Here is a 57671-nt window from a genome sequence, read left to right as displayed (position 1 = left end):
CTTCTTCCTCAAATGTAAGACGAATCATGAAGCAATTACTACTCTCTTATTCGGCCTTTGAAATCTGGGCCAATGAACAATTACTCAATCTGTCAATTGAACTGTCTCCGGAAGAACAAAACAAGCCCATTGCAAGCAGTTTTCCTTCTGTTCATAAAACCTTTCTGCATATGTGGGATGCATCGAGTGCATGGTGGCAACGTTTACAGATGCATGAGCAGGTAGTGATGCCAAGTCTGAGCTTTCACCCCAGTATGAAAGATATAGCGAATGGGTTACTACAGCAGAACCGACAGTGGTATTCTTTTGTACAGGATGCCAGTGATGAAATGCTGTCTGCCTCTTTGCCCTATAAAAATATCAGGGGAGAACATTTTGTCCAGCCGGTTTTCGAGATTGTCATGCATCTCACCAATCATGGTACTTATCATCGTGGTCAGGTCGTTACTTTACTCAGACAACTCGGCGTGGAAAAAATACCACAAACAGACTATATTTTATTTGCCAGAAAAAAATAGGCAGGCGTCGACAAATTTTCAGGAATAGCTGTTAGGTTTTAACATATTACAACCCGCTTGTTACGCTCTATTATTATCTATCTTAGCGCAAAAGAGAGTTAGATGAAGCGTATTTTACCTTTTGTTATTGTTTTCATCATGTCTATGGCGGCAGACAGGGCCAATGCACAGTTCGTTGATTCAATCATGGATGCCCACGCCAATATATTCCCCAAAGAGAAAATACATATTCATTTTGATAAGCAGTTGTACAACCAGGAAGAAACCATCTGGTATAAACTCTATCTGATGACGGATTATATACCAAGCCCATTAAGCAGGAATGTGTATGTTGACTGGTACGATTCGGAAGGTAAAATGTTGCGGCAGACCGTTGGACCTCTTTTTCAGTCAACAACCAAAGGGTCTTTTGATATACCTGCCGCTTATAAAGGCGAGTTTGTGCGGGTAAAAGCATATACCCGGTGGATGTTGAATGATGACACCAGTTTTTTATACCAGAAAGATATACTGATAAATAAACGCGACAAACCTGTAAAAAAGCAGGCAGTAGCACGTACCAAACTGGAACTTTTCCCTGAGGGTGGCAGTATAGTGGAGGGTTTGGAAGAAAAGATTGCATTTAAATCGACTAACCAGTTTGGGATACCGGTTTTCATCAAGGGTGCTTTATTGAATGATAAAAATGTTGTGCTTGATTCCTTGCGTATTTTACATGATGGTATGGGAACTTTTTTTTTAAGTCCTAAACCAGGAGAGAAATATAGGGTAGACTGGACCGATGAAAACGGAATAAAAGGCAGTACAGCGCTTACCGGTATAAGACAGGATGGCGTTTCGCTTAGTATTCAGGGTACCAATGATAAAGCCCTGATAAAAGTTCAGCGTTCTGCAAATGTGGATGAGAACAGTAAACAATTATTTCTCCTCGTACATATGAATGAGCGACCTATTTATAAGGTGCAGCTTAAGATGACCGAGAAAACAGTCATCAATACTGCAGTACCTATTGATGAATTACAAACAGGTATACTTCAGTTTTCATTGTTTACCAATAACTGGATTCCGCTCGAAGAACGTATTCTTTTTGTGAACAACCGTATGCATGAGTTCAATGCCAAAGTGAATCCGGGAATTATTGATCTTAAAAAACGGGGAAAAAATATTGTTGAAGTATTTGTCTCCGATACAACAGCGACCAACATGTCTGTATCGATTACCGATGCTGAACTTGCCGGCCCGGAACAGTTCAGCATTTTCTCTGATTTTCTCCTCAGTAACCAGTTGCATGGGTATATCCATAACCCGGCTTATTACCTTAAAAGCGATGCCGACAGTATTACAAGAAGACTTGATCTAGTGATGTTAACCAATGGATGGCGTAGGTTTGACTGGGATAAAATAAAAGCCGCCAAAGAACCCGTATTGCCATACCAACCCGAGACTGATTTCATGAAACTACAGGGTAAGGTATATGGTATGGAAACAGTAAAAAATGCCGGACCAGCACAGTTAAATCTGGTTTTGTCGAATAAAGACAGTAGTGTAAACATGTATTTTGTTCCGGTGCAGAAGGATGGAACTTTTGAAGAACCCAATGTTTTCTTTTTTGATACAGCAAGGGTTTATTATAATCTGAATGACAATAATAAAACAGTAGGCCGTGTAACACAGGTGCAGTTAAATAACGGGCTTTTGAAAAAACAGCCAGGCAGTACCGTACGCATAGATCAGCAACCTTATCTGCAGGCATTATCCGATAGTCTTGCACTGGCCCGATTGAATATGTTTTTACTGGAAGAAGAGAAACTAAGAAAAAGCATGGCATCTGCAACCTTACAGGAAGTAGTGGTGCAGGCGAAGACAAAAAATCCGATGCAGGTAATTGATGAAAAATATGCGTCTGGTCTTTTTTCCGGGGGAGATGCGTATAGTTTTGATCTTACCTCTGACCGCACAGCCATGGGTGCCTTTAATGCATTAACTTATTTGCAGGGTAAAGTAGCCGGTCTTCAGATATCGGGATCGGGCTCACAGATGTCGCTTAGCTGGCGTGGTGGAACACCTTCCTTATACCTGAATGAAATGATTTCGAATGTAGATATGGTTCAATCTATACCTGTATCTGATATTGCTTACATTAAAGTTATGCGGCCTCCGTTTTTCGGCGCAGGTGGTGGCGGTGCTGACGGTGCCATTGCAATTTACACCAAGAAAGGAGGTGATGTAAAAAGAAATGATCCCAGTAAAAAAGGAATGGAAACCACCGTACTCGCAGGTTATTCACGATTCAGGGAATTTTATAATCCCAGTTATGAGAAAGATGCTTCTTCTTATGATGCGGATACCAGAAGCACACTGTACTGGAATCCTTATATCATGACCAATAAAAAAACACCAAGATTCAGGATAGAATTTTATAACAACGATTTTTCAAAAAAACTACTGCTGGTACTGGAAGGTATTAATGCAGATGGAAAGATGACGAGGACGGTGAGGTATTTGGAGTGAAAAATTCGAAAATTTTGGAATTTGAAAATTTGAAAATGAGTTATCGAAGTGTATACTCTTTTTTTGACGGGAAGAGATAATAGAAGGTACTGAAATGCATTAAGCAATACAAGAACGCTGTGTGGTACTTGTGTAACTACATGATTTAATCACCTATACACAAGTACCACACAGCGTTTTCTTACTCACTATTGATCATTCACCATTCACGATTCACCCTCACTCCCCATCATATCCCCACTTCACCCAGGTAGCGCCCCAGGTAAACCCTCCACCGAATGCAGCAAGTACAATATTGTCGCCTTTTTTCAGTTGTTTTTCCCAGTCCCATAAACAGAGTGGGAGTGTGGCGGCAGTGGTGTTACCATATTTCTGGATATTGATCATTACCTTTTCTTTAGGTAACCCCATACGATTGGCTGTTGCATCAATAATACGGAGGTTAGCCTGGTGTGGTACCAGCCATGCAATATCATCTCCTGTGAGTCCGTTTCTTTCCAGGAGTTCAGCACTTACATCTGCCATGCCTTTTACAGCAAATTTGAAAACCGCCTGTCCTTCCTGATAAGCAAAATGTTCTTTTGCCAATACCGTTTCTACGGTGGCGGGTTTTACAGATCCACCTGCTTTCATGTGTAAATAGTGACGACCACTTCCATCGCTTCTTAAAATACTGTCCTTAATACCGGAATCGTCTGTTGAAGGTTCTAATAAAACAGCGCCTGCACCATCGCCGAATATAATACAGGTTGCACGGTCGGTATAATCAATGATGGCACTCATCTTATCAACGCCTACCACAATAACTTTTTTAAACCTGCCACTTTCAATATACATAGCACCAGTGGTAAGTGCATAAAGGAAACCACTACAGGCGGCACTCATATCATAACCCCAGGCGTTGGTAGCGCCAATTTTATCGCAGATGATATTAGCTGTTGCTGGGAATACCATGTCGGGTGTAACGGTGGCGCAGATCACACAATCAATATCGAGGGGATCAATATTTTTCTTGCGTAAAATTTCCTGCACTGCCGGAACAGCCATATCGCTGCTCCCTTTACCTGGTTCTTTTAATATTCTTCTTTCTTCGATACCGGTACGTGTACGTATCCATTCGTCGTTGGTTTCTACCATTTTCTCGAGATCGAAATTGGTAAGCTTATCTTCTGGTACATATCCGCCTACTGCGGTGATGGTTGCTGTGAGTTTATTCATGAATAGTCTGATTGAACGTATCTAAAAATTCTTTTGGTGTTTGAACAAGTAATTGTTTTGTTTTAAAATGTTTGGGGTTTCTTGTAACAATAGTTTGTATATGTTTTACTGCATATGCACATTCTAACTGAATGGCATCCTCAAAATCCGGATGGGTATTTTCCAATGCTTTGTCTATAATGGAACTATCTACCCCAACTGTTTCAATGAGTTCGCGCATATCTTTTATTGCTTGAAAAGCCTTAGCCTTTCCCTTTAATTTTGACAGCAGATAAAACACGGTTGTATAGCTGGTTGCAGAACAATACAACTCGATTTGTTTTTCATACGCCAGTTCCATGATCTCTTCTGCCTCTTTATCAAAAGGCTGACGCTCTGCAAAGAAATCGAACAATACATTGGTATCAAGAAAAATCTGTATCATGTATTATATTTCTCCCAAATGGCTTCCGCAATGATCTCTTTATAATCCCTTTCATCCTCTATTTTGAATGCACCATGCCATCTTTTGAGGTGTGGGGGCAATTTCGATTTTTTCTTTTTGGTAGGATTGGTAATGGCTTTCAGATAAGATTCAACCAGTTGAGAAACACTCCGACCTGATTTCTGGGCATACTCTTTCGCATCCCGTATTACGGATTCGTCTATGGAAAGCGTGAGTTTTGTCGCCATACGTATGATTTTTAATCAAAGATACGTACAAATTCTGATTTTTTACCCCTATTTTTGATACCTGCTATGATCGCTTTTGTAAGAGGAAAATTTACCATCAAAACCCCTGCCCGTGTGGTGGTGGATGTAAATGGGGTGGGTTACGACCTGCAAATCAGTCTGAATACCTATGCGGCCATCAGTAACGTAGAAAACGGACAATTACACACTTATTTACATATTACCGAAAATGCGCAAACATTGTTCGGTTTTGCCGATATTGCAGAGAAGGAACTTTTCCTGCAATTGATTAGTGTGTCGGGTGTGGGTGCTGCTACTGCCCGGATGATGTTATCAGGAATGAAACCCGATGAAATTATCAGAGCCATTGTTCAGGGCAACACAAAGCAGTTAGAAGGAATCAAAGGGATTGGAAAGAAATCGGCAGAAAGATTGATTGTTGAGTTACGAGATAAACTGGGTAAACAAACAATCGGTCAGCCATTGGGAAGTGCAATTATTGCCAGCATAGATCAGGACGCCATACAGGCACTGATCGCATTGGGCATACAAAAACCACAGGCCGAAAATGCCATCAAAAAAACCATGTCATCCATACCTGCAGATGCATCACTGGAACTGATCATCAAACAGGCATTAAAAAATTTATAGTCTATCGCATATACTTCTACTTAACCAAGAGTTTCACATTGCGTTTGCGACTGCTTTTTATCATTACCCTGGCCTTGTTCTGGCATAGTAGCTTGTTGGCTCAGCAACGCGATTCTTTGCGTTATCCTATCAATGACAGAAGAGCCGATGCCATTTCAGAGAAAAGCAAAAATCCATTCGACCTCCGCGACACTTCACTCATCAAACGAACCATTGAATACGATCCGAAAACCAAACAATATGTCATCGTTGAAAAAATCGGCAATCGTTATTACCGCACACCTACCACACTAACATTCGAAGAATTCTGGCAGTTACAGGCACGTGAACAGGAAAGGGCCTATTTTAAAAAACGTTCCGACGCATTAACACTGCTGAATAAAAAAGCGCAACGTCCACCTCTTCGTGTATACAACAGTTTATTTGATCGCATATTCGGATTAAATGATGTAGTGAACAGGTATGGCGGAGATATTAAAGATGCCATTGGTGATGTAAAAAGTGCAGCCAATGAACTGGCCGCACAGAACAGACTCAAAATTGATATACGCCCGACTGGTGATGTAAATATCATGGCAGGTTACCAGGGACAAAATATCAAAAACCCCACTTTGCCTGAACGTGCCAGGAAAAATGGTGGATTTGATTTCGACATGAATGCCAACCTGAATGTAAATGCCAATATTGGTAACAAACTTAAATTCCCGATCAACTATAATACGGTGTCGAACCTCAACTTCGATAACCAGATCAAGCTCGATTATAAGGGTATGGATGATGAGCTGATTAAAAGTATTGAAGCAGGTAATATCTCATTCCAGTCGAGAGGAACATTGATACCCAGTGCACAGAATTTATTTGGTATCAAAACACAGCTTCAGTTTGGAAAATTATATGTAACGGGTGCATTGGCCAATCAGCGTTCCAGCAGACAGTCGGTGGCGCTGCAGGGCGGAGCGGCAAGTCAGAATTTTCAGAAAAGAATGGATGATTATGAAGAAAACCGCCACTTCCTCTTAGGACAGTATTTCAGGGATAACTACAATAAAGTCATGCGTAACCTGCCTGTGGTAAACTCGCAGGTACAGATACAGCGAATCGAAGTATGGGTAACCAATCGTACAGGTGCCACTACAGAAGCCCGCGATATTGTGGGTTTGATGGATCTGGCCGAAACAAGACCATACAACCCGGCAGTTACACCACTAACCAATAATCCATTGCCATATAACCAGGCCAATAATTTATATGGCTCATTAGCGGGTGATCCGAACAGTCGAAATCCATCCTTTATCAATACACTGTTATTGTCGAAAGGATTGCGACCGGTAGATGATTATGAAAAAACCTTTGCAAGAAAACTCGCTACCACCGAATACTCATTCAATCCGCAGGTAGGTTTTCTTTCCATCAATACACAATTGCAACCCGATGAAGTACTGGCAGTAGCTTTCCAGTACACCTATAACGGCCGTGTATACCAGGTAGGTGAGTTTTCACAGGATGTTGCACTGGATTCTGCCAGTGGTGTACAGAAAGTATTATTCCTGAAACTTTTAAAAGCCACATCACAGCGTATACAATTACCCATCTGGGACTGGATGATGAAAAACGTGTATTCACTGGATGTATTTGGTGGCATACAAAGAGAAGATTTTAAACTGAATGTACTCTATGAAGAACCCAGTGGCGGATTGAAAAGATATTTACCTGAAACTTCTCCTTCAGTAGACGGACAACCTTTACTACGTATACTGAATCTCGACAGGTTGAATAACCGAAACGATCCTCAGCCTGATGGTGTATTTGATTTTATTGATGGCTTCACGGTATTACCACAAACGGGAAAAGTTATCTTCCCGGTACTCGAACCTTTTGGTCGTGATCTTGATACGCTTGCGTTTGGTGGATTGGGAGCTTCCGTCAAAAATAAGTACCTGTATTATGCCTTATACGATTCTATCAAAGCCATCGCACAAACCTATGCCAACCTGAACCGATTTGTCATGCAGGGCCAGGTAAAAGGAAGCAGCAGTGGTTCTGAAATATTTCTCAATACATTTAATATACCACAGGGATCGGTAACAGTTACAGCAGGTGGACAGATATTAAAAGAGGGTACCGATTATACAGTTGATTATAATCTTGGAACAGTTCGTATACTGAATGCGGGTATCCTTAATTCCAATGTACCCGTGAATGTTTCTTTTGAAAACAATGCGGGTTTTGGCATGCAACAACGTGGATTCAGCGGATTGCGACTCGATTATGTGGCCAATAAAAAACTAACACTGGGTGCTACTGCTGTTCGGTTGGGTGAACGACCCTTCTTTACCAAAATGGGTTATGGTGATGATCCGATCCGTAACACCATGTATGGTCTCGATTTTAGTTACCAGTCTGAATTACCCGGGTTGACAAGATTGCTGAATAAACTACCATTCTATTCTACCAAAGCAACATCGGCAATCAATGCATATGGTGAAGCAGCATTTCTGAAACCTGGTCACCCACCACAAATTGGTAAGGGAGAGCAAGGTTTGATTTTTGTAGATGATTTTGAAGGAACAAGAACCAGTATCGATCTTCGTTTCCCTTTTGTTTCATGGGCACTGGCTTCTACACCACAGGGTAATCCTAAATTCCCAGAAGCTACTTTAACCGATTCAATCGATTATAATTTCAACCGGGCCAAATTAGCCTGGTATAATATTGAACCGAATTTGCAGGATAAAAACAGCAGTAATAATCCATTGCGGAGAAACCTGGCCGAACTAAGCGATCCGCGTGTTCGTCAGGTATTTACGAATGAATTGTTTCCACAGCGTACAACCAATATTACGGATGTGCAGACTGCCACATTTGATCTAGCATTTTATCCAACGGAAAAAGGGCCATACAATTTCGAAACAAGATCCTCAGAGTTTACAGCCAATGGTAGATTAACAAAACCAGCTAACAGGTGGGGTGGTATTATGCGGGCCATTGACCAGACCGATTTTGAAACGGGTAATATTGAATTCTTTGAAATATGGCTACAAAATCCATTCATACTCAACCCCGGAAGCCGCGGTGGTAAACTCTTCCTGAACCTGGGTAATATCAGTGAAGATGTTTTGAAAGACGGAAAGCGTTTTTATGAGAATGGTTTGAATACGCCCAATATTCCTGCATCCGTTGACAGTTCTAATACATGGGGTAAAACACCAGTGAACCCGATTCAGATTACACAGGCATTCAGTAATGATCCCAATGACAGACCTTTCCAGGATGTTGGTTTCGATGGATTGGATGATGCGGCTGAAAGAAGAAAAAAAGGATATGTACTCAATCGCATTGCACAGAATTTTGGTACCGGATCTACCGCATTCATTCAGGCACAGGAAGACCTGGCACGTGATAACTATAAATGGTTCCGCGATAATTCATTCGATCAGTTGGGTACAGGAATTTTAGGCAGGTATAAAAACCACAACAATCCACAGGGTAATTCACCTATTGCTACAAGCGGCGGACTATTTACACCGGCAGCCACTTTATATCCCGATAATGAAGACCTGAACCGAGATAATACGCTGAATGAAACGGAAGCTTATTATGAATATGAAGTAAACCTGCGCCCGGGAATGGATGTAGGTATTACACCTTATATCACTGATAAAAGAAGAATTACCGTAAATGCTGCAGATGGTACCACTAAAACTGAAGACTGGTTTTTATTCCGTATTCCTATTCGTTCATTCTCTAATAAGGTAGGAAGTATTTCAGATTTTAAATCGATTCGTTTTGCACGTTTATACCTTACCGATTTTGAAGACTCAGTTGTGATTCGTATGGCCCGAATGGATCTCGTGAGAAACCAGTGGAGACAGTTTTCATTCAACCTCGATACAACAGGTTCTTATACACCGGTAAATAATGCCGCAGGTACAACTTTTAATACACTGGCAGTTAACCTCGAAGAAAACAGCAGCAGAACGCCGGTAAACTATATAATGCCTCCGGGAGTAGAACGTGTTCAGTTATTGAGTAACAACGGTGTGAATCTTCAACAGAATGAACAGGCTATGAGTTTGCAGATCAGGAATCTGGTAACAGGAGATGCCCGTGCCGTATTCAAAACACTCAACCTGGATATCAGACAATATGGTAACCTCAACATGTTCCTGCATGCCGAGTCAGTACCGGGTCAGCGTGTGCTGCAGGATAATGAACTCTATGCTGTTGTGCGTATTGGTCAGGATTTCCTGAATAACTATTATGAAATTAAAGTACCGCTGAAAGTAACTGTACCCGGTAATTACCCGCGTGGGCAGGAAGAAAAAGTATGGCCATTGGCCAATGAACTCAATGTGAGCTTAAGAGATTTGATTGACCTGAAACTCCGCAGAAACAAACTGGGAGGAACCGTAACCAATATTTATCGTGAACGTTTTGGCGATAAAACCTATTCTGTTCGGGGTAATCCGAACCTCGGTGAAGTAAGGGGTATACTTGTAGGGGTGGAGAACCCTTACAGACCAGATGGTCCGACACTGAGTTCTGAAGTATGGGTAAATGAACTGCGTTTGTCTGACATGGATGAACGTGGCGGATGGGCTGCATTGGGGAGGGTTGATCTCTTACTCGCAGATCTGGGAACCATGTCAGTATCGGCCAATACAAGGTCACAGGGTTTTGGTACCATTGAGCAAAGGGTAAATGAAAGAGCACGTGATAATCTTATGCAGTTCGATATTGCTGCGAGTATCGATGCAGGTAAATTGTTACCCAAAAAAGCCAGAATATCATTACCTGTCTATGCAAGTATCAATAGAACTGTTTTAACACCCGAATATGATCCGTTCGACAGAGATGTACGTTATAAAGAAAAATTAAACAATAGTCCGGTAGATAAAAGAGACTCTATCCGTAAAGCGGCAGTTGACCAAACCACGATACGTACACTCAATTTTACCAATGCAAGAATATTACCCGGTAGTAAACAGGGGTTGTTGAGTCTGAGCAATTTCGATTTCAGTTATTCCTTTACACAGACAGAACAAAACAGTCCGGTCATTGAACAGAATAAAGTAACAAGACATCGTGGAGGTTTTGGTTATACGTACAACACACAAAGCAGGTATATAGAGCCATTCAAGAAATTCATCAAATCGAATTCTACCTGGTATGCTTTGGTGAAAGATTTTAATTTCAACCTGCGACCATCTTTTATCAGTTTCAGGGCCGATATACAGCGACAGTTCGGAGAGTTTATTCCACGTATCATCAACACATTTGATGGTAAAGTAGATCGGGTAGATACTACTTACGACAAATATTTCACCTTTGATCGTTTTTATAACCTGCGCTGGGATCTGAGCCGTTCACTTAATCTCGATTTTTCGGCCACCAACAATGCAAGGGTGGATGAGCCATTCGGAAGAATTGATACCAAGGAAAAGAAAGACTCTGTATGGAAGAATTTCATGAAGGGTGGAAGAAATACTTTGTATAACCAGAAGGCAACACTTAGTTATACATTGCCGCTGAATAAGTTTCCGTTGACCGACTGGATCACGGCCCGTTACGGTTATACAACAACATATAACTGGATAGGAGCCAGCAGGCTTGCATATAACCTGGGAAATACGCTCGAGAACGCACAGGAAAACAATTTCACCGCGCAGTTTAATTTTGCCAGCCTCTATGCCAAATCGAGATGGATGCGGGCACTGGAAAATGTTCCGCCGCCTCGACAAAAAGGCGATACTACAAAAAAACAAAAACCGCCATCCAATCTGCTGGGTTCAACTTTATTACCCAAATCTGTGGCTTTACAGGGATTGCTGGGTAAAGACAGAAAAGAGGCATTGAAAAAATGGCGCGCACAAAGAAGAGATGAAAGAATTGCCCAAAAATTATTACGTGCTAACCAGTTGCCAGAATTAAGCGGGCTGGAAAGAACAGGTGGTAAATTACTCACCATGCTCAAGAATGTATCGGTGAACTATTCTGCCAATTTCAGGAGCAGGTTACCGGGTTATATGGACAGTACAAGATTCCTGGGACAGAACTTCAGCAGTATGGCGCCTGGACTTGATTATGTATTCGGTAAACAACCCGATACAGCATGGCTCAATAAAAAAGCGGCACAGGGTCTAATATCAAGAGATACCACATTCAACTTCCTGTTCCGACAGAGTTTTGAACAGCGCTTTAGTATTACGGCGCAACTTGAACCGGTAAGGGAATTGTTGATTGATATTAACCTTGACAAGACATTTACAAAAGACTATTCAGAACTGTACAAGGATACACTGGGTAATGGCAAGTTCAGTCACCTCAATCCATTGGCAACAGGTGGATTCAGCGTATCGTATATTTCATTTGGTACCTTATTCGGCAGTTATAATCCGAATGAACTTTCAAAGACATTTAAAACCTTTGAAAATAACCGACTGGTGGTATCAAAGAGGGTAGCAGAAGCCAATCCTTACTGGCAGGCATTGCCCGCCGGACAGAAATTTACGGCAGATGGTTATGCAACAGGATATGGACGTTATGCGCAGGATGTGTTGCTGCCTTCATTTCTGGCAGCGTATACCGGTAAAGACCCTAATTCAGTGGCATTGATTAAACAATCGAATCCGAATATCTCATCCAACCCATTCAGTGGTATTTTACCAAAACCAAACTGGCGATTGACGTATACAGGATTGACCAAATTACCCGGATTGCAGTCTAAGTTTAATAATATTACGCTAACGCATGGCTATAAGGGTAACCTGAGCATGAACAGCTTCAATAGTGCTTTATTATACACTGATCCATTTCGCTTAGGCGGGCCGGCATTTATTGATACGGTGAGCGGCAACTTTGTACCTTATTTCCTTGTGCCGAATATAACCATGCAGGAAAGTTTTGAACCATTGATTGGTATTGATATCACCACCAATGACCAGATGAACTTTAAGTTTTCCTATGCCAAAGGAAGAAGGCTGAGTTTAAGCCTGGTTGATTACCAGTTAAGTGAAACACGCAATACCGACTGGGCCTTTGGTTTTAGCTGGCGCAAGAAAGGATTCAATCTGCCCTTTAAATTACCTGGTGGAAAAGGAAAGAAACTGGAGAATGATATCACATTCAAGATCGATGTGGCTATGCGTAATGAATCGTTAACGAATAGCAGACTCGATCAGACCAATGCATATGGAACGGGTGGACAAAAAGAAATTACCATACAGCCTTCTATTGATTATATCATCAATAACCGGGTGAATATCCGCTTCTTCTTCGATCAGCGGAAAGTAACGCCTTATATATCTACTTCTGCGCCGAGTGTAAATACAAGGGCAGGGGTAAGTGTAAGGGTTTCGCTGGCGCAGTAGATCTATTGTTGTCTTTAGCTTAAGATTTGCGATTAAAGAAGTCGGCATTTACTATAACCCAAACATCTTTCCCTATTATACATCTGCGATCAGCCATCTGATATCCACCAATAAAAAAAGACCAATCAGTCGATTGATCTTTTTTCGTCGGGAAGACAGGATTCGAACCTGCTACCCTCCCGATTATATCGGGATGTGCTATTAGTTACAGCGCATATAGAGAAAAGAATCAAATACATCTGAGATCTGCCATCTGATATCCGCAAATAAAAAACCTCAACATTTCTGTTGAGGTTTTTTGTCGGGAAGACAGGATTCGAACCTGCGACCCTCCCGATTATATCGGGATGCGCTATTAGTTACAGCGCATATAGAGAAAAGAATCAAATACATCTGAGATCTGCCATCTGATATCCGCAAATAAAAAACCCCAACATTTCTGTTGAGGTTTTTCGTCGGGAAGACAGGATTCGAACCTGCGACCCCCTGGTCCCAAACCAGGTGCGCTACCGGGCTGCGCTACTTCCCGATTCTTCCATCATAACTTTTGTTAAGATGGATTCGGTTTCCGGTATTCATATCTATCTAGCCGAAACTAAGAAAGATAAGCGGTGAGGGCGGGATTCGAACCCGCGGTACAGTTTAACCCGTACGGCAGTTTAGCAAACTACTGATTTCAGCCACTCATCCACCTCACCGGGCTGATTATAAGCCTATCCCCACTTTTCAGCGAGGGCTGCAAAAATAGGTAGGTAAAAGCTATCTGCCAAAAAATAAAACCCGGTAAATACCGGGTTTTAAAAATATTTCTTTCAAAAATGGTTTGAATGTTTCTACATCGCCGCCAATTGCACTTTCTGTGTCAGTTCCATCACATTTTCCCTGAAAATAGAGTCTGTATCCATCAAATCTTTTACCGTCTGGCAGGAATGGATTACCGTGGTATGATCGCGACCACCAAAATGCTCACCAATCGTTTTTAATGAGTTCTTGGTAAAAGCTTTGGCAAGATACATCGTAATCTGGCGGGCCTGTACAATTTCCCTTTTACGGGTTTTCTGTAATAATTTATCGTAAGGCACATCAAAGTATTCACACACCATTTTCTGAATGGCATCGATGGTAATTTCTTTGCTGCTTGTTTTTACAAAATTGCGCAGTACTTTTTTGGCCAGTTCAACATCGATGTCTTTTTTATTCAATGATGATTGTGCCAGTAATGAAATCAGTGCACCTTCCAGCTCTCTTACATTGGTATTGATATTATACGCCACATATTTCACCACTTCTTTGGGCATATCAAGGCCATCGTTCTTCATTTTACGCTCCAGTATCTCAATGCGGGTTTCGTAGTCAGGCACCTGTAAATCGGCACTCAAACCCCAACGGAAACGACTCAATAAACGCTCCTGCATACCATCCAGATCTTTGGGTGGTTTGTCTGAAGTTAATACCAGTTGTTTGCCACTCTGGTGCAGGTGGTTAAAGATGGCAAAAAATGCATCCTGACTTTTTTCCGCCCGGCTGAAGAATTGCACATCATCAATGATCAGTACATCTATCAGTTGATAAAAATGGATAAAGTCGTTAATGGCATTATTGCGGCTATGGTCCTGGAACTGGTTGATGAATTTCTCGCTGCTTACATACAAAACCACTTTACCGGGATGAGCTCTTTTCACTTCATTACCAATGGCCTGGGCAAGATGGGTTTTACCAAGCCCTACACCACCGTATATAACCAGCGGGTTAAAGGAATTGGCTCCGGGCTTCTCCGCCACCGTTTTACCGGCCCTGCGTGCCACCCTGTTACAGTCGCCCTCAATAAATGAATCAAATGTGTACATATGATTCAACTGCGGGTCTATCTGCATTTTTTTCAAACCAGGAATAACGAATGGATTTTTCACCGGGTTATCGATCACCAGTGGAAAATTCATTTCATTGTTGTTATAAGTTTTCATGTTGCTGGCAGGTACATCCATTGAGCCACTTCTCCCATTGGTATTACCACTATCCACCATGATACGGTATTCGAGTCTTGCTTCTTTACCGAGTTCACGTTTCAGCGTTTTAGCCAACAGGTTTACATAATGCTCCTCCAGGTATTCGTAGAAGAATTGACTGGGTACCTGAATCATTAAAACGTTTCCTTTCAGCTCTACGGGATTAATCGGCTCAAACCATGTTTTAAAATGTTGCCATTCTACAATGTCTTTGATGATCTTCAAACAATTGCTCCAGACTGATTCAGCATTTTTAGCCATACAAAAAATGAACAATTTTATAATGAGTTAACTTATTCGCTTAGCCTTCAAGTTATCTTATTTTTCCCACATGTGGAAATGTTGAAAAAAACAGATACAGGGGTGCGAATATGTAGACTTTATGTTGAAAAAAAAATTTTTTATTCACTTGTTTTTTTCCCTACAACCACAGTATGGGCATTTGTGAGTTTTTTTCTCGATAAACGGGAAAATTGGTACTCCAGCCGACCCAGTTGTATCCCCCCAAAACCTACCTGGTTCACCAGCACATCTCCGCCTTTTTTATTCCGGTACTTTCTCGGCTCCTCAAAAAAGCGGTGCGTATGTCCGCCAATGATCAGGTCGATGTCGTAACTCTCTTTTGCCAGTATCTCATCACTTACCTTATTCTCGGTATATCGATCGCCTAAATGTGATAAACAGATCACAAGGTCACAACCTTTTTTTTGCAGGTAACCGGCAGTTGTATTGGCCGCAACAACAGGATCCTGGTAAACCGTTTTTCCATACAGGTTATCGGGAACCAATCCTTTCAATTCTATGCCCACACCAAACACACCAATCTGTAGCTTGCCTTTTCTGAAAATTTTATAAGGTTGTGTTTTGTTTTCAAGTTCTGTTCCTGAAAAATCGTAATTACTCACCAGTATAGGAAAAGATGCATGTTTTAATTGTGTAGCGAAATTTTCCATGCCCAGATCAAAGTCGTGGTTACCCATGGTGGCTGCATCGTATTGCATGGCACTCATGGCTTTTATTTCAGGTTCTCCCTTATAAATATTGAAATAGGGGGTTCCCTGAAAAATATCGCCTGCATCGAGCAATAAAACCTGTTCTTCTTCCTGCCTTATTTTTGAAATAAGAGCCGCCCGGGCCGAAACGCCTCCCAAACCCTGGTTGCGGCTTCCGTCCATCGGAAAAGGGTCTATACGGCTATGTACATCATTGGTATGTAAAATGGTGAGTTTTTGTGTGGGATCGGCCATAGCAGCCAGATCAACAGATGGCAGCATGGATGTGGCCAATAATGCCGCACCAGTTTCTTTGATAAATTTTCTCCTGTTACTGGCCATTGGTTACTCTGTTTTCTATGACTGGTTGAATGGTTTTTCCTTCTCTGGTGAATGTTGTTATATAATCAATGATTGCATCACGCATCAGGTAACCCCTGTTGATCTGTGGAATGGGTCTGAGCATCTCACAATCGCTGCCCCCATTGGCTATATAATCGGAATGGGCCACCACATACACGGCGTTGGGGTCCAGTGGTTTTCCATTGATCTTTACCTCTGTGGCTTTTTTATTCCTGATGACCAGGGTTACCGCTTTTGAAACGGGCCATCCGCCATCCTCCGCCATTTTATCGAGATAGGCCTGTAATACGGCCCCTTTTAGTTCCTGTAAAACAAGAATATTATCAAAAGGCATGATTTCAAATACTTTTCCTACTGTGATATTTCCTTTGGAGAGATAGGAGCGGATACCACCGGCATTCATAAAACCTGCATCTACTTTGCGGCCGAATTTTTCTTCTGCCATCGCCTTATAGGCATCGGCTAAAAAATTACCGATCTCACTTTCGGGTCTGTTATTGTTATAAGTACCTGCGCTGGTGCCAATTACTTTATTCATGGTGGCATTGATGTCTTTGGCATAAGGCATCAACAAAACATTCATGGCTGAATCTTTTTTTAAAGCCGGTTCAATGCGGTACTGTGTATGTTGAAGAGATGTCGGCTGGTATAAACTGGAGCAGGAGCTGAGTGCAAATAGAAGACAATAGAAGATATAATTTCTCCTGTACATAGCAGTTAATGGTTAGTTTCGGAAGGTACAATATAATTCAAACCATTCAGGCTTTTTTTGGGGTTAAAGAGAATTTTAATCCTACTTTTACGGCCATTAAATTGTAAATGAATGTCGTACGAAATCACAGGCAAACTGGTCGCTAAATTTGATATCATTCAGCGTAGCGAAACCTTCAAAACAAGGGAATTTGTGCTCGAAAAATCAGAAGATATTGGTGGCAGAGTTATTACCAATTATGTAAAGTTTCAATGCGTTCAGGATAAGACTGCCATGCCCGACCGTTTCAACATCGGTGATGATGTTCGTGTACAGTTCAATATCAAGGGAACCAAATGGATAAAAGACGGTCGCGAAAACTATATCACCAATTTAGACGCATGGCGCATGGAAGCTGTTAAATTAGGACAGCAGGATGCACCCGCAGGAAATGCATACAATGATATGCCACCTCCTGCTGATGTGGTAGACGATTTACCATTTTGAGGAGACAGAAAGTCTGAAAGACCGTAAGTCCGAAAGTCCGAAAGATGATGGTGTTTAGTTAGTCTTCTTTCGGACTTTCGGTCTCCGGACTTCCCGACTTCTTAACTCCTGAACTTTTTAGGCTAAATACCTAACAGTATGCAAGAACAAATATCACTCAGGCTCAAACCCGCAGAGGCAAATGATGAGGCCCTTGTACGTGCTTATATTGCTGGTACAACAGGCACTGACCTGAAAAATATTTCAGGGTTTCATGTCATAAAACGATCCATTGATGCAAGAAGCCGGCAACAGGTATGGATCAACCTCACTGTTCGTGCTTTTATCGGAGAACCTTATACACAAAGAGAAGCAGGCACCATTCAGTTCCGGGATGTGTCAAAAGCTACGCATAAAGTAATTATTGTAGGGGCAGGTCCGGCAGGATTATTTGCAGCATTACGATTGATGGAAAAAGGTATTCAACCCATTTTACTGGAAAGAGGAAAAGATGTGCGGGCGAGACGGCGCGATCTTGCACAACTGAACAAAGAAGGCATTGTAAACCCCGAGAGTAATTACTGTTTTGGGGAAGGCGGGGCTGGTACTTACAGCGATGGAAAATTATATACACGCAGCACCAAAAGAGGTGATATCAATCGCATCCTTCAATTGTTGTATCAATTTGGTGCTGATGAGTCAGTATTGTATGATGCGCACCCGCATATCGGAACCAATAAACTTCCCCAGATTATTACCGCCATGCGTGAACAGATCAGGAACAGTGGGGGTGTTTTTTTATTTGAAAAGAAAGTGACCGACCTGTTAGTTTCCGGTTCACACATCAAAGGTGTGAAAACGGCAGATGGTGATGAAATGATGGCCGATGATATTATTCTTGCTACTGGCCACTCGGCACGCGATATTTTTCAACTGCTGCATGATAAAAAGATACAGATAGAAGCCAAACCTTTTGCATTGGGTGTTCGTATCGAGCATCATCAGCAACTGATTGATGCTATCCAGTATCATTGTGTGTTGAGAGACGATGCATTACCGCCTGCATCTTATGGATTGGTGGAACAGGTAAACAACAGGGGTGTATTTAGTTTTTGTATGTGTCCGGGTGGTATTATTGCACCTGCGGCCACCAATCCGGAAGAACTGGTGGTAAATGGCTGGAGTCCGAGTAAAAGAAATAATCCTTATGCCAATAGCGGAATGGTAGTACAGGTAGAACAGGCAGATGCGGTTGAATTTTTCGAAAAAAGAAAAGACCTGCTCGCTCAATTAAAATTATCGTTGTCAGATAACACCGACCAATGGAAAGAATCTCCTTTGCTATTAATGCAATTTCAATCGGCGGTCGAAAAAACTGCCTTCAAAGCTGGTGGAGGCTCTTTTGTAGCACCCGCTCAGCGAATGGTTGATTTTTGTACCAATAAATATTCTTCCGGTTTACCAGACTGTAGTTACTTACCGGGTGTTGCTTCAACTTCATTAAACGAAGTGCTTCCCGGGTTTGTATATAAGAGTCTGCAGGGTGGATTTACAGCATTTGGTAAGAAAATGCGTGGCTATTATACCAATGATGCCATTGTGGTGGCAACAGAAAGCAGGACATCATCTCCGGTTCGGATACCCAGGGATGCCATAAGCCTTGCGCACCCCCAATTTCATAATGTATATCCCTGTGGGGAAGGGGCCGGTTATGCCGGTGGAATTGTAAGTGCGGCCATGGATGGAGAAAGAGTGGCTGATCGTATAATAGAAAAGGGGAAGTAATGCAACTTCCCCTTTTCGTTGATATACTTGTAAAAATGAGAAAACAGGATCGAGACAGCAATCCATTTACCCCCCTAGGTCATGGTTGCTATCTCTATCATTTATAACATGTATCGTTATTATAAATGCTCCTGAAAACAAAAGTAGAAGGGATGAAAAGGCTGGACAAGGGGAAAAACACCCATTTTTTTATAGCATCACCAGGTTGTTTTTGATGGCATAGATGACCATACCTACCCGGGTAGTTACCTGTAGTTTCTGGAAAAGCGCATCCCTGTATCCATCTACGGTCCGCACGCTCACACCCATTTCATCTGCAATTTCCTTATAGGTTTTCTCCGTACAGCTCAAGCGAAGAAAAATCAGCTCACCTTCATTGATCATCATTTTCGTTTTAAGTGATTCCTCCTCTGTTCTTTTGGTTTTCATACGGGGCGTGAGCCATTCATTGTAGTAATAGCCTTTTTCATGGACTTCAATAATTGCCTGCTTTAATTCATTTGGTTCGCAATCTTTCAATAAATAGCCTCTCGCCCCGTTTTTAAGCATTCTGATAACGATCAGATCATTTTTCAGCATACTTAATGCAATCACTTTTACCGATGAGTAATTTTGTTTGAGCCATTTGGTGGTTTCTACCCCATCCATCACAGGCATCGTAATATCCATCAGTACAATATCTGGTAGGTTATTATCATTTAATTGTGAGATGAATTGTTCACCGTTGTCAGATTCAGACGTAACTGTAAAGCCCTGTAACATGCCGATTAATACGGCAAGACTTTTTCTGAGGATGGTATGATCATCTACTAAAGCAACTTTTATCATGGATGCGTTTCATTAAAGATTAACTGAATAGTGGTACCATTGCCTTCGTTGCTATTGATAGCTGCTTTTGCATCAATCATGGCAGCACGCTGTCGGATACTGTTTAATCCCATGCCAGGTTTAAATGTTTCATCCGTTTCATTGAAACCAATACCATTGTCTTTGATGGTTAAGCTTATTTCTCCTGACTGGCTGGTTAATGATACCTCAACCTCTGTAGCCTGTGCATGTTTGATGATATTGTTACAGATTTCCTGAAACATGCGGTATATAAAAATGGTTTTGGTTTTGTCGATGGAAAGCTGGTCTTTGTCGGTATGAAAACGAGTGGAAAACAGACCGGTTTTTTCCAATTGCGATAGCTCTCGCCTGATGGCAGCCATCAAGCCCTCCTCCATCAATGTATCGGCAGAATAATCAATGCTGATATCTCTTAATTCCCTGATGGCTTTTCCAACCAATCCGGCCGTATCAATAATCCTGGGGTCGTGGCCGCCTTCCATGGTTAGAATGTTGAGGTTTACTTTTGCAAGACTCAGAATTTGCCCGACATTATCATGAATTTCCTGGCTTACAATTTTAAGTGTGTGTTCCTGCATTTCCAGTTGTGTTTGTAACAGTTCTTGTTCGAACCGGGCTTCCAACACTTTCTTTTCGTATTCCAGTTTTTTCTTTCTACGCTGATAGTTAATCAGTACCATCATCATGATGAGGGTAAAAAGTAACAAAAACATAGTTCCTGTTATAACACCTACTACAATTACTTTTGATACTTCTTCCATAAAATGATTGAAACCATATAACAACTATATAAAGTCAGACTGAAAATCTGCGGGAATAAATTATATATCCGCTTCCCGAATATAAGGACATCGTGAAATTTGAAATAATAGTAAAGTAAAAAGGGTATAGTTGTTCCTACGAAAAAAGTAAGCAATCCAATAGAAAACCAAAAATCAGGGTTGCGAAAAATAGTTACTTCTGGCTGTTCTGACAGGAATGCTTTTTCGTAAAGACAAAAAGAAGAAACATAACTAAAGAAAAGCCCTTTAAGTCCCATAGTTACAGTCAAAACATTACCAATTTCTTCGAAAAAACATAGCCATATTGTGTCTAGCAATAAAAGAATTGAAACCCCAATGAAAATAATTTTTTTTAGCTTTTTTGATTTGATTATTTGATAGAACTGGTAGCCGATAAAAAGACACTCTACCACAACAATCATTAGATAGATATGCAAGTTTTTGGTAGCATTTCGAAGTCCGTAAAAATATGAGGCTCCGAGTTCTCCCAGTAAAACAAAGGCTAAAAAAGGAATAAAGTACACATATCGGGAACCATTAATTTTTTTATAATTAGCTATTGCCGTAGTTAATGCAATGGTTTCTATAATATGATTAATCGTGATATTCATTTCACGATTATTTTTTTTCTCCTCCATAAAAGAATAGCAACAGTAAAGCAGCTATATAAGACTACACTAAATATCTGAGGGAATAGCCGATATAAGGGCACTCCAAAAATCAATATTTGATTCTTACTTAGAAAAAAATAGAGTATAAAAGGAAGTGTACAGGTTACCCAAAAGATCAATACACCGATTGTAAACCAAAAGTCTGGATTGCGAATCAGGTTTTCTTCTGTCTTTTCGGAATTGGTATTCATTTCGTATAAGTAAAAACAGGAAACGATACTGAGGAAAAAACCTGTAATACCAATGGTGTTAGAAAGCAGGACGCCTATATCAGCAAAGAAAAATAACCAAATGGATAATAGCCAGAAAAGTATAGCTGCACCCACAAAAGTAAACTGTTTCATTTTTTTTGAGATCAGTAACTCATGAAACATATACCCATAAAAAATAATTTCTACCATTGTAATCACCAGGTAAATGTGTAAATTTTTAGCGGCATTGATATAGGGAGGTGTGCCGAAATACAATCCACCAAGTTCGCCTAACAGCATAAAAGCTAAAAAAGGAATAAAATAGATATAACGGGTATTTTTCAAGTACCTGTAATTCCAGACAGCAGTGCCAAATGCAATTGCTTCTACTATATGATTACTTATAATTTTCATGTAATGGTGATTAATGTAGTCAGGCGTCCAAATTTTGATTTTATGAATGATTTTTGCACAAAAGCATGATTATTTTATTATACAAGTAGTACATAGAAGCTTAAATAGGTTTATGTGTATCATCATAGGCATTTAAAGAAGCGGATGCTTGAGTTGGGTAATAGTAATTTGACTTTTCTTACGCCATAAAATAATGGCAGTAGTAAAACAACCATATAAGACAACGCTAAATGTCTGTGGAAAAAGATGATACAACGGTTTTCCAAAAACCAATATTTGATTTTTACTCAGGAAAAAATGAAGTAAAAATGGGAGTGTAGTCGCCACCCGAAAAATTAGTATACCTGTCACAAACCAAAAATCAGGATCGGTGAGCAATGGTTCTTCTGTTTGGTCAGTGATCATATTTCTTTCGTACAGGTAAAAGCAGGATATACTGATAAAGAAAAAACTGGCCACACCAATGGTGGTGGATAGTAGAATACTGATGTCTAAAAAAAGGAACAGCCATATGGCGAGCAGCCAGAAAAGCGCAGATGTGCCTATCAGGATCATTTTTTTTACACTTTTTGATTGAATTATCTGGTATAACATGTACCCGTAAAAACTATATTGAACCATCGCAATAGATAAATAGATATGCGAATTTTTAGCTACACTTTCGTTTGGTGGAAGTGCAAAATAAACCCCACCAAGTTCTCCCAGTAGGATAAAAGTTACAACCGGAATAAAATAAACATAACGGGTATTTTTTATATATCTGTAATTCCAGACAGCGGTAATCAGAGTAATCGCTTCTACAATATGGTTACTGATGATTTTCATTTGTTGATAGCCTTTCAGGCTCTTGATACAAATGAATATATAAAAAACGGCTGTGTTTCCGCAACCGTTTTTTCACCCATTTTTTGGGCCATATAAATGGGATCAATTATTAGACACTTGTTTTTTTGATATCAGCAATTGTTGTTGTATCAATGCATTCTTTTTAAAAGACGACAACTCTGTGTCTAGTTGAGTCTTTTCCTGGTCGGTTAATTCACCCCCAATGCTCTTTAGGTCTGGTTTACCAGCATTTACCCAGGCCGTGTACCAGAAATCAGCGATCATATCAGCAGACTGTAATAGCCGGTCATTGATACTGGTTTTTAATGAAGCGGCATATGCTTTGGCAAATTCGGAAGTATAGCTTTTCGATTCTACTCCCCGTCTAATCTGTATCCTGTATTTCTTTTCATCTGTAAATGTTTTAGATACTTCTTTTTCTTTGGTCAGCATTTCAGGTACCATATTGAATCCTGATCTAACTGCTTTCCAGATGGCAGTGGCGGGGTCTTTGAGGTAGGTAGCCTGGTGCGATGAATACAAATTATAATTACCAATTTCAATTTCCGGGATCATCGATTCCCATAAACTATGTAATCCTTTCTGGTTGGTTAACTGACCATCATAGTTAACCGTTGTATGCAGGGGCACATGTGCATCTCCTATATAATGCCCCAGATCGGCAGCGTAAAAAAGAATGCTGTCTTTATTTTTCATTTTGAAGGCTTGGGTCAGTTTGCCCTGCATATATATAATATGGTATGGCACATATCCATATTTTAACAGGCTGTCTTTTGAATATTGCTTGATGGCTTTTTGCCAGTCCATGGGCATTTTATGCGCTGCATCTTCGCCATACATTTCAAGATCAATAAAATGTTTAGTAGCTTCTGTACTGTCCTCATTTCTTCTTTGATCCGGGCGAGGAGCATTTTGTACAAGATTCGCCATGTTCTTATAAAAGAAGGGTCTTATAGGCTCCGGTAACTCATAAATGGCCAGTTGATGTATGGTTCTGTGAACAAGGAACCCCCATCCTGAACCAACAATCAATAAAATCACTAAAACAGGAAGTAATAATAGCTTAATAGACCTTTTCATACATCAATTTTTAAAAACCGGTTGCGAAAATAGCATATTCGGTTTCATATCCTGTAATATTTGGGCTGTATGGGCTACTAATTCGCTGTTGATGGCGATTTATTACCTTCATCACCTGAAACAGTTTCACAGACCTTAACCAAACATGAATATGAGTAAGATTCTCGAACTACAGGCATTAAGAAAATATTATGCCACTCAGAAAGCGGTGGATGATATCAGTTTTTCCATTGAAAAAGGAAGCATTTTTGGTTTACTCGGCCCCAACGGTGCAGGTAAAACAACCTTGTTGCGTATGATCACCGGGATATTTTATCCTGATATGGGTGACATTATATTTGATGGGAAAAAGTTTGACCCCATCAACGACATACAGCAAATTGGCTATATGCCTGAGGAAAGAGGACTGTATAAAAAAATGAAAATCGGCGAACAGGCACTTTACCTGGCCCAGTTAAAAGGACTGAGTAAGGTTGAAGCCATGGAGAAAATCAAGTTTTGGTTTAAGAAGCTTGAAATGGAAACCTGGTGGAATAAAAAAGTAGAGGATCTGAGTAAGGGTATGAGCCAGAAACTACAGTTTGTAACCACTGTATTACATGAACCTAAACTCATCATTTTGGATGAGCCTTTCAGTGGTCTTGATCCATTAAATGCAAACCTGATTAAAGATGAAATATTCGGACTGGCGCAAAGAGGTTCTACCGTCATTTTCAGTACCCACCGCATGGAACAGGTAGAAGAAATATGTGATCATATCGTATTGGTGAATCTCGGAAAAAAAGTACTCGATGGCTCTGTTGCAGGAATCAAACAAAGTTTCAAAGAGAATAAGTTCAGTATAAAGATTCAGGGCGATAATATCAATGCCAGCAGCCAGGCTTTCAGTATTCTGGAAGATAAAGACAATGGCTATGTGCTGAAAATCAATGAAGGGTTTAAAAGCAATGATATCCTGCTGCATTTTCTACAGCAAGGTGTTACCGTAGAAGCATTTAATGAAATTCTTCCATCACTGAATGAAATATTCATCCGTCTGGTAGAAGGCAGCAGTGCCAGAACCAGGTCATTTCAGCAGGTAGATTAATCAGTTTCCCTTTCAACCAACTAACTACATAACTTATGAATAAAATATTATTAGTAGCCAGAAGAGAGTTTCTTACCAGGGTTCAGAAAAAAACCTTTTTACTTACCACAATCGGTGTGCCCGTTCTCATATTTGCTTTTTATGCGGTGATGATTTTCTTCAGTGTAAAATCAACCGATAATTTCAAGATTGCTGTATCAGATAATGCCAATGTTTTTAATGGAGAAATAGGTGCCAAGAAGAGTAGTGACCTGGTTTTTGAATTTGTAAAAGATGACACATCTGTGTTAAAAACAAAACTAGAGCAAAAAGAATACGATGCTTACCTCTATGTTCCCGATAGTTATTCTATAACTGGTAAAACAACCGATTCGCTGCAGTTCAGATCTGCCAAAACGGTTGGTATCATGACCCGCGAGAAAATTGAAAACCGAATCAGTAAAAGCCTTGAAGAGAAACGACTGATGGCGATGAATATTTCTAAAGCTCAGTTAGACAGTATCCAGGATCAGAAAGAATCTATTACTTTCTCCAGTTCTTCAGGTAAAACCGAAAACCAGGCCAAAGTAGGGCTGAGTTATGGGGTGGGTTTTGTTTCAGGTTTTATGATCTATATCATCCTCTTTATTTACGGAACCATGGTAATGAGAGGAGTAGTAGAAGAAAAAGTAAGCCGTATTGCAGAAGTCATCATCAGCAGTGTAAAACCTTTTCAGTTGATGATGGGAAAAATTGTAGGTATTGGTGCTGTAGGATTATTACAGTTCATAATATGGGGTGTACTGATTTTTGCCATACAGCTACTGATCCCGGTATTATTTCCGCAGTTATTTGAACAGATGCAATCGCAACCCGTACAACCCGGTATGATGGCTGCAGCAGAAACAGCCAAACAGTCTGGTGCGCTGAGTGGTATAATGGCAGGTTTAAATGAAATCAACTTCCCGCTGATCATTGGCTGTTTTGCCTTTTATTTCCTCGGAGGATATTTCATGTATGCGTCATTATTTGCAGCCGTTGGTAGTGCAGCGAATGAAGATATGCAGGATGCACAGAGCTTATTGTTACCTATCATGATGCCAATCATCTTCGCGATTGTGATTATGATGCAGGCTGTAAATAATCCAAATGGTAGTCTGGCCGTTTTCGGAAGCCTGTTCCCGCTCACATCACCTATTGTAATGATGGCAAGAGTGGCACACGGTATACCAGATGGGGTCACTGTATTTCAATTAATATTGAGTATGGTATTTCTCATACTAGGTTTCTTTGGAACCACCTGGCTTGCAGCCAAAATATACCGCACCGGTATCCTCATGTATGGTAAAAAAGTTACCTGGAAAGAATTGTGGAAATGGGCGGTGAAAAAGAATTAGAATAAGAAATAAGGAATAAAAAATAAGGAATCAGAAAGGGAAATTCTCCTTTCGGATTCCTTATTTTTTATTCCTTATTCCTCTGTTTAAATAGCCAGGTTTAGCAGTAAAACCCCTATAATCCCCAACACCGATATAACGGCTTCCATAACAGACCAGGACAGAAATGTTTGTTTGAGGGTGAGGTTAAAAAATTCTTTGAACATCCAGAAGCCTGAATCGTTAATATGAGAACCGAATACACTACCGGTTCCGATGGCGAGCACCATGAGTTCGGGTGATACATTACCTGTAGCTACCAACGGCGTTACAACACTTGCAGCCGTGATGCCTGCAACGGTGGCAGAACCAATGGCAATCCTCAGTAATGCAGTAACTACCCACGCAAAAATCAATGGAGGCATCTGCCATTTACTGCTGAAAGCGGCAATGTACTGATCTGTCCCACTGTCTTGTAATACCTGTTTGAAAATACCTCCTGCAGTAATAATGAGCAAGATAACAGCGATACCTGAAATAGCTTCATTCAGCCATTTGGTGATGGTCTCCATACTATTGCCCCTCTTTAATCCAAAAACAGCAATAGCAAGAAATACGGATAGCAATAATGCAATTGTTGGGTCGCCTACAAATACCAACACTTTCTTTAATAGCTGATCAGGCAAAAAATAATTTGCCATAACTGCGGTGGTAATCAATATTACAGGTAAAAGGCCAATTAGGAAGCTGGGTAAAGCAGCCGGTAATTCTTTGGTATTTTTTTCATCAGTGCTGAATAAAAAAGATTTGATATTTACTTCTGTATTCTTCAATAATCGACCCAGCAGTGGGCCTGCAACAATGACTACCGGAATGGTAATGATGAGTCCATAAATCAATGTTTTGCCCATATCAGCCTTAAATGCGTTTACAAGAAAGACCGGACTGGGGTGGGGAGGAAGAAAACAGTGAGTGGTTGATAAAGAAGCAGCCATAGGGATAGCTACATATAGCAATGGTAGTTTTGCTTTATGAGCAATGGAAAAAACAAGTGGTACCAATATCACAAAACCTGCATTGTAATACAGTGGAATGCCAATAAAAAAGCCGGTAAGCATAATCGCCCATTGAATATTCTTTTCTCCAAAACCACTAATCAGTGTTCTGGCTATTTTCTCAGCGGCACCACCTGTTTCCAGTATTTTACCGAGTATAGCACCCAGACAAATGATCAAAGCAAGTCCACCCAACGTATTCGCAACACCTTTTTCTACTGATTTTATGATCTGCATAGGTTCCATACCAAGAAAAATACCAGACAATATTGCAACGATCAGCAGGGATAAAAACGGACTTACTTTTTTATAAGTCAGAAAAAGTTGCAGACAGATAGCGAAAAAAATGACAAGCAGTTCCATAGGGTTAAATTAGGATGGATGTTTTATTTTTTTGCCGGAATACCCAAAATGGCATGAAAAGCAGGTTTGGGTTGTTTGTTTCTGTTCCATAACAAAGTATAATTCGTACGATTCGGTATAGGATAATCGTTTTTCCAGCTCATACCATCATGAATACCCCAGCAGGTAACCCGGGCTATTTTATCTTTTTTCCTGTAAAAGATATCAAACAATTCTTTGTAACGATTGGTTAATTGCTGTTCTACATCATCTGGCAATCCTTTTTGGTAAGGATCAAAAAATGTTTTGAATTCTTCCAGTTGAAACTGCCTGTCGCTCATACCCTGTCCAATAATTTGTCCTTCTTTGGTGAGTGGTAGCACATCCACATCCAGTTCTGTAATCATTACTTTCAGCCCCGTTGCAGCATAGGCATCGATGGCAGCTTCGATATAATTGTTTTTAGGATAATTAAGACCCCAGTGTCCCTGCATACCAATTCCATCAATCCTGATGCCTTCCATTTGCAACATCTTTACCATTCGAACAATACCATCTCTTTTGGCAGGTCGCCATGCATTGAAATCATTATAGTACAATTCAGTATCTGGTGCATATTGACTGGCAAATTTGAATGCATATTTTACTAGGGTATCTCCATTGCCAAAAGCATTTATCCAACTGGTAGGTCTGTAACTTCCATCATTATCAATTACTTCATTTACCACATCCCAGGCATGGACTCTGCCGGCATAGCGACCCGCTACTTTTTCAATATGGCTTCTTAATCGTTCAATTTGTTCCGCTTTACTGTTGGGTTTTCCAATGGCATTGGTAAAGAACCAGGCAGGCACCTGATTATGCCAAACGAGTGTATGCCCCACAATAAACATTTTATGTGCTTCGCCAAAAGACACAAATGCATCAGCAGCGCCGAAATTGAAAACACCGGGCTGCGGATTAATCAAAGCAGCTTTCATTGAGTTTTCAAGTGTAATACTGTTGAACTGTTTTACAACAATTTCCTGTGATAATCGATCAGTGCCTGAAACAATGGCATCGTTTACGGCTGTACCCATCAGGAATGCATCCTTGTAAGCTTCTTTCAATGAGGTAACAGCCTGTTGAGGTTTATTTGTAAAACTAAATGCACCATACAAAATAGCAAGGCACAAAACAAAATTGATCCGGTTTTTATTCATGTGGCAGCAATTGTAATTGTGTCAGGCAACTGAATTAATCAGTGTACCGATTGAACTGATACTTATTCTAATTTCATCATCACTCTGCAAAGTGAAACTACTATCTGGTACAATTCCAGTACCGGTCATAATAAGGCAACCGAAAGGGAAAGAGGCTTCACGGTATACAAATGAAACCAGTTCTTCGGGTGTTCGTTTCATTTGGGCAAGTGTTATAGCGCCACTAAAAACGATATTGTTGTTACGAAGAATCGTTAGCGAAATTTCTGTATGCTGATCAATTGGCTGATCACTAAGATAAATGCCGGGTCCGATGGCTGCACATGCATCATATGTTTTGGCCTGCGGCAAATACAAAGGATTTTCTCCTTCAATACTTCTGCTGCTCATATCATTACCAATGGTATAACCAATGATCTTGCCAGAAGATGTTACAACTAGCGTTAATTCCGGTTCGGGAACATCCCAGGTACTGTCTTTCCGGATTCTTACTTTTTGGCCATGACCTACCACACGATGTGGTGTTGCTTTAAAGAAAACTTCAGGTCTTTCGGCTTCATACACTTTTGCATAAAAATCGGCGCCTCCACTGTCTTTGCTTTCTTCCTGCCTGCCTATCTTACTTCTTAAATAAGTTACGCCACAGGCCCATAGTTCCTGCTGTTGTCCAATGGGGGCCTTTAACGAAGATTCATCCAATGCGTGAACAGGTGAGGCTTTCCCTGATTTTATCCAGGATGCCGCTTTTGCTAAAACATCATCATCATTGATAAACCTGTTCCAGTCTTCTCCTTGTATTAAATATAACTGATCATGTTGCTCCAGAGCAATGCCATTGACTAATTGATAAGCCTTCATATTTTTATTTTAGATCGATGCGCAATACACGCATATCGTTGGTGATAAATAAAGTTTTTTCATCGTCAGACAGCGCCACATTTGAAGCAGCTTCATCGAGTTTTATTTTGCCGAGTAAAACAGCTTTACTATTGAACATCCAGATACCACCCGGTCCTGTTGCAAATACAATTCCGTTGCTGTTTATTTTTAACCCATCTGGTAAACCTTTAGCGCCCTTTTGCATTTGGGCTGTATAAAAGATTCTCCCATTTTTGAGTTCATCGCCACTTACATCATAGATATACCAGTTAGGTTTAACCGGATCGGAACAGGCGATGATCAGTTGTTTTTCACCCGGGAAAAAAGCGATACCATTGGGACGTGTAATACTATCTGTTAAAAGCGTTACGACCCCATTTTTTTTTCGGTTGTACACACCATTAAATGGTATTTCTTTTTCCGGATCACGATCATTCTGCATGGGTAAACCATAAGGAGGGTCCGTAAAAAAAAGATCACCCCGTTTGTTATACACGGCATCATTCGGACTACTGAAACGTTTGCCTTTGTAATGATAAGCCAGCCGCAGAAAATGAGCTTCAGGTTTATCAAGACCAGATGTCATTACAGCCATCTGTCTGTTTCCGTGTTGACATAGCACAAGATTGCCCTGGTGATCCAATAATAATCCGTTGCTGCCAGGCTCTTTACTTTTTGATGAAGTGCCTGTAAATCCTGATGGCTGCAGATAAATTTCCTTGCCTTTTTCTGCTGTCCACTTATAAATGGTATTGGTGGGTACATCAGAGAATAAAAGCATTTTATATCGTTTTATCCATAATGGCCCCTCGCTCCATTCAAAACCTTCGGCAATGATGTCGGCTTTACTGTTTTTATCGATTACCTGATCAAGTGCAGGATCAATAGATTCAATGCTGCCAGTAGTTTTGTATTGGCCAGATGCAAAAGCTGTAGCCAATAAACCAATCATAAAAGCTGTAGTCTTTTTCATAATGCGCACTTAATGTGAATCTCTTGTTACAACGGAACCGGAACTTCCCTGAAGGAAATCGAGATCTGCACCTTTATCGGAACCCATCACATGTTTAATGTATAAACTCACATAACCTCTTGTGGCAGCAGGGGCTGGCGCTGTCCAGTTCAACCTTCTTCTGGTAAGTTCTTCATCGGTTACTTCAAGGTGTAATTTTCTTTGTTCAACATCTAATTCAATCATGTCTCCATTCTGTACAAGTGCTAGGTTGCCACCAATGGCCGATTCAGGTGAAACATGCAGTATGGCCGTACCATAAGCGGTGCCACTCATTCTTCCGTCACTGATACGAACCATATCTCTGACTCCCTTTTCCAGTATTTTCTTTGGTAAAGCCATATTGCCTACTTCAGGCATACCCGGATAGCCTACAGGCCCCACATATTTTAAAACCATCACACAGTTTTCGTCAATATCCAGTTCAGGGTCATCGATTCTGGCATTATAATCTTCAATGCTCTCAAATACAACGGCTCTTCCTTTATGCTTCATTAAATGGGGAGAAGCGGCAGAAGGTTTTATGACGGCGCCATTCATGGCAAGATTGCCTTTTACTACCACGCAGCCAGCTTCGGCAATTAAAGGTTGCTCATATGGGGCAATCACTTCCTGGTTGTAACAATCTGTTTGTCCTGCAATATTCTCTTGATGATTTTTTCCGGTTACAGTGATTACATTTTTATGTAACAGGTCTCTTAATTCGTGCAATACAACAGGTAGCCCTCCTGCATAATAAAAATCCTCCATCAGAAATTTTCCGGAAGGCATCAGGTTAACCAATAAGGGAACTTTGCTACCCAGTTTATCAAAATCATCCAGGTGTAGATCTACACCAATTCTGCCAGCAATAGCCATCAGGTGAATAATAAAATTGGAAGAACCACCCACGGCTGCATTTACCTTGATGGCATTTTCAAATGCCTCACGGGTCAATATTTTATCAATGGTAAGATTTTCTTTTACCATCTGTACAATCCTTCTTCCACTAAGTTGCGCCATTACTTTTTTTCTGGAATCGGCTGCTGGTATGGCGGCTGCCCCACTAAGTGTAAGTCCGAGAGATTCTACCATACAGGCCATCGTTGAAGCGGTACCCATTGTCATACAATGGCCAATACTTCTGCTCATGCAACTCTCCGCGTATTCACATTCTTCCTGTGTCATTTTTCCGGTCTTCATGTCTTCGTCAAACTTCCATACATGTGTGCCGCTGCCAATTGTCTGTCCTTTGTGCCTGCCATTGAGCATAGGGCCGCCGGGAACAACAATGGTGGGCAAACCTACACTGGCTGCACCCATAACGGTAGAGGGTGTTGTTTTATCGCAGCCAGTTAAAAGCACCACGCCATCAATCGGATTCCCGCGAATGGATTCTTCAGTGTCCATACTTGCCAGGTTACGGAAAAGCATGGCGGTTGGTTTCAGCAGTGTTTCTCCCAAGCTCATGATGGGAAACTCTAAAGGAAAACCACCTGCTTCCAGTACACCTTTTTTTACCGCTTCTGCATGATCTCGAAAATGAGCGTTGCAGGGAGTGAGTTCACTGAAAGTATTGCAAATACCAATCACCGGTCGCCCATCGAACATATCAGTGGGCATACCCTGGTTCTTCATCCAGCTTCGATAAATAATTCCGTCTTTATTTTTCTTTCCAAACCAATCCTGGCTGCGCAGTTTTTTTGACATGGCTATATGTTTTGTTTATCGTCTTTCGTTTTTATGGCATCACCTGTTGCGTCGCACACTTGAACAGTTCTAACATTAGTCAGTACTCAGCTCAACTCTTTTTCCTGTTCGCATAGCTTCATAAATGGCCTGCAGGTACTTTACATCTCTTCTTCCCATTTCTCCGGGTACAATTGATGGTATATTGTTCTTAATAGATAAAGCAATAGCATCCAGTTGTCTGGCCTGCTGATTTACCTGTGGAAAGTTCATCACACCGGCAGGAGTCTTACCCTGTAATCCATTATAATTGTAAGCAGTGGTAAGCTCAAAAATGCCTTGAGCTGTTTCTGCTTTGAGAAAATTCATGTTGTCGTCATAACTCGCAAAACCATTCCCAATAAGTCCGTTTGAAAATTCAAATTGCCAGCTCAACGATTGTTCAACTTCACTAAACCTGGTTAGGTCTGTTTTCTTTCCTTCCTGAGCAGTAACAGCAATAGGTAGCATACCAGTCGTATAACACATACCCTGAACAGCATAAATGCCCAGATCCATCAAAGGTCCGCCACCGGCATATTTGTGTTGTAAGCGCCATTGGTTAGGGGCTGCTTTAAATCCAAATCCCCCACTAATTTTTTTTATCTCTCCAAATTTTCTGGAAGTACCCAGCTTAACCATTTCAAGATTATAAGGCTCAAAATGCAAACGGTACCCTATAGAAAGAAATTTATCGGCTTTTTTGGCAGCACTAATCATGCGATCACAATCTGCAACGGTAATAGCCATTGGTTTCTCGCAGATCACATGCTTGCCTGCTTCAAAACCACGAATGGTATATTCAGCATGCATATTATTTGGTAACACGACATAAATCACATCTATATCAGGATTGTCTTTTAACTGATCATAGTTATGGTAACTGTAAATATTTTTTTCTGGTATTTTATATTTTTTTGTCCAGGTTGGAATTTTTGAAGGGGTTCCCGTCACAATACCTGCCAGAAAACAATGTTCTGTTTCCAACAATGCAGGACCCAATTGGCCAGTAGCATACCCGCCTAAACCAACCAGCGCAATACCCAATTTTTTATTCTGTTGCATTTTTTTTTGTTTTGAAAAAAACGGATGAGTTAAATCTCCACCAGTCAGTAAAGGCAGACCTAATCCGGCAAGCCCTAAATTGCTGAGAAATTTCCGCCGTGAAGGTTGGTAACGATTAACCATAGCAAATTGTGTTACGTAATATAATCGTTATTTTAAAAATGAGTTGCAGATTTCATAGGTATAATTACATCTGCTTCTATTGCAGCTGAAAGGATAATGTGTTTGCGTACACAATTACATTTGTTGCATCGAAAATTCAGGTATAAAAAATGCAAAAGGTTGAATTGTAGTGCTTTACGATTTAGTATTGCATTGTATTTGCAGAATTATATCACTATAAAATGCAACTCTAAATACAAGTTGCATCTTATAAAGCACAGATGCCCATATGTATGCAAATTGAATTTTCGGGTTGCACACAACCACCGAATATTTTGGGAATATACTTTTGTAGGAGAATCGTTTTATAATGGCAAACAAACTGAAGCAGTAATATATCCCAATTGTTCTTCCTGCACCTTCAGGTTGGCATTTTTGCCATATAGAATAAACAATCTTTTCCTGGTTTCATCGAGTGCCGAAGACTCATTTTCAAGATAAGAAGAAAGATTTCCCTGACTTACTACACCAAAACAATGTACTTCATCCTTATACTCGGAATATAGTTCAAGATGGCTGTTTTGATTACTTATATTGATGCCATACTTAATTGCATTTTCAACGAGGTGCTGAATCACCATAGCAGGAACAGGCTGGTCAAGCGTATCATCATCTATTCTGTACTGCACTTGCATCTGATCTGAAAACCGTACTTGCTCCAGTGAAATATAATCTTTGATAATGGATAGCTCTTTTTCGAAAAGTGTTTTCTCCGCCTTGTCCACCTGTATACTACTGCGTAGAATATTACTGAGCATGGTAATTGCCGTTCTGGCTCTTACAGGGTTTTCTGTCACAAGAGAACGAATACTGTTTAAGCCATTGAATAAAAATTGTGGATTGATATGAGATTTAATGGTAGTAATCTCCAACTCTTTCAACAGATTTTCCAATTTTGCCTGTTCTATATTCTGTTGCCTTGTTTTTTGAATATAATGGTAAGTGAAATAAAGTAAGTTCCATATCAATACAAAATGAAAATAAGAAAATGCAAAACGGATAGCGATATTCAAAAAAGAAAATTCAGAAAGGTTCACTGATTGTATCCGTAATAACATTTCAGTTGTTACTATGCAGAGACCAATGAGAAAAGAAAAGAGCAATGACAATAATGTTAACGAGATCAGTTGTTTTTTAAAATTAAGCTGTAGGATTTTTGTCTGCTGAATCACCATTCGCATTAAATGTGTAAGCCAAAAACCAATAAAGACATGTGTTAGTAGCTGCTCAAAAAAATTCGGTTGAGGTTCAATACGAATAGATAAGTAAAAGAAAATATAGATCAGGCAATACAGGGTCCATCCGGTGATCTGAAAAATCCAGTATGTTTTTTTGTGACTGCTCATCGGGGTCTAAGATATTAAATATGCTTTTATGTACAGATTATAGTGTATATACGGTTTTTGACCCCCTTTTAGCGGTGAATGGGCTGCTGGTGTATTATTATATGAAACTTCGTGATTTATCTATAAATTTCATCCTCAATCATTCACCCTTATGAAGAAAAATAGTTGTTTTTTATTGCTGTTGTCACTTTTCGGAGCCACTGTAAGTTTTGCACAGGTTAAAGAAGAGTGGAACAACATTTTCAAATTAATCAATGAAGAAGTTCAGAAAAACTCAAAAGCTTATCCCACTTTAAAAGAAGCTACAGAAACCATCGGACACCGATTAACAGGGTCAAAAAATGGCGAAAAAGCCGAAGCGTATGCGTTTCAGTTGCTGAAATCTTACGGTTTCAAAGATGTACGCTACCAACCTTTTGAAGTAGAGAGCTGGAGTAGGGGAACACTAAGTGTACATACCGGAACCAATACAAATACACTCAAAGAAGTAAAATCGGTAACACTGGCGCATTCGCCAGTAGCTGCAGATATTACACTCGAAGTCGCCGACATGGGAAATGGTCTGGAAGAAGATTACCTGGCCAGTCCCGGAAAAACAGAAGGTAAAATTGCACTGGTATACCTGGGCGTATTACCGGGTTCAAAGCCAGGTACCAGAAGTTTACATCGTTCTGAAAAAACGGCACTGGCAACAAAGTATGGAGCTAAAGGTATTATTATTATTAATACAGCCGATGGTGGTATCCTGCTTACAGGTACTGCTTCGGTAACAGGAAAGCTGATACCTATTCCGGCAGTATGCATAGGAAAAGAAGATGGTATGGCTTTTAAAACTGAAGTAGCAAAAGCGAAACAGTTTGCGCATATCAAAATGACCAATTTCTCGGGTATGATCAAAGCGAGAAATGTAGTAGCTACCATTAAAGGCAAAACAAAACCCAACGAAAAAATTGTAGTCGGTGGTCACCTGGATAGCTGGGATCTTGCAACAGGTGCTATTGATAATGGTATCGGCTCATTCTCGGTGCTTGATATGGCACGTACTTTTAAAGTGTTGAAATTGCAACCCCAGCGCACCATCGAATTTGTGATGTTTATGGGTGAAGAAGAAGGACTGCTGGGTTCAAAAGCATATGTGGCAGCTGCTATAAAAGACAAAAGTATTGACCAGATCAGGTACATGCTCAATTATGATATGACCAATGATCCCAAAGGATATTCCACCACAGCAGAAGAAAGCCGTGAACTGTTTCAGGGAATTGGTGCCATTGCTAAAAGTATTGATACCAGTTTTACCAACCAGTTCAGAAGCGGTGCAGGTTTACACAGCGATCACCAACCCTTTATGTTACACGGTGTTCCTACAGGTGGGGCAGCAGGAGGCAGGTTACCCAATAACGCAGGTCCCTGTTATCATGCAGACTGCGATGGGTTTAAACTGGTAGATGAACAGGGTATGAAAAATACGGTTCGTTTTAATGCCATGTTATTGTTTGGGATAGCAGATACAGATATTATCAAAGCCAAACATTTCACCGATGCCGAAACCAGAGATTTTCTCCTGAAAAGCAATCTCAAAGAACCGCTGAAGATAGCGGGGGAATGGCGTTGGGAAGACTAGGGAAACAGAGGAATAACGAACAGAGAAATAAGGAATGAGAAAGTGGGGAAATTTCCACTTTCTCATTCCTTATTTCTTATTTCCTGTTTCTCTGTTTTCAACGCTTGTTCCAGCACTTCTTTCTTTCCATCAATTTTTGATGCATCATACTTCAGGCCGAGTATGGTGGCGATCATGGGGTATACATGTATGTTTTCAAAACCATCCATCTTCAGTCCTTTGTTAAAAGCCGGACCCCAGGTCTGGAAACTGGCGCGCATATCAGGAATGGCAGGATCGTAACCGTGTTTTCCCGGACTGGTGGGTCTACCCTGTCTGCTGAATATTTTTGGGAGACGGGCCATCAGCATAATGTCACCAATTCTGTTGAAACGATCATCAGTTGAACGGTAATGTAATGTTTCCGGCATTTCGTCTTTAAGGTAAACATCGTAATCAACGGCTTCTTTCTTTAATTGTTCGTACATAGCTGGTATGTCAGCTTTATCTTTTGCATAGAGCTGAACTACGGCACTGCCATTATTATGAGAAAATTTCGACTGGTCAATAGAAGCAGGATAAGGAAGAGTATGTTCGTAATCAACCTTCGTCATTCCGTGATCGGCTACAAAAACAAAATTCACCGGTAAACCTGATTTCTCCGCAACAGCATTTAATCTGCCAACACTTTCATCAACAAAATGAACAGCTTCCGCTGTTTCTTTACTGTCTGGTCCATATGTATGTGCTGCATGGTCTACTTCAGGGAAGTAAAAACTGATAAAATGAGGTCTCTTTTCTTCCGGTAATGCCAGCCATTGTTTTACTTTATCAATACGTGTATCAATGCTTATTTTCTCATTGTAGAAATAATGATAAGTAGGAAGCATGTTTTGAATAGGTGCTTCTGATGCCACCCAGTAAAAGCTGGCCGCAATCATTTGTTGCTGCTCTGCCAGTACCCATAATGGAGTACCGCCGTACCAGTAAGGATCTGCCACCATTTTTTTATCAGACATGGTATAGGTTTGATTTCTTCCTTTATCAAAAAAACTATTGTCTAATAAACCATGATGTGCCGGATATAAACCAGTAACAATGGTATAATGATTGGGAAAAGTAAGTGATGGGAAAGAGGGTGTCATATAAGACGCCGTAACGCCTTTTTTTCGTAGTTGCAACAGATTTTTAGCCTGATATTTTTCTGCAAAATCATGCCTGAATCCATCGGCAGATATGAGTATGACATACGGCTTCTGTTGCTGTACAGGACTATTTACCCTTCCCGGAATAATCTGTTCGGTTGTATCCTGACCTGATGTTGCAACCATCAAAAAGCAACACAGAATAGTATAAGCAAGTCTTTGCATGCATAAGATTTATGAAACAAAGCTAAGCGCTGAGAACTGTATTTTGGGTTAAGCGTATGACTTTACTGTCAATTTTTACCCCATTTATTCTGTAAGGCTGCGGAACAGATAATGGTAATGATGGCTGCTAGCATACCACCGGCCAGGTCTAGCGGAAAATGTTGCGCAAGATATACCCTCGAATAAGCAGCAATTAAAGCATACAATAGGCCAGCAAATACCACCCATTTCTTATCGATCAGTAAACAGGCCATGAGGAAAATGGTAAAAGCAGTAGTGGTATGGCCCGATGGAAAACTATTCATGGTATGCAGATCAACACCTGACACACTGTGAAAAAGGGAGTTGTCTGGAATCGCCAGGGATGGACGTGGCAGACCCTTAAAAAAAACATTCTTACTGAGCTGGGCAATCAGTGTTGAAATAATGATGCAGGCAAAAACCAGTATCCAGTATTTCCTCCGAAATGCCAGTATGAGTAAAGTAACGGGTACCCAGATGATTCCATCACCCAGATAAGTGCAAAATCTGAAGAATTGATCGGCGATTGGGCCAAGATTGGTATTCAACAATAAAAAAGCGTTTTCCTTTCCGTACCATGCCGAAAAACCAAATAAGAGGGCACTCAATAATAGTGTAATGAGTATTGCTGTTTGTAGGCTTTTAGGCATATGTAGCTTTGTCCTGTTCACAAAGCGAAGAAAAGGAAAACGCTGCTAACCTGCAATTCTGTTTATGCTACACCGGCCAGTTCCAGGCTTTTTTTCTTGAGTTTAATGATATCCAGATTATCAATGATCGGATCATTGGTAAGAATAAGTGAAGTGTTGTTTTCTTTCCACCATTCTTCCCCTGTTAATTTGCTTACATGCAATACGCCTACCAGGTATTTTCTTTCAGCTTCTGCATGCCATTCTTCAATCCATTCAAAATCTTCACGTGGAATGTATTTCCAGTCATCAAAACTTACATACACTTTCAGGTAAAAATCGTTGGTCAGGGTATGTGGTTTGTGGTGGTAAAGTTTTTTGTATTCGTATTTATAATTGTAGCGTAAAGCAGCAATATCGCTTAATACGGCAGAAGCAGTAGGGAAACTGCCGGCCCCTTTTCCATAAAAGAACTGTTTATCTGCAAAACCGCTTTCAATAACCACACCATTATATTCATTTTTCACGAAAGAAAGTGGCTCATCCTGTTTTACAAATTGAGGCAATACAAAAGCGGCAACCGAACCGTTCTTTAATTTTTTAGCCTGGGCAATCAGTTTGATGTCGAGGTTTTTTTCCTTGGCCACCAATGCATCACTTAGCTGAATATTCTGGATACCACTGAAGAGTACGTCATTAGGGCTGGTAACAATACCATAAGCATGGTTCAGGAGGATAACCCATTTGTTAAGTGCATCATATCCTTCCACATCTAATTTCGGATTGCTTTCGGCAAAGCCTAATTGCTGAGCAAGTAGAAGAGCCGACTGGAAATCGAGCTTATCCTCAAACATTTTGGTCAGGATAAAATTAGTTGATCCATTAACAATGGCTTTGATAGAATGAAGCAGGTCATTATCGTAATATTCCTCCAGGTTCCTGATGACAGGGATGGAAGCACAGGCGGAAGATTCATATAAAAATGACTGGCCGGTTTGCGCCTGTATTTCGAGCAATTCAGGTAAATGTTCAGCAATCATTTTTTTGCTGGCACTGACTACCGATTTACCGTTGCGTAATGCAGTTGAAACAATCTCAAAAGCGGCATTGGCGTCATCAATTACTTCTACGATTACATTGATCTCAGGATCACTCAGTAACACTTGTCTGTCGGTCGTAAATAAATCAGCAGGAGCATCTCTTTTCTTAGCTGCATTCCTGATACATACTTTTTTGATGCTGGCTTTTAATGAAGGTGTTTGCTGTAATACTTTGTACAAGCCTTCACCTACTACGCCAAATCCAAATAATCCAATCGTTAACTGTTTGTGTGCTTCCATTGCTGTTTATGCTATAGTGTTTGTTGAATATTGTTGTTGTTTAGAATATACACGGTCAAATGTGTCTGAAAGATCAGCCACGAGGTCCTCTGGTTCTTCGAGTCCAATTGATAAGCGTATCAGACTGTCTGAAACACCTGCGGATCTTCTTTTCTCAGCCGGAATAGATTTGTGGGTCATATTAGCCGGATGTGATACTAGACTTTTAATTCCACCCAGGCTTTCTGCGAGTTTGAATAGTTTGGTAGCACTAACAAAATCAATGGCTGCCTGCGCTGTATCTTCTTTCAGGGAGAAAGAAACGATACCGCCAAAATTTTTGGACTGCTTTTTTGCAACTTCGTGATTGGGGTGTGTACTTAAACCCGGATAGTACACTTTATCAACTGCCGGGTGCGATTCCAGAAACTGGGCAACAGCAAGTGCACTACTGCAATGCTGGCGAATACGCAGGTGAAGTGTTTCAATACCACGAATCACCAGCCAGCTATCAAATGGCCCCAATATGGCACCACAGGCATTCTGTAAATATTTTAACCGGGCACCGATTTCTTGGTCTTTGGCTACTACAATACCGGCAATCAGATCGCTGTGTCCGCCCAGGTATTTGGTAGCGCTGTGAATCACAATATCAGCTCCCAATGAAAGAGGTTGTTGTAAGGCAGGTGTAGCAAAAGTATTATCTACGCAAAGTAAACAGCCATTGGCTTTGGCCACTTTAGCAATGGCCGCAATGTCTGAAATTTTTAAAGTAGGGTTGGTAGGCGTTTCCAGCCAGATCAGTTTGGTTTTTGGGGTAATGGCATCCACAATATTAGCTACATCACTAGTGTCTACATAATGTACTTTAATGCCAAACTGTTCATATACATTATTAAAAAGACGGAAAGCACCACCATAAATATCATCAACGGCAACAATTTCATCTCCGGTCTTCAGTAGTTTGATGACATTGTCGATGGCTGCAAGTCCGCTGGCAAATGCAAGGCCCACTTCACCATTTTCCAGTTCGGCAATTAACTTTTCTAGTGTGGCACGTGTGGGGTTTCCGCTACGGGCATAATCATAACCTTTGTTTACACCAGGTGCCTCCTGCACAAAAGTGGAAGTTTGGTAAATGGGTACGGCAATGGCACCGGTAAGTGGGTCAACCGGAATACTGTGAATCAGTTGTGTTGCGTTGCTCATGTTAAACAGTTTGCTTCTTTCCTGAGAAAGAAATGATGAATGTTGTTAATCAGTGTTTTTCGCAGCAACAAATCCTGAAGGAGAGTGAACTTACCGGCAGAGCATAAAAAAAGCTCACCCGGTAAGTCAGATGAGCTTGAACTATGTAGAACGGCGAACCGTTTTGAAATCAAACTTTTACTCTGACTTATCTCTTTCCGCCTGTGGCGGAATCGGATTTGGCACCTTCGTACCGCTGAGTAAGCGATATGGGTTGCCAAGGCATCATCGGGCCAATTCCCTCTGCCTTTCTTGATAAGTTGTTGTTGAAAGAACTGGTACAAAAGTAGGGTGCTGCCGATCAATTTACCAAATCTGTATAAAAAATAAATTTGTTAATTCTGTGAAACCTTTTGCTGTAAAGCGTTTCGTCGCATAAAATTTTTTCCTAACACTCGTTCGCTTGCAACAAAAAGGCTGACCGGATGTTCTTATCTTTACCTTTCAGCTATGGCAAAAAAGACTTCACAGGAGAATAAAACATCTCCTCCATCATTTCAGGAAGAGCAGATTTCTGTGTACGGCGCGCGGGAGCATAACCTGAAAAATATCGACATAAGCATTCCTAAAAATAAACTGGTTGTTTTCACGGGCGTAAGCGGAAGCGGTAAATCATCTCTCGCTTTCGATACCATATATAATGAAGGACAACGCAGGTACATGGAAAGTTTCAGTGCCTACGCACGCCAGTTTATGGGCGATATGGAGAGACCCGATGTAGATAAAATTACCGGGCTTTCACCTGTTATTTCCATCGAACAAAAAACAACCAATAAGAACCCGCGATCTACGGTTGGTACCGTTACAGAAGTATATGACTTTATGCGTTTGTTATTTGCACGGATTGGGGAAGCATATAGTTACAACACGGGGAAGAAGATGATCAAGTTCAGCGAGGAAGAAATCGTTGACAATATTTTTCAGAAATACAAACAGAAAAAAATCACTTTACTGGCGCCATTGATTCGTGGTAGAAAAGGTCATTATCGTGAGCTATTTGAAGATATCCGCAAAAAAGGATTTCTCAAAGTAAGGGTTGACGGTGAAGTAATTGATCTCACACCCAAATTGCAGGTAGACCGTTATAAAATCCATGATATTGAAGTGGTAATAGACCGTTTGCAGGTAACGGATGGTATGCGGGTAAGATTGAGTCAAAGTGTACAGCAGACCCTGAAAATGGGCAAAGACCTGATGTTCCTCCTCATCAATGATACCAGTAAAGTTGTACAGTATTCCAAACAACTGATGTGTGAAGAGACGGGGATTAGTTATGAGGAACCTTCACCCAATGCATTTTCATTTAATTCACCCTATGGCGCCTGCCCGGTTTGCAAAGGATTAGGCAATGTTTATTCGGTGAGTATGGAAGCGGTGATACCTGATCGTTCACTGAGTATAAAAGAAGGAGGTATTGCACCGTTGGGTGAGCAACGGGATGCCTACATGTTCAGAAACGTAGAAGTACTCGCAAAAAAGAATAAGATCAGCCTTGATAAGTCCATCAAAGAACTACCCGAAAAATCACTCAATATATTACTCTACGGAAATGCGGATGGTGTTACGGAAGAAATGGTAGATATGGATGAAGTAGCTACAGGAACACCTTATGAAGGTGTTTTTGAAGGTATTATTCCCATGCTCAAACGCTGGTTCACAGGAACGAGCAGCAGTGAGGCTTTAAGGGAATGGGTGGAACAATTCATGGAACTGAGAACCTGTGGGGAATGTAAAGGAGCAAGACTGAAAAAAGAAAGTCTCTGGTTTAAGGTAGATGAAAAAAATATTTCAGAACTCAGTAACCTGAACCTCGATAAACTGCAGAAATGGTTTGAAGGAATTGAGAAAAGGTTAGACAATAAGCAGAATGTTATCGCAAAAGATATCCTGAAAGAAATCAGAGAGCGTTTACAGTTTTTACTGGATGTGGGCCTTACTTATCTCTCGTTAAACAGGCCATCCAGAACATTAAGCGGTGGAGAGTCGCAACGTATCAGGCTTGCTACACAAATTGGATCGCAGTTGCAGGGTATTACTTATATACTTGATGAACCATCCATCGGGTTGCACCAGCGCGATAACCATCAACTCATCAAAGCCCTCCAAAATCTGCGAAACATTGGGAATACGGTATTGGTAGTGGAACATGATAAAGATATTATGCTGGCGGCAGATCATCTTGTTGATATCGGTCCGAGGGCAGGTACTTACGGCGGACAAATTGTTGCAGAAGGAACTCCATCCGAGGTGTTGAAGAGTCAGTCCGAAACAGCACAATACCTGAATGGGAAAAAAAGTATTGAAATACCTGCAGAGAGAAGAAGTGGCAATGGAAAAATACTGGAGTTAAAAGGTGCGGGTGGCAATAACCTGAAAAATGTAAGCGTACAGTTTCCATTGGGTAAACTCATTGTGGTGAGTGGTGTAAGTGGAAGTGGTAAATCAACACTCATCAATGAAACCTTATATCCACTGTTATCGAAACATTGTTATAACAGCAGGGTGACACCTATGGAATTCAAGAGTATCAAGGGGCTTGAGCATATTGATAAAGTGATTGAAATTGATCAGTCACCCATTGGCAGAACACCACGAAGCAATCCGGCAACCTATTGTGGTTTCTTTACAGAGATCAGAACTTTGTTTGCATCGGTTCCCGAAGCAAAAATCAGGGGATACAACGCAGGACGTTTTTCTTTTAATGTAAAAGGAGGCCGTTGCGATATGTGTGAAGGTGGTGGCATGCGTGTCATTGAAATGAATTTCCTTCCAGATGTGTATGTGCACTGTGAAAAGTGTAACGGCAAAAGATACAATCGTGAAACACTGGAGATAAGATACAAAGGCAAATCAATCAGTGATGTATTGAATATGACCGTTGATGAAGCCTGCGATTTTTTTCAACCTGTACATTATCTCTATAGAAAAGTAAAAGTGTTACAGGATGTAGGCCTCGGATACATTACATTAGGTCAGTCAGCGGTAACACTGAGTGGTGGTGAGGCACAACGGGTAAAGCTTGCAACAGAGCTTGGAAAAAAAGATACCGGCAAAACATTTTACATTCTTGACGAACCCACAACGGGTCTGCATTTCCAGGATATACGCCATTTGTTGGATGTGCTGAATAAGCTGGTAGACAGGGGTAATACCGTATTGGTTATTGAACACAACCTCGATGTAATAAAAGTGGCAGACCACATTATCGACCTGGGCCCTGAAGGTGGCGATGGTGGTGGTATCATTTTATTTGAAGGCACCCCCGAAGAAATGATCCACAATAAAAAAAGTCATACGGCGAGGTTTGTGAAGGAGGAACTAAAGGGGTAAGCCTCGAGCTGCTAGCTACTAGCTTCTAGATGAATGTCGCTAGAAGCTAGTGGCTAGCAGCTCGAAGCTTATCTCTTAACCATTTCTATATGTGGAATATTATCCTCCAGGTACATTTCACTTACCTGTACAAAGCCGAGTGATTCATAAAATTGCTGGAGATATAGTTGCGCACCTATTCTTATTGGTTGCTGACCAAATAAATAGTAAGCTGTTTCAATGGCATTTTTCATCAGTTCTCTTCCTGCACCCGTGCCTCTGTAAGCAGGAGAACTCACTACCCGACCAATTGAAATTTCCTCAAATGCAAGTCCGGCAGGTAATAAACGGCTATAGGCCACCAGTTTATTGCTATCCCAGCCCATCAGGTGCCATGATTGCAGGTCTTTCCCGTCCGGGTCAAGATAAGGGCAGTTCTGTTCCACCACAAATACCTCGCTTCTTAGGTGCATGATGGCATATAATTCCTGTGGAGAAAGGTCATTAAAGCTTTTGTAGTACCAGTTATATGGGCTCATGGAGTAATAAATGAATGAACAGGAGCAAAAATAGTGGTAGTACCATATTTATTTCACAACTTTGGCCCGCTGGAGAAAATATATTTTCAGCGCTTCAGGTATATGAAAAAAAGAGTTGCCATAATTGGTGCCGGTCCCGCGGGTTTAACCGCTGCGTATTTACTGGCCAAAGACGGACAATCGGTTACTGTTTTCGAGAAAGACCCGCAATATGTGGGTGGTATCTCAAGAACCGAATCTTATAAAGGATTTCATTTTGATATTGGCGGACACCGCTTCTTTTCAAAATCAAAAGAAGTGGAAGATTTCTGGACAGAAATTTTGGGTGATGAAATGCTCGAGCGACCCAGGAGCTCACGTATTTATTATAACCACAAATTTTTCTCTTACCCACTAGTCGCATTTGAAGCTTTAAATAAGCTGGGAATCATTGAAAGCGGACTTTGTGTGTTGAGTTATCTCAAAGCAAAAGCTTTCCCTATAAAGAACCCTACCAATTTTGAGGATTGGGTAACCAATCAGTTTGGTAAAAGACTCTTTAATATCTTTTTCAAAACATACACAGAAAAAGTATGGGGTATTCCCTGTAAAGAAATCAGTGCAGATTGGGCTGCGCAACGCATCAAGGGTTTGTCATTGAGCAGTGCCATCTGGAATGCCTTGTTCAAGCCCACAAAGAAAGCTGGTGATAAGGATAAAGTCATTAAAACGCTGATCGATTCATTCCGATATCCCAAACAGGGCCCGGGTATGATGTGGGAAGTGTGTGCCGAAAAAGCAAAGGCCAATGGTATGGTACTGGAGATGAATTGTGGCGTGCAGCAAATTCATTTGGCCAATGGAAAATGGACGGTGCAAACCAATAACAAAGGCAGTTTGGGTGATTTCGATTATGTGCTTTCATCTGCACCCATGCGTGAGCTGGTAGCCAGTGTATCTCCCGCTTTTGCACAACCTGTGCTGCAATCAGCAGCGGCATTGGGTTACCGCGATTTTCTTACTGTTGTATTGATCTGCAGAGATGAAGATGCTTTCAGCGATAACTGGATTTATATTCATGATCCCAGTGTGAAAGTAGGGCGGGTACAAAATTTTAAATCATGGAGCCCTTATATGGTGCCTGATCCAGCCATGGCTTGTTATGGACTTGAATATTTCTGTTTTGAAGGTGATGGTTTATGGACAAGCAGCGATGAAACCTTGATTGAACTGGGTAAAAAAGAAATTGAAAAGATTGGTCTTACAAAAGGCAGTTCGGTGGTAGATGGTTATGTGGTACGTCAACCCAAAGCCTATCCGGTATACGACCAGGATTATAAGGAGCATGTAGAGCATATTCGTCAGGCCATCAAAGCCTATCCGGGTTTATACCTGGTGGGAAGAAACGGTATGCATAAATACAATAACCAGGATCATAGTATGATGACGGCCATGCTGGCTGCTAAAAATATCATTGCGGGTAATGAATTGTACGATCTCTGGGAAGTAAACGAAGATGCCGAATACCATGAAGGTGGTAACAGGGGAGCAGAAGATAAAGTGGCGGGAAGAATGGTGCCTGAAAAAGTGTAAAAATCAATAAGCCACCGATTCGTCCACCTAAGGCGGATGAATCGGTGGCTTTAACTATAATTTAGGTTTATCTGCCTGGTACAGGAATCACGGGTAAACTCTCATTACCCGATTCATTTACACTCTGTACAGCAAAGAAATAATTGTCTTTGGAATAAGGTAACTGGTAAGATTTTTCAGTTGTAAATAATTTCTTCTGCCATACGGGGCTTGTTGTTTCACGCATCAATATATAATAGCCTTTTACTTTTCCTGTTTTTGGGGCAGACCAGGTAATCAGGCTATAATTACTCAAGCGACGCGTTTCAATTTTTACCTCTTCCGGCATGGCAGGTGCTTTTGATAAATTGGCAAGATTACTCAGGTTCATAGCAGTGTTCTTGCGCAGGTATTCATAGTCCATAAATTCTGGTAAGTCGCCATATTGAATACCGTTCTCCAGTCGAACATTCTGGTGCTGGTGATAATAGTTTTCATTCATTTCTGTAAAACGAACGGCTGCATACCCCTGTTCAATAAAAGAAGTATGGTCACCACCACGCAGAAAACGGTCGTTGCGATAAATCATCACTACTTCAAGGTTGTCTATATAACGTTCGCCAATTTCTTTGGTATAACGGGCGAGTTGACGCGCTTTTCCATCATTCTCTAAACCTAACTGGCGGATATTGCGGATATTTTTTTCTGTTTCAAAAGCCGGGATACCTTCACTGAAAACACGAATACGTGTGTTATCGATGATATTGGTTTCACTGGTATTGTTACTACCCATGATATCGTTATTCAGCACCGCTTCAATATTCCAGCCTTCTGTTTTGGCTTTTGTAGCCATAAATTTTGCACCCAGTAACCCTTGTTCCTCACCACTTACAGCTACAAAAATGATGGTAGCGGGAAAACTACGCTGACTCATGATTCTTGCACTTTCAATTACGGCTGCTGTACCACTGCCATCATCATTGGCACCAGGTGCATCGCCAATACGATCCATTACACTGGTGCGCATATTGTCGAGGTGACCACTGATCACAAAAATTCTTTTGTCTGCTGTGTCCGTTCCTTTTAGAATGGCCATTACATTGCCTAAGAGTAAGGTGGTATCAACCCGTCCGCCTTTTTGAAGGGTAGTGGTATCAATAAAAGCAGTTAACCTGCCATTCGATTTTTTAGCAAACTCATTAAATTTTTGCAGTACCCAGTTTCTTGCTGCACCAATACCTCTGTTGGGATCTGTTTGTGTACTCAGTGTATTTCTGGTACCAAAACTTACCAGTTTATAGATATATGCTTTCAGTGAATCGGCATTCACTTCTTTCACCATTTTTTCAATTTCCGGATCGCGTTGAATAATGGTTTGTGCATGTGTGGTTGTTGTAAGCATGATACAACCACTAATAGTGAGTAAGCGTAATATGTATTTCATAATGCAGAATTGGGTCTTAAATCTATGAATAACAAGGCTCATAACCATTTGTTTAATGTACGATTCGGTAAAACACGAACAACTCAGGGTGAATATGTGCTCTCAGCGTAAACTCCCCGTTCTCTTGTTCTCTGCGGTGAATGACAATCTCAATTCACCGCAGAGAACAAGAGATAACGAAGTTTACGCAGCGATCAATAGTTATATTTATCCTTCCATCTTTCTTTGAGGAATTTACGGAGCTCCTGTTCGCGGGCATTGTTACCGGGTTCATAGAATTTAGTACCTGCAATTTTTTCCGGCAGGTATTCCTGCGGAATAAAATTGCCCTCACCCATATGTGAATACTGGTAATCTTTTCCATAGTTCAGGTTCTTCATGAGTTGGGTAGGTGCATTGCGAATATGCAGTGGTACTGGCAGATCACCCTGTTTTTGAACTGCGGAAAGCGCAAGGTTGATGGCCATATATGAAGCATTGCTTTTTGCTGATGATGCCAGATAGGTGGCACATTGAGAAAGAATAATTCGGCTTTCAGGATAACCTATTTTATTGACTGCATCGAAAGTAGCGTTGGCGAGTAAAAGTGCATTTGGGTTGGCATTACCAACATCTTCACTGGCGAAAATTACCATACGGCGGGCGATGAATTTTACATCTTCACCACCTTCAATCATACGTGCCAGCCAGTATACTGCTGCATTGGGATCACTGCCACGCATGCTTTTAATAAAGGCAGAAACGATATCATAATGCTGTTCACCCTGTTTATCGTAGAGCGCTACTTTTTTCTGTGCCACTTCCATTACCAGGGCATCGGTAACAGAGATATCTTTAGCATTGTTTTGTTTGAGACTGGTTGTTTGAACCACCAGTTCAAATAGATTCAGGAGTTTACGTGCATCACCACCAGAAATATTGATCAGTGCGGTGGTTTCTTTTAATTCAATCCTGTACGATTTGAGTATGCTGTCTTTTTCTGCTACCTGTTGAAGTAAACGAATGAGGTCATCATCCTGTAAGGCTTTTAATACATATACCTGACAACGACTGAGTAAGGCGCTGTTTACTTCAAAAGAGGGATTTTCTGTAGTGGCGCCAATTAGTGTGATGGTACCTTTTTCAACGGCGCCCAGTAATGCGTCTTGCTGGCCTTTGTTAAAGCGATGTATCTCATCAATGAATAATACAGCGCCCGGACGGTGTTTGGCTTCTTCTATTACTTCACGCACATCTTTCACCCCACTGCTAATGGCACTGAGCTGAAAATAAGGAGCCTGTAAACTATGTGCAATGATATTGGCAATAGTGGTTTTACCTACACCGGGTGGTCCCCATAATAACATGGAAGGTATACGGCCATTTTCAATTGATGTTCTAAGGATACTTCCTTTGCCAGTCAGGTGTTCTTGTCCGACAAGATCATCCAATACAACAGGCCGCATTCTTTCCGCTAAAGGTGTTGTTGTGTTCACTTTTGTAAAGTACAAAAAAGACCAGAGATTCTTTTACTGATTTGTGGGTGTGGTGAACAGGTGTCCGAATTTTTTCACCATCCCCAGACCCAATATGACATGTGCAATAATGATGATGCTGGCTACCAGCATACATCCAGCAACCCCTTTTAGTAAGGAGATGATGAAATCGGGTTTCATTCCTTTGGGTAAGTTAGGCTGTGCGTCGATCATTTGTGTTACAAAGTCGCTCAATGCAACCGGCCCTAATGACAGGATACCAATGGCATTGATAAAAAACATACCACCCATTACCAGGCTCACATAGGCATTTACTTTGATCCAGTCTTTGAGTGAAGGTTTACAACGTGCATTTCTTTCGATACCGGTAGTCAGAAATTTAAAGCTGGAAAAAGTATAGATGACGATGCTGGCAAATAAAAATAGCATCAACCACATCGATGGATTCATCAGTGCCGGAATCAGGATCAGTAAGCCCATCAGACCAAAAAGACAAGCAATGGGGAGCATGATGTAGGAAAGAATACGGAATATTTTCAGCGAGCGCATAGAAATAGGAATTATAGCCCGCAAATGTATTGATAAATAAATAAGCCACAGATTCACCGAGCAGATGGTAAACCTGAAAATATTTATACATAAGAAAGTTAGGTATTTGTGATTTTTTTATATTTTAGGGTATGAATAAGTCGGCTTTATATAAAGGTTGCCTGGAACCTATAATTCTTCAGCTATTAAAGGATAACGGGCGTATGTATGGTTACCAGATTACACAAAAGGCCCGGGAGTTGACCAAGGGGCATTTGGATATTACAGAAGGAGCGTTGTATCCATTGCTACACAGGCTTGAGGAAGAAGGAATATTAGAAACTGAAATTGAATCGGCAGGAAATCGTATGCGGAAATATTATTCACTTACAAAAGCCGGTAAAAAACAATCCGTTCATTCATTTAATGAACTGCAATCATTTTTAAACAACTTATCCCTGATTTTTCAACCTAAAACTGCTTAACTATGTTAACTGATGAACAGGTGCAGGAATTGCATGCTTATTGTAACCGAAAGGGGGTACACTATTATGATGTTCAGGTGGAAATTGTAGATCATATGGCCAATGCCATTGAAACTAAAATGCAGGCTGATCCTTCTTTGGAATTTAAAAAAGCCCTCGAAGAAGTGCACGTTTCTTTCGGAAGTTTTGGTTTGAAGGAGATTGTGAGGTCAAAATCAGTTTATATGCGTAAATCATATAAACAAATGAGACGAAAATTGTTCTTGTCTTACTTTACTTTCCCTAAAGTTGCTTTAACCATATTGATGTTGCTTTTAGTAACTACTTACCAGCAGTTTTCAACCAGTGTAGATATGCTGGTGTACGGAACGGGTGCTATGGGAATGGTTTTTCTCTATCTGTTTATTTCACAGGAATTGCGCAACAAAAAAATCAGAAGACAGCACCGGCAGAAATTACTTATGACAGATCCTCAGTATTTTGATTTCGGGTTTTTCTACCTGATCTTTTTCATACAAATTGGCAGCAGGTCCTTAAACAAAGGTTTTTTGGCTACGGTAAGTGAAGAGAGTATTACACTGCTTGAATATTATCTGTTCTCGGGGTTATTTATTTTATACACTGTTTTTTGGCTGGTCAGAAGAGAAATGATCAAAACTGTTCATGTTAAGGCAATGGAACAATATCCGGCGGCGTTTGTAAAATAAATGAAGCCACAGATTCGTAGATTATTTTCTCATCTGTGAATCTGTGGCTTTCAGGTAATTGTATTAATTTTTCAAATCCAACTTAATCTGTAATTCATCAAACTGCTGCTTGTCTATCGTGCTTGGGGCATCTAACATTACATCGCGGCCGCTGTTGTTTTTAGGGAAGGCAATAAAGTCGCGGATGCTTTCGCTACCGCCTAAAATAGCACAAAGACGATCGAAACCATAAGCGATACCGCCATGCGGGGGAGCACCATATTCAAAAGCACCCAAGAGGAAACCAAACTTATGTTGTGCTTCTTCTTCACTCATGCCTAATGCAGCAAACATTTTTTCCTGTAATTCACGCTGGTAGATACGGATAGAACCACCGCCAATTTCATTACCATTCAACACCATATCATAGGCATTGGCCTTGATATTGGAATAAGGATGTTCCAGGTATTTATCGGCGTTTTCAATCAACGGATTATTATTGATCATCACTTCAATCTGATCAGGTTTTGGAGAAGTAAACGGATGATGACGTGCTACCCATCTGTTCCCCTCTTCATCGTATTCAAACAAAGGAAAGTCAAGTACCCACAATAATTTGAATTCATCGTCTTTTCTCAGTCCCAGTCTTCTACCTATTTCGAGACGTAACTCACTGGTTGCTTTCCTGGTTCTTTCTTCTCTGCCAGCCAGTATCAATACCAGATCGCCAGCTTTGGCACCAGCGGCATCTGCAATGGCTTTCAGTTTGTCTTCATTATAAAATTTATCGACACTGCTTTTATAAGTACCGTCTGTATTGCATTTGATGTATACCAGTCCCTGCATACCTATCTGCGGACGTTTTACCCATTCAGTCAGCTCATCTGTTTGTTTACGGGTATATTCGCTGCAACCGGGTGCAGCAATGGCGAGCACTGTTTCTGCATTGTCGAAAACACCAAAGCCGGCGCCATTGATCAGTTCACCTGTAGCATTTATTTTTCCACCTTTCAGAAAAGCTGATTTAAGATTAGCGATCTGCATACCAAAACGGATATCCGGTTTATCATTACCATACATCCACATGGCATCTTCCCAACTCATGCGTTCCACTTTTTCGGTGTAGTCGATATTTTTCACGTCTTTAAACACACGTTTCACCATTCCTTCAAACATGTTCAATATATCTTCCTGCTCTACAAAAGCCATTTCGCAGTCGATCTGTGTAAACTCCGGCTGACGATCGGCACGAAGATCCTCATCGCGAAAACATTTTACCACCTGATAGTAACGGTCGTACCCGCTCACCATCAATAGCTGTTTAAAAGTTTGTGGTGATTGTGGTAAAGCATAAAACTGACCCGGGTTCATCCTGGAAGGCACTACAAAATCTCTTGCCCCCTCTGGTGTTGATTTAATCAGGAAGGGGGTTTCAATATCCATGAAATTATTTTCATGCAAATAGTTTCTCGCGGAACGGTTCACTGCATAACGTAATTCAAGATTTTTCTTGATGGCATTTCTGCGCAAGTCAAGAAAACGATATTTCATACGCAGGTCATCACCGCCATCTGTATCATCCTGAATGGTAAAGGGAGGTACGGCTGATTTATTCAGAATAGTAAAGTTGCTGATATGAATTTCGATATCACCGGTAGGAATGTTGGGATTCTTATTACTTCTTTCTGCAACAGTACCGATGGCCTGTAATACAAACTCACGTCCCAATGGCTGGGCATCCAATGCAGCATTCAATTCTTCACCAAATAATAACTGTGTAATACCATAACGATCACGAAGATCAACGAATGTAATGGCACCGAATTTACGAACGGTCTGTACCCAGCCGGCAAGGGTTACATTTTTACCTGCATCACTGGCTCTTAACTCTCCACAAGTGTGTGTACGAAACATAGATGATTCTTTGAGGTTGATTGCTTGGTGGGGGAAATTGATGGTTCATAGCCCATAGTCCATGTACTATCGTACTTCCTCCCAAGGGCGGCAAATATACTCCAAAAGCTGCAAGCATCTGAACGAGATGGGCTTGAAAAACAGCCGTTTTATCTCATCTTTGCTGCATGCAAGCAAACAGATCACGGAAAGCACATCGTTTGGCGGTGGCTGTTTTCTTTTTTATGGCGGGTTTATGTTTTGCCAGCTGGGCAAGCCGGATACCGGATATCAAGCTGAAGCTTGGATTGAGTGATGCTGGTTTGGGGGCTGTTTTACTCGCACTTCCATCGGGCTTGATGCTGAGCCTGCCATTATCGGGTTGGGCCGTTACCCGTTTCAGTAGTAAAACCATGGTAACCATTGCTGCGGTAGGTTATCCTTTGATATTGATCCTGATAGGTGCCGTAACGGCTACCTGGCAACTGGCTGGGGTACTTTTCTTCTTTGGCATTTTTGGTAACCTCTATAATATTTCCGCCAATACACAGGCAGTAGGGGTGGAATCGCTTTACCAGCGATCGATTATGGCTACTTTTCATGGTATCTGGAGTCTGGCAGGTTTTTCGGGAGCAGCCATCGGTACATTTTTGATAGCGCAGGGGATAGCACCGATGCATCATTTTTTATTGATCTGTATTATTTCACTCATCGTTGTATTACTGGCACAGGGTTATATTCTCCCCAACGATTCACAACCGGAAAATAAGCAACCCCTTTTTGCTAAACCGGATGCTACCATATTAAAGCTTGGACTGATTGCTTTTGGATGCCTTGTTTGTGAGGGAACCATGTTCGACTGGAGTGGTGTATATTTTCAGAAAGTAGTGGAAGCGCCTAAGGAAATGGTAACACTGGGTTATACTGTTTTCATGGCCACCATGGCCACTGGAAGATTTTTGGGTGACAGACTCGTTACAAGGTTTGGTATCCAGCGGATGTTGCAGGCCAGTGGCATTATCATCAGTAGTGGATTGGCGATTGCTGTATTGTTTCCCACCATTGTTTCGGCAACGATGGGTTTCTTTCTTGTCGGGCTTGGTGTTTCATCTGTTGTGCCACTTGTGTACAGTGCAGCCGGTAAATCGAAAACCATGTCGCCCGGAGTAGCATTGGCGGCGGTATCTACTATTGGATTTTTAGGCTTTTTGATTGGTCCACCGCTTATTGGATTTATTGCGGAGTTATCAGGTCTGCGATGGTCCTTTACCATCATTGCCATGATCGGGTTTTCTACTACCATTATGGCCACCCTCATGAAATGGGAGCGTTGATCTAATTTGTAAATAACTCCATTTTAACTCTCGTTCTCCCTTTCTCACTGTTAATGCATTTTACAAATTTGATATAACTATTTCCGAGGGTGTTTAGCAGGGAGAAAGGAAGAAGGGAAGGTTTCGCAGAGTCGTTAAATAAAATATAAAAGGAGCCAAACAGGTACTGAAAATCATTTCTGGTAAAAGAATTGGATTACAGAAGATGTAAACAGTTCATAACCCTGAAAATGATTTTGTATGAAAAAACTGCTACTCTTTACCACACTGATTATTATCCTCACCAGTTGCTCCAAGTCGGTCATCGATATAAGTCCGCGATCCATTGCCGGAACATGGGTGGTATCCGATGCTGCCCGCAGTGATGGATATGGATGGCAATATTTCCGTTCGGGACTGGAAGATGGTGTATTCGATTTCTACAACAATGGTAGTGCTGAATACGATGACGGATATAACCTGATGAGAGGCTCATGGCGTATCAGAACCGTTATTGGCGGTTATTACGACCAGTATGGTAACTACTACGACCGTGCACACGATGTATGGGAAGTAAATGTGTACGACAATTATACCGGTGCTTCTGTTGATATGTATTTTGATGATATTGCTGTGTATAATAATCGTATCGTAGCTACCAATTATAACGGTAACTATATAACACGTTACACATTCAGAAGACTGTAAACTAATCTGCGAATCAGCGGCTAACAGTAAGCCGCAGATTCGCAGATTGTATTGGCTAAGGAGGGATGGTTTTCATCTTTTAATTACTTGGGTTATTTTCTCACAAGGTTGTTGAGCGAAAACGACACCACATTTTTTTTGATTGATAATGTTTGTCGTTTGGGTTGTTTTTGGTTGCCAAGACAGAGTAACAATACTGCCGCTCCGGCAATCGCCACTGCAAATGGTTTCATGTTTATAGAATGATGCTGTTTTGAAAATGGTATACGACTTCCCCCTACCGTCGCTGACGGCACCATTGGGTACTGATATTGGGGTATAAGAAATAGCTGCAGCTACTGCTTACATCACATTCATCAGTGTTCTTTTCCGGAAATGGTGAACGGGAAGAAATTTAGTTGATGCGAACTTCTGGTGGTTTCACGCGCTGACGGAAACGGGCAAACAGAAATTCAGTGTGGTGGTTCATATTACATGGGAGCGAGGCTCCATTTACTTTGATTGCATAAAGGTATAAGGGCGGAAAACACCACTGTATAAAAACAGGGACAAGCGGGACTTGCGCCAATACAAGCGGTAAAGTACCTGTGATGAATGGTAATATAAGTGCGTCGGCGGCAAAATAGCTTGTTCAGCGGCTCATTTGCTACATTGTTTCATTTTCTTCCTTATGCCAGGGTCGCCAGATCAGGTAGTAGAATCCTAATATCAGTACACCCATACTAAAAGGAATTAAAGCCAGGTGTTTGAAGGTATATGTTCCCCATACCATTCTATCAGCAAATCCTAAGAACTCACTCACCATCCAGTAAGAATTGGCACTGATCCATACCGCAATCGCAATATTGTGGCAGAGTTCCGACATCATTTTTCTCGTTCGCCAACTGATCACCAATGCAATGGTAAGTGTGGGTACAATCATTGTGATACCGAGTATCTTAAAACCTAAACACCATGCGATGTCTTTAAAGAGCCAGAAAACAATATGCAGGTTTTCCATTTTCCGGTATTTCAACGGAATACTGTAGTGTTGCTTGGGTGAGTTTGACATGTAAGCAGTTCTGGTAATTGGCAAATAACTGCAATATTAATTTTTTTCGGTTTTCAGCGACTTAAAATTCTGCTGAAACGGCGTACATCGGCGGCGGGCATGATATCCTTTTGATGTACAAGTGATGCGGTAAACTGCTGTGCAAAGTAGGGAGCCAGTGAACAGCCCTTTGTTCCCATGCCATTGAAGAGACCAACTGCATGCTGTACCGGGTGCATACCTACAAATGGTCGTCTTTCCATATTGGCTGGTCTTTCAGCAGCGATATGATCAATGATGCTGAAAGGAAGTTTTAACCAGTGTTGTAAATGCGTTGCTACTTTTTGTCTGAAATCGGCAGAAGGATTGGTGTCGGTAAAGTTCCATTCGTAAGTAGAACCGATCCACCAAAGATGGTCTTTCCAGGGAACCAGGTTGATGCCCTGTTTATAAATATTAGTAGCAGGTAAGTTTTTGATTTCTGCAATGATGGCCTGTCCCTTATTGGGTGCATAAGGTAACAAATGAAAATATGGATTTTGTAATCCGGCTGCCCCTTCACAACAAATAATGGCCGAAGCATGAATGCCCGCATAGCTTACTCCTGTTTCAGTAATACTACAGTCATTCCAGTTAAAACTTTGTTCAAGCAAAGCATTGGCTGATCGTAACTCGGAGCGCCAGCGTTCCAGCAATGTATGCAGATCGATAAGCCAGCATGGGTTGATTTCTCCCACACCAAAATCAAAGTTGAAATACTGTTCTAATCCTTCCGTATGTTCCGGTACACGCAGGTATGCTGTTTCTTCCGGCAACCTTTCTTTGAAAGCCAGCATCATTTGTGGAGTAGGATGGAAGTCGAGGATATTGCATTGGCGGATCAATGAAACACCCAGTTCTTTTTCCAGTTGCCGGTAAGCCTGCACGGCGAATGGCATAATGGTATCAATTTCCCAGGTACGAACAATTCTTCTGCCTGTAACCGGATTAATCACACCACTCGCTACTTTGGATGCAGTATAAGGTTTTGATTCATCCACCACCATCACTGTCTTCCCCGCACGCATCAGGTTCCAGCTTAACATGGTACCGCAGATGCCCTGGCCGATGATGAGATAATCAAGATTCATGATGTCTGATGTCTGATGTCTGATGTCTGATGTCTGATGTCTGATGTCTGATGTCTGATGTCTGATGTCTGATGTCTGATGTCTG

The 57671-nt window shown here is 41.0% G+C and carries 46 protein-coding genes, 3 tRNA genes and 1 riboswitch; of the genes, 15 read left to right on the top strand and 34 right to left on the bottom strand.

The window, feature by feature from the left end; all coding sequences use genetic code 11:
* Positions 1-26: 26 nt before the first annotated feature.
* Both ACH3Z1_RS00425 and ACH3Z1_RS00420 read left to right on the top strand, forming a co-directional pair.
* Entirely contained in the window at positions 27-518 is a 492-nt protein-coding gene (locus ACH3Z1_RS00425; protein ID WP_490819856.1) for a DinB family protein, read from the top strand.
* 102 nt (positions 519-620) lie between these two features.
* Entirely contained in the window at positions 621-3029 is a 2409-nt protein-coding gene (locus ACH3Z1_RS00420) for a hypothetical protein (protein WP_490819854.1), read from the top strand.
* 219 nt (positions 3030-3248) lie between these two features.
* On the opposite strand, the gene ACH3Z1_RS00415 is transcribed toward ACH3Z1_RS00420, so the two are convergent.
* Genes ACH3Z1_RS00415 through ACH3Z1_RS00405 form a run of 3 tightly spaced genes read right to left on the bottom strand, consistent with a single transcriptional unit; the run spans position 3249 to position 4919 of the window.
* Positions 3249-4247, bottom strand: a complete 999-nt coding sequence (locus ACH3Z1_RS00415; RefSeq protein WP_490819853.1) for a beta-ketoacyl-ACP synthase III — start codon at positions 4245-4247, stop codon at positions 3249-3251.
* Positions 4240-4671, bottom strand: a complete 432-nt coding sequence (locus ACH3Z1_RS00410; protein ID WP_490819852.1) for a type II toxin-antitoxin system VapC family toxin — start codon at positions 4669-4671, stop codon at positions 4240-4242. Before ACH3Z1_RS00410 ends, ACH3Z1_RS00415 begins: the two co-directional genes overlap by 8 nt.
* Positions 4668-4919 (bottom strand): DUF6364 family protein, encoded by a 252-nt coding sequence (locus tag ACH3Z1_RS00405; protein ID WP_490819851.1) that lies wholly within the window; start codon positions 4917-4919, stop codon positions 4668-4670. The genes ACH3Z1_RS00410 and ACH3Z1_RS00405 overlap by 4 nt, the downstream gene beginning before the upstream one ends.
* Before the next feature lie 66 nt (positions 4920-4985).
* On the opposite strand from ACH3Z1_RS00405, the gene ruvA reads away from it, so the two are divergent.
* Both ruvA and sov read left to right on the top strand, forming a co-directional pair.
* Positions 4986-5570 (top strand): Holliday junction branch migration protein RuvA, encoded by a 585-nt coding sequence (gene ruvA, locus ACH3Z1_RS00400; protein WP_490819850.1) that lies wholly within the window; start codon positions 4986-4988, stop codon positions 5568-5570.
* Positions 5571-5614: 44 nt separating this feature from the next.
* On the top strand, positions 5615-12940 hold the full coding sequence (gene sov / locus ACH3Z1_RS00395; RefSeq protein ID WP_490819849.1) for a T9SS outer membrane translocon Sov/SprA: 7326 nt from the start codon (positions 5615-5617) through the stop codon (positions 12938-12940).
* Between the two features lie 308 nt (positions 12941-13248).
* Here the strand turns inward: sov and ACH3Z1_RS00390 are convergent.
* The 6 genes from ACH3Z1_RS00390 to ACH3Z1_RS00365 form a co-directional block, all read right to left on the bottom strand.
* Positions 13249-13309, bottom strand: a tRNA-Tyr gene (locus ACH3Z1_RS00390).
* An 86-nt stretch (positions 13310-13395) separates the two neighbouring features.
* Positions 13396-13469: transfer RNA gene (locus ACH3Z1_RS00385), tRNA-Pro, on the bottom strand.
* Between the two features lie 80 nt (positions 13470-13549).
* Positions 13550-13638, bottom strand: a tRNA-Ser gene (locus ACH3Z1_RS00380).
* A 135-nt stretch (positions 13639-13773) separates the two neighbouring features.
* Positions 13774-15207: a chromosomal replication initiator protein DnaA gene (dnaA, locus tag ACH3Z1_RS00375; RefSeq protein ID WP_490819848.1), complete on the bottom strand. Its 1434-nt coding sequence runs from the start codon at positions 15205-15207 to the stop codon at positions 13774-13776.
* 140 nt (positions 15208-15347) lie between these two features.
* The gene (locus ACH3Z1_RS00370; protein ID WP_490819846.1) at positions 15348-16280 is read right to left on the bottom strand and encodes a bifunctional metallophosphatase/5'-nucleotidase; all 933 of its coding nucleotides are present in this window, start codon (positions 16278-16280) and stop codon (positions 15348-15350) included.
* Positions 16270-16884: a 5'-nucleotidase C-terminal domain-containing protein gene (locus ACH3Z1_RS00365; protein WP_490819844.1), complete on the bottom strand. Its 615-nt coding sequence runs from the start codon at positions 16882-16884 to the stop codon at positions 16270-16272. Before ACH3Z1_RS00365 ends, ACH3Z1_RS00370 begins: the two co-directional genes overlap by 11 nt.
* 240 nt (positions 16885-17124) lie before the next feature.
* Between ACH3Z1_RS00365 and ACH3Z1_RS00360 the strand changes: the two genes are divergently transcribed.
* Both ACH3Z1_RS00360 and ACH3Z1_RS00355 read left to right on the top strand, forming a co-directional pair.
* Entirely contained in the window at positions 17125-17499 is a 375-nt protein-coding gene (locus ACH3Z1_RS00360; RefSeq protein WP_490819843.1) for a DUF3127 domain-containing protein, read from the top strand.
* Positions 17500-17637: 138 nt separating this feature from the next.
* Complete coding sequence (locus ACH3Z1_RS00355; protein ID WP_490819842.1) at positions 17638-19263, top strand: NAD(P)/FAD-dependent oxidoreductase; 1626 nt, start codon at positions 17638-17640, stop codon at positions 19261-19263.
* Between the two features lie 189 nt (positions 19264-19452).
* Here the strand turns inward: ACH3Z1_RS00355 and ACH3Z1_RS00350 are convergent, their stop codons facing one another.
* The 6 genes from ACH3Z1_RS00350 to ACH3Z1_RS00325 form a co-directional block, all read right to left on the bottom strand.
* Positions 19453-20091, bottom strand: coding sequence for a response regulator transcription factor (locus ACH3Z1_RS00350; RefSeq protein ID WP_490819840.1), 639 nt, complete (start codon positions 20089-20091; stop codon positions 19453-19455).
* The gene (locus ACH3Z1_RS00345; RefSeq protein WP_490819838.1) at positions 20088-20873 is read right to left on the bottom strand and encodes a sensor histidine kinase; all 786 of its coding nucleotides are present in this window, start codon (positions 20871-20873) and stop codon (positions 20088-20090) included. Before ACH3Z1_RS00345 ends, ACH3Z1_RS00350 begins: the two co-directional genes overlap by 4 nt.
* The gene (locus ACH3Z1_RS00340; protein ID WP_490819837.1) at positions 20852-21505 is read right to left on the bottom strand and encodes a hypothetical protein; all 654 of its coding nucleotides are present in this window, start codon (positions 21503-21505) and stop codon (positions 20852-20854) included. Before ACH3Z1_RS00340 ends, ACH3Z1_RS00345 begins: the two co-directional genes overlap by 22 nt.
* Positions 21502-22170 carry a hypothetical protein gene (locus tag ACH3Z1_RS00335; RefSeq protein WP_490819836.1) on the bottom strand — a complete coding sequence of 223 codons (669 nt, stop codon included), beginning with the start codon at positions 22168-22170 and terminating at the stop codon, positions 21502-21504. The genes ACH3Z1_RS00340 and ACH3Z1_RS00335 overlap by 4 nt, the downstream gene beginning before the upstream one ends.
* Positions 22171-22302: 132 nt before the next feature.
* On the bottom strand, positions 22303-22995 hold the full coding sequence (locus ACH3Z1_RS00330) for a hypothetical protein (protein WP_490819835.1): 693 nt from the start codon (positions 22993-22995) through the stop codon (positions 22303-22305).
* A gap of 102 nt (positions 22996-23097) precedes the next feature.
* Positions 23098-24096 (bottom strand): zinc dependent phospholipase C family protein, encoded by a 999-nt coding sequence (locus ACH3Z1_RS00325; RefSeq protein ID WP_490819833.1) that lies wholly within the window; start codon positions 24094-24096, stop codon positions 23098-23100.
* 151 nt (positions 24097-24247) lie between these two features.
* Between ACH3Z1_RS00325 and ACH3Z1_RS00320 the strand changes: the two genes are divergently transcribed.
* On the top strand, positions 24248-25183 hold the full coding sequence (locus ACH3Z1_RS00320) for an ABC transporter ATP-binding protein (protein ID WP_490819831.1): 936 nt from the start codon (positions 24248-24250) through the stop codon (positions 25181-25183).
* Positions 25184-25218: 35 nt separating this feature from the next.
* Complete coding sequence (locus ACH3Z1_RS00315) at positions 25219-26559, top strand: ABC transporter permease (protein ID WP_490819829.1); 1341 nt, start codon at positions 25219-25221, stop codon at positions 26557-26559.
* A gap of 86 nt (positions 26560-26645) precedes the next feature.
* On the opposite strand, the gene ACH3Z1_RS00310 is transcribed toward ACH3Z1_RS00315, so the two are convergent.
* The 7 genes from ACH3Z1_RS00310 to ACH3Z1_RS00280 all read right to left on the bottom strand — a co-directional run bounded on the left by ACH3Z1_RS00310 (position 26646) and on the right by ACH3Z1_RS00280 (position 34975).
* Positions 26646-27956, bottom strand: coding sequence for a gluconate:H+ symporter (locus tag ACH3Z1_RS00310; RefSeq protein ID WP_490819827.1), 1311 nt, complete (start codon positions 27954-27956; stop codon positions 26646-26648).
* A 23-nt stretch (positions 27957-27979) separates the two neighbouring features.
* A complete protein-coding gene (locus ACH3Z1_RS00305) occupies positions 27980-29137 on the bottom strand; it encodes an endo-1,4-beta-xylanase (protein WP_490819825.1) in 1158 nt (385 codons plus the stop codon).
* A gap of 21 nt (positions 29138-29158) precedes the next feature.
* Entirely contained in the window at positions 29159-29995 is an 837-nt protein-coding gene (locus ACH3Z1_RS00300; RefSeq protein WP_490819824.1) for a fumarylacetoacetate hydrolase family protein, read from the bottom strand.
* Between the two features lie 4 nt (positions 29996-29999).
* The gene (locus ACH3Z1_RS00295; RefSeq protein WP_490819823.1) at positions 30000-30989 is read right to left on the bottom strand and encodes an SMP-30/gluconolactonase/LRE family protein; all 990 of its coding nucleotides are present in this window, start codon (positions 30987-30989) and stop codon (positions 30000-30002) included.
* Between the two features lie 9 nt (positions 30990-30998).
* Complete coding sequence (locus ACH3Z1_RS00290; RefSeq protein WP_490819821.1) at positions 30999-32717, bottom strand: IlvD/Edd family dehydratase; 1719 nt, start codon at positions 32715-32717, stop codon at positions 30999-31001.
* Positions 32718-32792: 75 nt separating this feature from the next.
* A complete protein-coding gene (locus tag ACH3Z1_RS00285; RefSeq protein WP_490819819.1) occupies positions 32793-33800 on the bottom strand; it encodes a Gfo/Idh/MocA family protein in 1008 nt (335 codons plus the stop codon).
* A gap of 467 nt (positions 33801-34267) precedes the next feature.
* Entirely contained in the window at positions 34268-34975 is a 708-nt protein-coding gene (locus tag ACH3Z1_RS00280; RefSeq protein ID WP_490819818.1) for a sensor histidine kinase, read from the bottom strand.
* 484 nt (positions 34976-35459) lie between these two features.
* On the opposite strand from ACH3Z1_RS00280, the gene ACH3Z1_RS00275 reads away from it, so the two are divergent.
* Positions 35460-36929: a M28 family peptidase gene (locus ACH3Z1_RS00275; protein WP_490819816.1), complete on the top strand. Its 1470-nt coding sequence runs from the start codon at positions 35460-35462 to the stop codon at positions 36927-36929.
* A 62-nt stretch (positions 36930-36991) separates the two neighbouring features.
* Here the strand turns inward: ACH3Z1_RS00275 and ACH3Z1_RS00270 are convergent, their stop codons facing one another.
* The 4 genes from ACH3Z1_RS00270 to ACH3Z1_RS00255 all read right to left on the bottom strand — a co-directional run bounded on the left by ACH3Z1_RS00270 (position 36992) and on the right by ACH3Z1_RS00255 (position 41456).
* The gene (locus ACH3Z1_RS00270) at positions 36992-38278 is read right to left on the bottom strand and encodes an alkaline phosphatase family protein (RefSeq protein WP_490819815.1); all 1287 of its coding nucleotides are present in this window, start codon (positions 38276-38278) and stop codon (positions 36992-36994) included.
* A gap of 68 nt (positions 38279-38346) precedes the next feature.
* The gene (locus ACH3Z1_RS00265; protein ID WP_490819814.1) at positions 38347-38949 is read right to left on the bottom strand and encodes a phosphatase PAP2 family protein; all 603 of its coding nucleotides are present in this window, start codon (positions 38947-38949) and stop codon (positions 38347-38349) included.
* Between the two features lie 62 nt (positions 38950-39011).
* Positions 39012-40268, bottom strand: a complete 1257-nt coding sequence (locus tag ACH3Z1_RS00260) for a homoserine dehydrogenase (RefSeq protein ID WP_490819813.1) — start codon at positions 40266-40268, stop codon at positions 39012-39014.
* 6 nt (positions 40269-40274) lie between these two features.
* Positions 40275-41456, bottom strand: coding sequence for a trans-sulfuration enzyme family protein (locus ACH3Z1_RS00255; protein ID WP_490819811.1), 1182 nt, complete (start codon positions 41454-41456; stop codon positions 40275-40277).
* 184 nt (positions 41457-41640) lie between these two features.
* Positions 41641-41757: riboswitch (SAM riboswitch) on the bottom strand.
* Between the two features lie 188 nt (positions 41758-41945).
* On the opposite strand from ACH3Z1_RS00255, the gene uvrA reads away from it, so the two are divergent.
* Positions 41946-44825, top strand: a complete 2880-nt coding sequence (uvrA, locus tag ACH3Z1_RS00250) for an excinuclease ABC subunit UvrA (protein ID WP_490819809.1) — start codon at positions 41946-41948, stop codon at positions 44823-44825.
* Positions 44826-44893: 68 nt separating this feature from the next.
* Here the strand turns inward: uvrA and ACH3Z1_RS00245 are convergent, their stop codons facing one another.
* Entirely contained in the window at positions 44894-45343 is a 450-nt protein-coding gene (locus ACH3Z1_RS00245; protein ID WP_490819808.1) for a GNAT family N-acetyltransferase, read from the bottom strand.
* 102 nt (positions 45344-45445) lie between these two features.
* Between ACH3Z1_RS00245 and ACH3Z1_RS00240 the strand changes: the two genes are divergently transcribed.
* A complete protein-coding gene (locus ACH3Z1_RS00240; protein WP_490819806.1) occupies positions 45446-46915 on the top strand; it encodes an NAD(P)/FAD-dependent oxidoreductase in 1470 nt (489 codons plus the stop codon).
* A 67-nt stretch (positions 46916-46982) separates the two neighbouring features.
* Here ACH3Z1_RS00240 and ACH3Z1_RS00235 read toward each other — a convergent pair whose 3' ends face one another.
* The 3 genes from ACH3Z1_RS00235 to ACH3Z1_RS00225 form a co-directional block, all read right to left on the bottom strand.
* On the bottom strand, positions 46983-48338 hold the full coding sequence (locus ACH3Z1_RS00235; protein WP_490819805.1) for a M28 family metallopeptidase: 1356 nt from the start codon (positions 48336-48338) through the stop codon (positions 46983-46985).
* A gap of 194 nt (positions 48339-48532) precedes the next feature.
* Positions 48533-49783 (bottom strand): replication-associated recombination protein A, encoded by a 1251-nt coding sequence (locus tag ACH3Z1_RS00230; RefSeq protein WP_490821231.1) that lies wholly within the window; start codon positions 49781-49783, stop codon positions 48533-48535.
* Positions 49784-49846: 63 nt separating this feature from the next.
* Positions 49847-50362: a hypothetical protein gene (locus ACH3Z1_RS00225; protein WP_490819804.1), complete on the bottom strand. Its 516-nt coding sequence runs from the start codon at positions 50360-50362 to the stop codon at positions 49847-49849.
* Positions 50363-50493: 131 nt separating this feature from the next.
* On the opposite strand from ACH3Z1_RS00225, the gene ACH3Z1_RS00220 reads away from it, so the two are divergent.
* Together ACH3Z1_RS00220 and ACH3Z1_RS00215 are read left to right on the top strand one after the other, a co-directional pair.
* Positions 50494-50826 carry a PadR family transcriptional regulator gene (locus ACH3Z1_RS00220; RefSeq protein WP_490819802.1) on the top strand — a complete coding sequence of 111 codons (333 nt, stop codon included), beginning with the start codon at positions 50494-50496 and terminating at the stop codon, positions 50824-50826.
* 2 nt (positions 50827-50828) lie between these two features.
* Entirely contained in the window at positions 50829-51533 is a 705-nt protein-coding gene (locus ACH3Z1_RS00215; protein WP_490819801.1) for a hypothetical protein, read from the top strand.
* A 63-nt stretch (positions 51534-51596) separates the two neighbouring features.
* Here ACH3Z1_RS00215 and aspS read toward each other — a convergent pair whose 3' ends face one another.
* A complete protein-coding gene (gene aspS / locus ACH3Z1_RS00210; RefSeq protein WP_490819800.1) occupies positions 51597-53426 on the bottom strand; it encodes an aspartate--tRNA ligase in 1830 nt (609 codons plus the stop codon).
* 167 nt (positions 53427-53593) lie between these two features.
* Between aspS and ACH3Z1_RS00205 the strand changes: the two genes are divergently transcribed.
* Positions 53594-54739 (top strand): MFS transporter, encoded by a 1146-nt coding sequence (locus ACH3Z1_RS00205; protein WP_490819798.1) that lies wholly within the window; start codon positions 53594-53596, stop codon positions 54737-54739.
* A gap of 240 nt (positions 54740-54979) precedes the next feature.
* The gene (locus ACH3Z1_RS00200; protein WP_490819797.1) at positions 54980-55426 is read left to right on the top strand and encodes a hypothetical protein; all 447 of its coding nucleotides are present in this window, start codon (positions 54980-54982) and stop codon (positions 55424-55426) included.
* 92 nt (positions 55427-55518) lie between these two features.
* Here ACH3Z1_RS00200 and ACH3Z1_RS00195 read toward each other — a convergent pair whose 3' ends face one another.
* From ACH3Z1_RS00195 to ACH3Z1_RS00185, 3 genes are all read right to left on the bottom strand, one after another.
* Positions 55519-55659, bottom strand: coding sequence for a hypothetical protein (locus ACH3Z1_RS00195; protein ID WP_490819795.1), 141 nt, complete (start codon positions 55657-55659; stop codon positions 55519-55521).
* 413 nt (positions 55660-56072) lie between these two features.
* Positions 56073-56477 (bottom strand): hypothetical protein, encoded by a 405-nt coding sequence (locus tag ACH3Z1_RS00190; protein WP_490819793.1) that lies wholly within the window; start codon positions 56475-56477, stop codon positions 56073-56075.
* 53 nt (positions 56478-56530) lie between these two features.
* Positions 56531-57671 (bottom strand): NAD(P)/FAD-dependent oxidoreductase (locus tag ACH3Z1_RS00185; protein WP_490819792.1); only part of this gene is annotated, 1141 nt, incomplete at its 5' end.

This window comes from Sediminibacterium sp. FW305-C-49 (assembly GCF_058231085.1).
The sequence above is the reverse complement of the archived record's forward strand: the minus strand, read 5'-3'. Positions and strand labels throughout refer to the sequence as shown.

Excerpts from the sequence above, each read along its gene's own strand:
- ACH3Z1_RS00425 (WP_490819856.1), top strand. The coding sequence starts at position 27 with ATGAAGCAATTACTACTCTCTTATTCGGCCTTTGAAATCTGGGCCAAT.
- ACH3Z1_RS00420 (WP_490819854.1), top strand. The coding sequence starts at position 621 with ATGAAGCGTATTTTACCTTTTGTTATTGTTTTCATCATGTCTATGGCG.
- ACH3Z1_RS00415 (WP_490819853.1), bottom strand. The coding sequence starts at position 4,247 with ATGAATAAACTCACAGCAACCATCACCGCAGTAGGCGGATATGTACCA.
- ACH3Z1_RS00410 (WP_490819852.1), bottom strand. The coding sequence starts at position 4,671 with ATGATACAGATTTTTCTTGATACCAATGTATTGTTCGATTTCTTTGCA.
- ACH3Z1_RS00405 (WP_490819851.1), bottom strand. The coding sequence starts at position 4,919 with ATGGCGACAAAACTCACGCTTTCCATAGACGAATCCGTAATACGGGAT.
- ruvA (WP_490819850.1), top strand. The coding sequence starts at position 4,986 with ATGATCGCTTTTGTAAGAGGAAAATTTACCATCAAAACCCCTGCCCGT.
- dnaA (WP_490819848.1), bottom strand. The coding sequence starts at position 15,207 with ATGGCTAAAAATGCTGAATCAGTCTGGAGCAATTGTTTGAAGATCATC.
- ACH3Z1_RS00370 (WP_490819846.1), bottom strand. The coding sequence starts at position 16,280 with ATGGCCAGTAACAGGAGAAAATTTATCAAAGAAACTGGTGCGGCATTA.
- ACH3Z1_RS00365 (WP_490819844.1), bottom strand. The coding sequence starts at position 16,884 with ATGAATGTTTTGTTGATGCCTTATGCCAAAGACATCAATGCCACCATG.
- ACH3Z1_RS00360 (WP_490819843.1), top strand. The coding sequence starts at position 17,125 with ATGTCGTACGAAATCACAGGCAAACTGGTCGCTAAATTTGATATCATT.
- ACH3Z1_RS00355 (WP_490819842.1), top strand. The coding sequence starts at position 17,638 with ATGCAAGAACAAATATCACTCAGGCTCAAACCCGCAGAGGCAAATGAT.
- ACH3Z1_RS00350 (WP_490819840.1), bottom strand. The coding sequence starts at position 20,091 with ATGATAAAAGTTGCTTTAGTAGATGATCATACCATCCTCAGAAAAAGT.
- ACH3Z1_RS00345 (WP_490819838.1), bottom strand. The coding sequence starts at position 20,873 with ATGGAAGAAGTATCAAAAGTAATTGTAGTAGGTGTTATAACAGGAACT.
- ACH3Z1_RS00340 (WP_490819837.1), bottom strand. The coding sequence starts at position 21,505 with ATGAATATCACGATTAATCATATTATAGAAACCATTGCATTAACTACG.
- ACH3Z1_RS00335 (WP_490819836.1), bottom strand. The coding sequence starts at position 22,170 with ATGAAAATTATAAGTAATCATATAGTAGAAGCAATTGCATTTGGCACT.
- ACH3Z1_RS00330 (WP_490819835.1), bottom strand. The coding sequence starts at position 22,995 with ATGAAAATCATCAGTAACCATATTGTAGAAGCGATTACTCTGATTACC.
- ACH3Z1_RS00325 (WP_490819833.1), bottom strand. The coding sequence starts at position 24,096 with ATGAAAAGGTCTATTAAGCTATTATTACTTCCTGTTTTAGTGATTTTA.
- ACH3Z1_RS00320 (WP_490819831.1), top strand. The coding sequence starts at position 24,248 with ATGAGTAAGATTCTCGAACTACAGGCATTAAGAAAATATTATGCCACT.
- ACH3Z1_RS00315 (WP_490819829.1), top strand. The coding sequence starts at position 25,219 with ATGAATAAAATATTATTAGTAGCCAGAAGAGAGTTTCTTACCAGGGTT.
- ACH3Z1_RS00310 (WP_490819827.1), bottom strand. The coding sequence starts at position 27,956 with ATGGAACTGCTTGTCATTTTTTTCGCTATCTGTCTGCAACTTTTTCTG.
- ACH3Z1_RS00305 (WP_490819825.1), bottom strand. The coding sequence starts at position 29,137 with ATGAATAAAAACCGGATCAATTTTGTTTTGTGCCTTGCTATTTTGTAT.
- ACH3Z1_RS00300 (WP_490819824.1), bottom strand. The coding sequence starts at position 29,995 with ATGAAGGCTTATCAATTAGTCAATGGCATTGCTCTGGAGCAACATGAT.
- ACH3Z1_RS00295 (WP_490819823.1), bottom strand. The coding sequence starts at position 30,989 with ATGAAAAAGACTACAGCTTTTATGATTGGTTTATTGGCTACAGCTTTT.
- ACH3Z1_RS00290 (WP_490819821.1), bottom strand. The coding sequence starts at position 32,717 with ATGTCAAAAAAACTGCGCAGCCAGGATTGGTTTGGAAAGAAAAATAAA.
- ACH3Z1_RS00285 (WP_490819819.1), bottom strand. The coding sequence starts at position 33,800 with ATGCAACAGAATAAAAAATTGGGTATTGCGCTGGTTGGTTTAGGCGGG.
- ACH3Z1_RS00275 (WP_490819816.1), top strand. The coding sequence starts at position 35,460 with ATGAAGAAAAATAGTTGTTTTTTATTGCTGTTGTCACTTTTCGGAGCC.
- ACH3Z1_RS00270 (WP_490819815.1), bottom strand. The coding sequence starts at position 38,278 with ATGCAAAGACTTGCTTATACTATTCTGTGTTGCTTTTTGATGGTTGCA.
- ACH3Z1_RS00265 (WP_490819814.1), bottom strand. The coding sequence starts at position 38,949 with ATGCCTAAAAGCCTACAAACAGCAATACTCATTACACTATTATTGAGT.
- ACH3Z1_RS00260 (WP_490819813.1), bottom strand. The coding sequence starts at position 40,268 with ATGGAAGCACACAAACAGTTAACGATTGGATTATTTGGATTTGGCGTA.
- ACH3Z1_RS00255 (WP_490819811.1), bottom strand. The coding sequence starts at position 41,456 with ATGAGCAACGCAACACAACTGATTCACAGTATTCCGGTTGACCCACTT.
- uvrA (WP_490819809.1), top strand. The coding sequence starts at position 41,946 with ATGGCAAAAAAGACTTCACAGGAGAATAAAACATCTCCTCCATCATTT.
- ACH3Z1_RS00245 (WP_490819808.1), bottom strand. The coding sequence starts at position 45,343 with ATGAGCCCATATAACTGGTACTACAAAAGCTTTAATGACCTTTCTCCA.
- ACH3Z1_RS00240 (WP_490819806.1), top strand. The coding sequence starts at position 45,446 with ATGAAAAAAAGAGTTGCCATAATTGGTGCCGGTCCCGCGGGTTTAACC.
- ACH3Z1_RS00235 (WP_490819805.1), bottom strand. The coding sequence starts at position 48,338 with ATGAAATACATATTACGCTTACTCACTATTAGTGGTTGTATCATGCTT.
- ACH3Z1_RS00230 (WP_490821231.1), bottom strand. The coding sequence starts at position 49,783 with ATGCGGCCTGTTGTATTGGATGATCTTGTCGGACAAGAACACCTGACT.
- ACH3Z1_RS00225 (WP_490819804.1), bottom strand. The coding sequence starts at position 50,362 with ATGCGCTCGCTGAAAATATTCCGTATTCTTTCCTACATCATGCTCCCC.
- ACH3Z1_RS00220 (WP_490819802.1), top strand. The coding sequence starts at position 50,494 with ATGAATAAGTCGGCTTTATATAAAGGTTGCCTGGAACCTATAATTCTT.
- ACH3Z1_RS00215 (WP_490819801.1), top strand. The coding sequence starts at position 50,829 with ATGTTAACTGATGAACAGGTGCAGGAATTGCATGCTTATTGTAACCGA.
- aspS (WP_490819800.1), bottom strand. The coding sequence starts at position 53,426 with ATGTTTCGTACACACACTTGTGGAGAGTTAAGAGCCAGTGATGCAGGT.
- ACH3Z1_RS00205 (WP_490819798.1), top strand. The coding sequence starts at position 53,594 with ATGCAAGCAAACAGATCACGGAAAGCACATCGTTTGGCGGTGGCTGTT.
- ACH3Z1_RS00200 (WP_490819797.1), top strand. The coding sequence starts at position 54,980 with ATGAAAAAACTGCTACTCTTTACCACACTGATTATTATCCTCACCAGT.
- ACH3Z1_RS00195 (WP_490819795.1), bottom strand. The coding sequence starts at position 55,659 with ATGAAACCATTTGCAGTGGCGATTGCCGGAGCGGCAGTATTGTTACTC.
- ACH3Z1_RS00190 (WP_490819793.1), bottom strand. The coding sequence starts at position 56,477 with ATGTCAAACTCACCCAAGCAACACTACAGTATTCCGTTGAAATACCGG.